The 57,671-nt window shown below is 71.3% G+C and carries 47 protein-coding genes, 1 pseudogene and 2 riboswitches; of the genes and pseudogenes, 34 read left to right on the forward strand and 14 right to left on the reverse strand.

Annotation, left to right across the window (positions count from 1 at the left end; genetic code table 11):
• Positions 1-1,516, forward strand: a pseudogene (locus tag VG296_RS17040) (hypothetical protein); the annotation flags it as partial.
• 36 nt (positions 1,517-1,552) lie between these two features.
• On the opposite strand, the gene VG296_RS17045 reads toward VG296_RS17040, so the two are convergent.
• Complete coding sequence (locus VG296_RS17045) at positions 1,553-2,443, reverse strand: SAM-dependent methyltransferase (RefSeq protein WP_325566723.1); 891 nt, start codon at positions 2,441-2,443, stop codon at positions 1,553-1,555.
• Between the two features lie 288 nt (positions 2,444-2,731).
• On the opposite strand from VG296_RS17045, the gene VG296_RS17050 reads away from it, so the two are divergent.
• From VG296_RS17050 to VG296_RS17060, 3 genes are all read left to right on the forward strand, one after another.
• Positions 2,732-3,616, forward strand: a complete 885-nt coding sequence (locus tag VG296_RS17050; protein WP_325566724.1) for an alpha/beta fold hydrolase — start codon at positions 2,732-2,734, stop codon at positions 3,614-3,616.
• Between the two features lie 225 nt (positions 3,617-3,841).
• Positions 3,842-5,704: a glycoside hydrolase family 15 protein gene (locus VG296_RS17055; protein WP_349259591.1), complete on the forward strand. Its 1,863-nt coding sequence runs from the start codon at positions 3,842-3,844 to the stop codon at positions 5,702-5,704.
• 566 nt (positions 5,705-6,270) lie between these two features.
• Complete coding sequence (locus VG296_RS17060; protein ID WP_325566726.1) at positions 6,271-6,687, forward strand: DUF6508 domain-containing protein; 417 nt, start codon at positions 6,271-6,273, stop codon at positions 6,685-6,687.
• 18 nt (positions 6,688-6,705) lie between these two features.
• On the opposite strand, the gene VG296_RS17065 is transcribed toward VG296_RS17060, so the two are convergent.
• On the reverse strand, positions 6,706-7,170 hold the full coding sequence (locus VG296_RS17065; protein WP_325566727.1) for a MarR family winged helix-turn-helix transcriptional regulator: 465 nt from the start codon (positions 7,168-7,170) through the stop codon (positions 6,706-6,708).
• A gap of 67 nt (positions 7,171-7,237) precedes the next feature.
• Between VG296_RS17065 and VG296_RS17070 the strand changes: the two genes are divergently transcribed.
• Positions 7,238-7,852 carry a TIGR03086 family metal-binding protein gene (locus VG296_RS17070; RefSeq protein WP_325566773.1) on the forward strand — a complete coding sequence of 205 codons (615 nt, stop codon included), beginning with the start codon at positions 7,238-7,240 and terminating at the stop codon, positions 7,850-7,852.
• A 15-nt stretch (positions 7,853-7,867) separates the two neighbouring features.
• On the opposite strand, the gene VG296_RS17075 is transcribed toward VG296_RS17070, so the two are convergent.
• The 3 genes from VG296_RS17075 to VG296_RS17085 are packed head-to-tail and all read right to left on the reverse strand — an operon-like array spanning position 7,868 to position 10,800.
• A complete protein-coding gene (locus VG296_RS17075) occupies positions 7,868-8,593 on the reverse strand; it encodes a GntR family transcriptional regulator (RefSeq protein WP_325566728.1) in 726 nt (241 codons plus the stop codon).
• Positions 8,590-9,888 (reverse strand): homogentisate 1,2-dioxygenase, encoded by a 1,299-nt coding sequence (gene hmgA, locus VG296_RS17080; RefSeq protein ID WP_325566729.1) that lies wholly within the window; start codon positions 9,886-9,888, stop codon positions 8,590-8,592. Before hmgA ends, VG296_RS17075 begins: the two co-directional genes overlap by 4 nt.
• A gap of 60 nt (positions 9,889-9,948) precedes the next feature.
• Complete coding sequence (locus VG296_RS17085; protein WP_325566730.1) at positions 9,949-10,800, reverse strand: fused MFS/spermidine synthase; 852 nt, start codon at positions 10,798-10,800, stop codon at positions 9,949-9,951.
• 93 nt (positions 10,801-10,893) lie between these two features.
• Positions 10,894-11,018: riboswitch (glycine riboswitch) on the forward strand.
• A riboswitch (glycine riboswitch) is annotated at positions 11,019-11,163 on the forward strand. It begins immediately after the preceding riboswitch.
• Between the two features lie 105 nt (positions 11,164-11,268).
• On the opposite strand from VG296_RS17085, the gene gcvP reads away from it, so the two are divergent.
• Positions 11,269-14,157, forward strand: coding sequence for an aminomethyl-transferring glycine dehydrogenase (gcvP, locus tag VG296_RS17090; RefSeq protein WP_325566731.1), 2,889 nt, complete (start codon positions 11,269-11,271; stop codon positions 14,155-14,157).
• Between the two features lie 262 nt (positions 14,158-14,419).
• On the opposite strand, the gene VG296_RS17095 is transcribed toward gcvP, so the two are convergent.
• Positions 14,420-14,671 (reverse strand): DUF5999 family protein, encoded by a 252-nt coding sequence (locus VG296_RS17095; RefSeq protein WP_325566732.1) that lies wholly within the window; start codon positions 14,669-14,671, stop codon positions 14,420-14,422.
• 382 nt (positions 14,672-15,053) lie between these two features.
• Here VG296_RS17095 and VG296_RS17100 point away from each other — a divergent pair, with 382 nt between their 5' ends.
• On the forward strand, positions 15,054-16,550 hold the full coding sequence (locus VG296_RS17100) for a glutamate--cysteine ligase (protein ID WP_325566733.1): 1,497 nt from the start codon (positions 15,054-15,056) through the stop codon (positions 16,548-16,550).
• A 126-nt stretch (positions 16,551-16,676) separates the two neighbouring features.
• On the forward strand, positions 16,677-17,462 hold the full coding sequence (locus VG296_RS17105; RefSeq protein WP_414641104.1) for a CPBP family intramembrane glutamic endopeptidase: 786 nt from the start codon (positions 16,677-16,679) through the stop codon (positions 17,460-17,462).
• Positions 17,463-17,522: 60 nt separating this feature from the next.
• Here the strand turns inward: VG296_RS17105 and VG296_RS17110 are convergent, their stop codons facing one another.
• The gene (locus tag VG296_RS17110) at positions 17,523-18,218 is read right to left on the reverse strand and encodes a GNAT family protein (protein ID WP_325566735.1); all 696 of its coding nucleotides are present in this window, start codon (positions 18,216-18,218) and stop codon (positions 17,523-17,525) included.
• A gap of 286 nt (positions 18,219-18,504) precedes the next feature.
• Between VG296_RS17110 and VG296_RS17115 the strand changes: the two genes are divergently transcribed.
• The 3 genes from VG296_RS17115 to VG296_RS17125 are packed head-to-tail and all read left to right on the forward strand — an operon-like array spanning position 18,505 to position 22,246.
• Complete coding sequence (locus tag VG296_RS17115; protein ID WP_325566736.1) at positions 18,505-19,191, forward strand: class II aldolase/adducin family protein; 687 nt, start codon at positions 18,505-18,507, stop codon at positions 19,189-19,191.
• 5 nt (positions 19,192-19,196) lie between these two features.
• Complete coding sequence (locus tag VG296_RS17120) at positions 19,197-20,639, forward strand: aspartate aminotransferase family protein (protein WP_325566737.1); 1,443 nt, start codon at positions 19,197-19,199, stop codon at positions 20,637-20,639.
• Entirely contained in the window at positions 20,639-22,246 is a 1,608-nt protein-coding gene (locus VG296_RS17125; protein ID WP_325566738.1) for an FGGY-family carbohydrate kinase, read from the forward strand. The genes VG296_RS17120 and VG296_RS17125 overlap by 1 nt, the downstream gene beginning before the upstream one ends.
• Before the next feature lie 31 nt (positions 22,247-22,277).
• Here the strand turns inward: VG296_RS17125 and VG296_RS17130 are convergent, their stop codons facing one another.
• Positions 22,278-22,940: a TetR/AcrR family transcriptional regulator gene (locus VG296_RS17130; protein ID WP_325566739.1), complete on the reverse strand. Its 663-nt coding sequence runs from the start codon at positions 22,938-22,940 to the stop codon at positions 22,278-22,280.
• A 124-nt stretch (positions 22,941-23,064) separates the two neighbouring features.
• Between VG296_RS17130 and def the strand changes: the two genes are divergently transcribed.
• Entirely contained in the window at positions 23,065-23,724 is a 660-nt protein-coding gene (gene def / locus VG296_RS17135) for a peptide deformylase (RefSeq protein WP_325566740.1), read from the forward strand.
• Between the two features lie 94 nt (positions 23,725-23,818).
• Here the strand turns inward: def and VG296_RS17140 are convergent, their stop codons facing one another.
• The 3 genes from VG296_RS17140 to VG296_RS17150 all read right to left on the reverse strand — a co-directional run bounded on the left by VG296_RS17140 (position 23,819) and on the right by VG296_RS17150 (position 29,489).
• Positions 23,819-24,868 (reverse strand): polysaccharide deacetylase family protein, encoded by a 1,050-nt coding sequence (locus VG296_RS17140; protein ID WP_325566741.1) that lies wholly within the window; start codon positions 24,866-24,868, stop codon positions 23,819-23,821.
• A 125-nt stretch (positions 24,869-24,993) separates the two neighbouring features.
• Positions 24,994-25,422 carry a hypothetical protein gene (locus VG296_RS17145; protein ID WP_325566742.1) on the reverse strand — a complete coding sequence of 143 codons (429 nt, stop codon included), beginning with the start codon at positions 25,420-25,422 and terminating at the stop codon, positions 24,994-24,996.
• A 23-nt stretch (positions 25,423-25,445) separates the two neighbouring features.
• Entirely contained in the window at positions 25,446-29,489 is a 4,044-nt protein-coding gene (locus VG296_RS17150; RefSeq protein ID WP_325566743.1) for a hypothetical protein, read from the reverse strand.
• 82 nt (positions 29,490-29,571) lie between these two features.
• Here VG296_RS17150 and VG296_RS17155 point away from each other — a divergent pair, with 82 nt between their 5' ends.
• The 9 genes from VG296_RS17155 to VG296_RS17195 all read left to right on the forward strand — a co-directional run bounded on the left by VG296_RS17155 (position 29,572) and on the right by VG296_RS17195 (position 42,486).
• Positions 29,572-30,033: a pyridoxamine 5'-phosphate oxidase family protein gene (locus VG296_RS17155; protein WP_325566744.1), complete on the forward strand. Its 462-nt coding sequence runs from the start codon at positions 29,572-29,574 to the stop codon at positions 30,031-30,033.
• A gap of 68 nt (positions 30,034-30,101) precedes the next feature.
• A complete protein-coding gene (locus VG296_RS17160) occupies positions 30,102-31,418 on the forward strand; it encodes a glycosyltransferase family 2 protein (protein WP_325566745.1) in 1,317 nt (438 codons plus the stop codon).
• 1 nt (position 31,419) lies between these two features.
• Positions 31,420-32,226 (forward strand): polysaccharide deacetylase family protein, encoded by an 807-nt coding sequence (locus tag VG296_RS17165; RefSeq protein WP_325566746.1) that lies wholly within the window; start codon positions 31,420-31,422, stop codon positions 32,224-32,226.
• A 6-nt stretch (positions 32,227-32,232) separates the two neighbouring features.
• Positions 32,233-35,865, forward strand: coding sequence for a glycosyltransferase (locus VG296_RS17170; protein ID WP_325566747.1), 3,633 nt, complete (start codon positions 32,233-32,235; stop codon positions 35,863-35,865).
• Positions 35,862-38,153: a phosphotransferase gene (locus VG296_RS17175; protein ID WP_325566748.1), complete on the forward strand. Its 2,292-nt coding sequence runs from the start codon at positions 35,862-35,864 to the stop codon at positions 38,151-38,153. The genes VG296_RS17170 and VG296_RS17175 overlap by 4 nt, the downstream gene beginning before the upstream one ends.
• Positions 38,150-40,036, forward strand: coding sequence for a hypothetical protein (locus tag VG296_RS17180; RefSeq protein WP_325566749.1), 1,887 nt, complete (start codon positions 38,150-38,152; stop codon positions 40,034-40,036). Before VG296_RS17175 ends, VG296_RS17180 begins: the two co-directional genes overlap by 4 nt.
• Positions 40,033-40,461, forward strand: coding sequence for a hypothetical protein (locus VG296_RS17185; RefSeq protein ID WP_325566750.1), 429 nt, complete (start codon positions 40,033-40,035; stop codon positions 40,459-40,461). Before VG296_RS17180 ends, VG296_RS17185 begins: the two co-directional genes overlap by 4 nt.
• A 15-nt stretch (positions 40,462-40,476) precedes the next feature.
• Positions 40,477-41,388, forward strand: a complete 912-nt coding sequence (locus tag VG296_RS17190) for an alkaline phosphatase family protein (protein ID WP_325566751.1) — start codon at positions 40,477-40,479, stop codon at positions 41,386-41,388.
• 102 nt (positions 41,389-41,490) lie between these two features.
• Entirely contained in the window at positions 41,491-42,486 is a 996-nt protein-coding gene (locus tag VG296_RS17195) for a glycoside hydrolase family 16 protein (RefSeq protein ID WP_325566752.1), read from the forward strand.
• Positions 42,487-42,583: 97 nt separating this feature from the next.
• Here the strand turns inward: VG296_RS17195 and VG296_RS33245 are convergent, their stop codons facing one another.
• Positions 42,584-43,048 (reverse strand): transposase family protein, encoded by a 465-nt coding sequence (locus tag VG296_RS33245; protein WP_414641105.1) that lies wholly within the window; start codon positions 43,046-43,048, stop codon positions 42,584-42,586.
• Positions 43,049-43,543: 495 nt separating this feature from the next.
• On the opposite strand from VG296_RS33245, the gene VG296_RS17200 reads away from it, so the two are divergent.
• On the forward strand, positions 43,544-44,239 hold the full coding sequence (locus VG296_RS17200) for a hypothetical protein (protein WP_325566753.1): 696 nt from the start codon (positions 43,544-43,546) through the stop codon (positions 44,237-44,239).
• 35 nt (positions 44,240-44,274) lie between these two features.
• Positions 44,275-44,880 carry a hypothetical protein gene (locus VG296_RS17205; protein WP_325566754.1) on the forward strand — a complete coding sequence of 202 codons (606 nt, stop codon included), beginning with the start codon at positions 44,275-44,277 and terminating at the stop codon, positions 44,878-44,880.
• Positions 44,881-45,076: 196 nt separating this feature from the next.
• Here the strand turns inward: VG296_RS17205 and VG296_RS17210 are convergent, their stop codons facing one another.
• Positions 45,077-45,607 (reverse strand): hypothetical protein, encoded by a 531-nt coding sequence (locus tag VG296_RS17210; RefSeq protein WP_325566755.1) that lies wholly within the window; start codon positions 45,605-45,607, stop codon positions 45,077-45,079.
• 275 nt (positions 45,608-45,882) lie between these two features.
• On the opposite strand from VG296_RS17210, the gene VG296_RS17215 reads away from it, so the two are divergent.
• Positions 45,883-48,153, forward strand: coding sequence for a tetratricopeptide repeat protein (locus VG296_RS17215; RefSeq protein WP_325566756.1), 2,271 nt, complete (start codon positions 45,883-45,885; stop codon positions 48,151-48,153).
• Between the two features lie 69 nt (positions 48,154-48,222).
• Here the strand turns inward: VG296_RS17215 and VG296_RS17220 are convergent, their stop codons facing one another.
• A complete protein-coding gene (locus VG296_RS17220; protein ID WP_325566757.1) occupies positions 48,223-48,483 on the reverse strand; it encodes a hypothetical protein in 261 nt (86 codons plus the stop codon).
• A gap of 56 nt (positions 48,484-48,539) precedes the next feature.
• Here VG296_RS17220 and VG296_RS17225 point away from each other — a divergent pair, with 56 nt between their 5' ends.
• The 10 genes from VG296_RS17225 to VG296_RS17270 all read left to right on the forward strand — a co-directional run bounded on the left by VG296_RS17225 (position 48,540) and on the right by VG296_RS17270 (position 57,597).
• Positions 48,540-48,968 carry a hypothetical protein gene (locus tag VG296_RS17225; RefSeq protein WP_325566758.1) on the forward strand — a complete coding sequence of 143 codons (429 nt, stop codon included), beginning with the start codon at positions 48,540-48,542 and terminating at the stop codon, positions 48,966-48,968.
• A gap of 200 nt (positions 48,969-49,168) precedes the next feature.
• Positions 49,169-50,008, forward strand: a complete 840-nt coding sequence (locus VG296_RS17230; RefSeq protein WP_325566759.1) for an ABC transporter ATP-binding protein — start codon at positions 49,169-49,171, stop codon at positions 50,006-50,008.
• Positions 50,005-50,880: an ABC transporter permease gene (locus VG296_RS17235; RefSeq protein WP_414641102.1), complete on the forward strand. Its 876-nt coding sequence runs from the start codon at positions 50,005-50,007 to the stop codon at positions 50,878-50,880. Before VG296_RS17230 ends, VG296_RS17235 begins: the two co-directional genes overlap by 4 nt.
• Positions 50,881-50,950: 70 nt before the next feature.
• A complete protein-coding gene (locus VG296_RS17240) occupies positions 50,951-52,066 on the forward strand; it encodes an ABC transporter substrate-binding protein (RefSeq protein WP_325566761.1) in 1,116 nt (371 codons plus the stop codon).
• A gap of 27 nt (positions 52,067-52,093) precedes the next feature.
• The gene (locus VG296_RS17245; protein WP_325566762.1) at positions 52,094-53,161 is read left to right on the forward strand and encodes an LLM class flavin-dependent oxidoreductase; all 1,068 of its coding nucleotides are present in this window, start codon (positions 52,094-52,096) and stop codon (positions 53,159-53,161) included.
• A complete protein-coding gene (locus tag VG296_RS17250; protein WP_325566763.1) occupies positions 53,158-53,829 on the forward strand; it encodes an isochorismatase family cysteine hydrolase in 672 nt (223 codons plus the stop codon). Before VG296_RS17245 ends, VG296_RS17250 begins: the two co-directional genes overlap by 4 nt.
• Complete coding sequence (locus VG296_RS17255) at positions 53,826-55,166, forward strand: NtaA/DmoA family FMN-dependent monooxygenase (protein WP_325566764.1); 1,341 nt, start codon at positions 53,826-53,828, stop codon at positions 55,164-55,166. The genes VG296_RS17250 and VG296_RS17255 overlap by 4 nt, the downstream gene beginning before the upstream one ends.
• Before the next feature lie 9 nt (positions 55,167-55,175).
• Positions 55,176-56,579, forward strand: a complete 1,404-nt coding sequence (locus tag VG296_RS17260) for an MFS transporter (RefSeq protein ID WP_325566765.1) — start codon at positions 55,176-55,178, stop codon at positions 56,577-56,579.
• A gap of 2 nt (positions 56,580-56,581) precedes the next feature.
• Positions 56,582-57,100: an NADPH-dependent FMN reductase gene (locus VG296_RS17265; RefSeq protein WP_349259595.1), complete on the forward strand. Its 519-nt coding sequence runs from the start codon at positions 56,582-56,584 to the stop codon at positions 57,098-57,100.
• A 35-nt stretch (positions 57,101-57,135) separates the two neighbouring features.
• Positions 57,136-57,597 carry a flavin reductase family protein gene (locus VG296_RS17270; protein WP_349259596.1) on the forward strand — a complete coding sequence of 154 codons (462 nt, stop codon included), beginning with the start codon at positions 57,136-57,138 and terminating at the stop codon, positions 57,595-57,597.
• Positions 57,598-57,671 lie beyond the last annotated feature (74 nt).

The raw sequence follows: 57,671 nt of genomic DNA on the forward strand, positions 1-57,671 counted from the left end.
TCTGGCCACGCTCGCCTCGGCCGGGGCACGGCTGCTCGACCAGATCGAGCCGCGCGCCGCCGAGGAGGCCGCCGCCGCGATGCATGCGCGGCGGGTGGCGCAGGAGAAGCGCTGGGGACCCGCCGCAGTGCCCCCGTTCCCGCCGACCGGACCGAAGCCGCGGCCGCCGAAGGACGTGTTCGGGGAGGTCGCGGGGCCCTGGTCGAACGAGAACGAGAACGCGAATGAGAACGGGTCGGGCGCGGGTACGGGGACGGGTACGGGTGCGGGCGACGATCTGAATGCGCCCGCGTTCCCACCGATACCGCCGCCGCCGGCGCCTCCAGTGCCGCCGCTGCCGCTCGTGCCGCCGGTGCCGACGCGGCGGCAGGACCAGGGTGCTGCGACGGACGCGTACGACGCGCCTCCGGTCGCCGCGCCGCCGACCAGCCCCGGGCAGGGCTCGGCCGCGGCGCAACCGTCCATAGCGCAACCGTCCATACCCGCGCAGGGGACGGCGGGGCAGGAGCAGGACGTCGAGCCGGTCGCCACCTCGGCGCGGCATCGGCGTCCGGTGTACGACTTCGACGATCAGGGGCACGCCGGTCCGCCGCCGTCCGCTCCAAGCGGTTCGCCCGCCCCCAACGGTCCGCCCACTCCATCCGCGCCGCCGCACGCCGGTCCGCCTAGTTCGCCTGGGCCGCTCGCCGTGTTCCCGCCGTCCGCGGGTCCGGCGCCGCGCAGTCCGCTGGTGCCGGGGCCGGGCTTCGGCGGGCCGCCGCAGGGGCGCACGCTGGCCCCGGGCAACCATCCGGCCTACGCGCCGCCGGCGCACAGTTCGCACGGCTCGCACGGTTACAGCACCTCCGCCACGGGTCCGGGTGCGTTCGGGTTCGTCGGCGAGGACGATGACGACGAGCCGGACAGCCTTGTCCCGACCAGCCTCGGGCTGCGCCGTCACCAGCGTCGCCTGCTCATCCAGACCGGCGCGATCCTCGGCGCGATCGGCGTGCTGTGCTGGGTGGCCGTCTATGAGCTCAGCAGTTCGCCCTCGCACTCATCGGCCGCGGGCGACGCGACGCACACGGCCGGCAAGACCGCTCCGGCCGCGAACGGCGGCACCGCGGCAGGCGGACTGACGAATCAGACCTCCTCGTCCACGCCGAGCAAGACGGTTGGCGCGACTCCGACGCCCAGCGCCGCGCCGTCCACGGCAATCTCGTCCGTCCCCGACACCACGACGGTCAGTTCCGTACGCGTCACCCTGCTCGGCGGCAGCAACGCGGTACCGCAGATCGCCGCGCTGATCACGGTCGATACCGCGGGCACCGGGGACGTGACGGTGACCGGCTCGTTCTACGGCGCCTCGGGCTCGAAGCAGGTCGCCTCCGAGAGCGAGCAGTGGACGCTGTCCGGCAACAAGACGTATCAGTACTCGGTGCCGATCGCGAACAGCAAGTACTGCGGCACGCGGTTCCACTTCACGGTCAGCGCGGGCGGCCACTCGGAGTCGGCCGAAACCTCGCCGGGCTGCTGATCCAGAGGGCCACGAGCGCCGGATGAGCTAAAAGAGCTACGACTCCTGCTTCACGATCACGCCGCCGACGATGTGGCAGCGCTCCTCCATGTCCTGCCCGGGACCGTGCCCATCGGGGTTCCACGAGGTGATCCGCACGAGGCCCGGCGGCAGGAACTCGTAGGCCGCCACCATCTCCTCGATCGTCTCCATCGAGCGCGGCGTGAACTCGGCCTTGTTGTCCCCGAGCAGCGACTGCACGATCTCGCCGACGCGCGGGATGGGGAACTCGAGGTAGTGCAGCACCAGGACGAGGCTGCCCGGCGCCAGCGCCTCCATGATCTCTTCGAGCGCGCGCTTCAGCCGTGCGTCGTCCCTGGTGTAGTCGAGCATTCCGAGCAGTAGCACGCCCATCGGCTCGCTGAAATCCAGCCGTTCGCGCAGCCACGGGTGCGCCAGGATCTGCGCGGGGTCACGGAACTGGGCCTGCAGCACGTGCAGCAGGTTCGACGGGGCGCGCGCCGCCAGCACCGCGCGGGCGTGCGCCGCGGTGATCGGGTCATCGGTCACGTACACGAAGCGCGCGTCCGGCACCGCGTCGCGCACGATGCCGTCGAAGCTGTTCATGATCGGGATCGAGGTGCCCATCTGGAGGTACTGTCGCAGCCCGTGGTCGCGGGCGATCCAGTCGCTGGCCCGGTGCGCGAAGGCCTCGGCGGCCCGCGCGATCAGCATGACGTCGGGCCACACGTTCAGCAGGTGGCGCACGGCGGCGCGGTCGGACTCGTAGTTGTCCTTGCCGCCGATCATGTAGTCCCACATGCGGATCGGGTGCGGCATCTCCGGGTCGAGCGCCGGCGCCGGCGGGGCCGGAGCGCCCAGCACGAGATCCCAGGTCGCCGCGGTCTCCGCGGCGGCCTGCCGTGCTTCCGCCCGCCCTTCGGGCATTGACTGTGCGCTCGACGCCATCGTCTCGCCTCCCACCGGATCCCCTGCGGAGATTCGCGGCACCAATCGCGGACTCCCGGAGGCATGGTAGTGCACGGACGACCCTCCCGTAACCGGGTTCGCCCACACCCGCCACCCCCTCCTGATGGCCCATCAGCACGCGGCCGTACCGGTGAATGCCGCCGCCGAGCACGCATGGGCAGCGCGAAGAGCCGTAACCCCCGGACAAGCACCGCGTTCTCACGGCGGAGTTCTCGTAGGAAAATCTATTGAGATGAGGAGGTTGTCTTGACGGTCGAGCGCCTGTACGAGGTCGTACATCGCGGCTACCGGACCCTCGGCAGGGTCCTGGTGAATCCGGCGCCCACACTGCCGCCCGTTCTGTTGGTGGGCGGCGCGATGCAGCGCAAGGAGGGCTGGGGACGGCTGGAGACGCTGCTGGCCGCCGACGCCACCGTCGTCACGGTGGACCTGCCCGGCTGGGGCGGCGCGGGGCTGCTGCCGGCGCAGTTCGGCATGGGGTTCCTCGCCGACAGCCTGGCCGCGGCGGTGCGCACGGCGTCCGTCGGCGCGGTGCACGTCTTCGGCGGCTCGTACGGCAGCGCCGTCGCGTACCAGCTCGGCCAGCGCCACCCCGACCTGGTCCGCCGGGTCGCGTTGTTCGGCGCCCTGGGCCGCATCCCGCACGCCATGCGGCCGCGGCTGACCTGGACCATCGGCCTGCTGCGCGAGGGGCTGCGGGAGCGCTTCGCGGCCGAGGTGGTGCAGGCCATGCTGAATCAGGATCCGCACATCAGCCTCGCCCGGCGCGGCACCGTGGAACGGATCCTCTACGCCGTCTTCCGCGCGCTCGGCCCGCTCGAGGCCGCGCAGTACGAGCAGAACACGCTCCGGCTGCTCGCCCCCGGCCGCTTCGACCTGTCCGCGCCGCCCGCCGCCCCGCTGCTGTTCGGCGTCGGCGAGCACGACTCGTTCACCACCGTGCGCGACTGCCGATCCTTTGCCCAGTCCTGCCCGGGCTCCGCGTTCGTCCGACTGCGCGAGAGCGACCACCCGGTGCACCTGCGCTGCCCGGACGAACTCGCCGGGGTGCTGCAGCGCTTCTTCCGCGCGCAGGATCTGCGCGGCGTGCCGGGCTGCCACGAGGTCGAGTATCCCGCAATCACTCGTTAGAGTGACCACACCAGAGATCCTGTGTCTCTCCCAGCAGGTCGCCGGACCTGCTGGGCCGACCGGGCGGTGGAGGGTGCGGGAGCGGTGCGTCGCGTCGGCGTACGACGGCGTATCGTCCACCCTGGAGCGCGCCGCGTGAGACGGGGGTAACCGCCTGGTCACGGACCGAAAGGTGCGGTGCGGCGAGGAAAGTGACGTCGAATGGGAAGGTTCGAGGGCACCGTCATGCGACGCTACCCACCGATCGGTGAGCACGGGATGATCGGCGATCTGCAGAGCTGTGCGCTGATCTCCTCCGACGGGGTGCTGGACTTCTTCTGCGCCCCCCGGTTCGACTCGCCCTCGCTGTTCGCCTCGCTGGTCGACCACGAGAAGGGCGGCTACGTCCGGCTGGGCGCGGACGACTCGGAACTCGAGTTCGGCACGTCCACCGTGCGCCAGCTCTACCTGCCCGACACGGCGATCCTGGTCACCCGCTTCCTCTCGCACCACGGCGTGGGCGAGGTCGTCGACTTCATGCCGCTCGGCACCCCGGAGACGGCGAACGCCAACCGGCGGATCATCAGGATCCTGCGGGTCGTGCGCGGCAGCGTGAAGTTCGTGCTCGAATGCCGGCCCCGCTTCGACTACGCCCGCGCCTCGAACGAGCTGCTGCTGCGCGGCGACCAGGCCGCCGTCTTCCGCGGGCCCGACCTCGACCTGCACCTGCAGGCGACCTTTCCGTTCCGCCGCGAGGGCGAGGACGTGGTCGGCACCGTCACCCTCGGAGTGGGGGAGACGGCCGCGGTCGTGCTCGACACCACCGCCCCCGGCTGGATCCCCGAGCACGTCTCGATCGAGCAGGCCGAGCTGGAACACGAGCGCACCACCCAGTTCTGGCACAACTGGCTGCGCGGCTCGGCGTTCCAGGGCCGCTGGCAGACGATGGTGCACCGCTCGGCGATCACCCTCAAGCTGCTGACGTATGCGCCGACCGGGGCGCCGGTCGCGTCCGCCACCTTCGGCCTGCCCGAGCAGTTCGGCGGCGAGCGCAACTGGGATTACCGCTACTGCTGGGTGCGCGACGGCGCGCTCAGCTCGCGCGCCATGGCCGAACTGGGCTTCGTCGAGGAGGCCGACGCGTTCCGCCGCTGGCTCACCGACCGGCTGCGCGACCGCAGGCGCACCGGCCGCGAACCGCTGCAGATCATGTACCGCGTGGACGGCGAGCCGCTGCTGATCGAGGAGGAGCTCGACCACCTGGAGGGCTATGAGAAGTCGGCCCCGGTGCGCATCGGCAACGCGGCGGCCGACCAACTCCAGCTCGACGTGTACGGCGAGGCGATCTGGGCGCTGACCCAGTCGCGCGAGCTGGCCGAGATCTCCGGGTATCAGGGCTGGCAGACGCTCGCCGAGGTGATCGACTGGCTCAGCGAGAACTGGGACCGCCCGGACGAGGGCATCTGGGAGACCCGCGGCGGCCGCAAGGACTTCACGTTCAGCAGGCTGATGTGCTGGGTCGCCCTCGACCGCGGCATCCGGCTCGCGCACACGTACGCGCGTCCGGCGAACCTGGACAAGTGGACCAGGGCCCGCGACGCGATCCTGCGGCAGGTGATGGAGCGCGGCTACTCCACGTCGCGCCAGGCCTTCGTGCAGCACTACAACGGCGACGTGCTCGACGCCTCGCTGCTGTTCATGCCGATAGTCGGCTTCATCTCGCCGCGCGATCCGCAGTGGCTGTCCACGCTCGAGGCGATCGAGATGGACCTGGTCACCGATTCGCTGGTGCACCGCTACGACCCCGAGGCCTCGCCGGACGGCCTGCGCGGCAACGAGGGCACGTTCAGCCTCTGCACGTTCCTCTACGTCGACGCGCTGGCCCGGGCCGGGCGGCTGGACCAGGCGAGGTACACGTTCGACAAGATGCTGACGTACTCGAACCACGTCGGCCTGTTCGGCGAGGAGATCGGCCCGACCGGCGAGCAGCTGGGGAACTTCCCGCAGGCGTTCACGCATCTCTCGCTGATCTTCGCGGCGACCACGCTCGGCGGCCAGCTCAAGCAGCGCGGCCAGCGCGGTACGACCCCGCACGGCCGGGCCTGGTAGCCCGTAGCCCGCGTAGCCCTACCGGCAGGGTGCGGCAGTCTCAGCCTGCTGCCGCACCCTGCCGCAGCCCGACGCCCCGGGCGCACGACGGCGATCAGGAACCCGCCGGTCATCCTCAGCGCGATAACAGGCCCATCCCCCACCCGCCGGTACAGGATCGCGGAGACCAGCGCCAGCGCGGCGAGCCCGCCGGCTGCCAGCCCCGTCACCTCGTGCGCCTTGAGCGCCGAGAAGGGTCCGCTGAGCAACAGCCCGGCCAGGAACGGCTGCAGGATCGCCCCCGGCGCGGCGAGCGTGGCCACGGCCCGGAACGGCTGCAGCGGCCAGCCGGGCCGCGCCCCTATCTCGGGGCGTGCGGAACCTGCGATGATGGCTTGATCAGCCACGATGAGTATCCTCCCGTTGTTCGTGGGAGTCCTCTGTGTATCGAAAAATAACAGGCCCAGACTGCCGGAAGCACCAACCGAACTCAGCCCACTGCATCGGTGAAAAACCAAAGCGGCCAGGGACTCAACAACTACTTCTCGCCGGTGCCGGATTTCGTCGGCGAGGCCTAGAGTGTCGGGGTGACTCACGGCGGCGACCCGGACGACGCCACGCTGATCGCGGCGTTGGACACCGAGCGATTTGATGCCTGGCGTGCGCTCCTGGAGCTCGATGAAGTGTTCCGGGATCGGCCGCATGCGGACGACGACTGTGTTTGGCTGACGCAGTATCCGCAGTACGGCGCGCGGGTGGAGTTGGCGTGTCGGGTCTTGGGGGATCTCGGTGCCGTGACGCCCGCGTACCACTGGATGCAGCGGAAGCCGCCGTCACTGGACGCCGGTGGCGCGGTGAGCCCGGCCGATGCCATTCGCCTCGCTACGACGGTCGTCCGATCGGAGCGGTTCGGGGACGGGAGCATCGAGGCGGCGTTGAACGCCGGAGTGCTGCAGGCGGTGATTGCCGCCCTCGCGGCCTGGTATCGGGAGCAGGCGGGCTGACGGGCCGGCGCCTGCGTCTCATTCGGGCATGAACTCGTCCGGATCCCGGGAGCTGAGGGCCTCGAGCACGCGCAGGAACGCTTCGATGTCGGCTGCGGGGAGTTGCAGCTGTTCGAGGATGCGGTTCTCGTTGGCCTGGATGGCGGCTTGGGCGCTGTCGCAGCGGCGGCGGCCTTCGGGGGTGAGGGAGAGCAGGTTGACGCGGCGGTCGGCGGGGTCGGGTTCGCGGCGGATGAGGCCGTCGCGCTGGAGTTGGTCGAGTACGGCGATGATGCGGGTTTTGTCGGCGCCGATCTCGGCGGCGAGGGCGGCCTGGGTGCGGACGGACATGGTCTGGAGGCGGAGGAGGACCATGTAGCCCCACATCGTCAGGCCGTGGGCCGGTGCGGCGAGGGTCGGCGTCTCGGCGGCGGCGAGGGCGCGGCCGAGGGGGACGAGCATCGCGGCCAGGTCGCGGCGTGGCGGGTGGTTCTGCGTGGTCACGGGCTTGACGATACCCCTTGACAGATCGTATGTGCATGTAGACGATAAGCATATGCATACGAATGAGATGGAGCTTCTCGTACTGAACCGCCGGGCGACTCTGCGTTGCGTGGAACTGGTTTGTCAGGCGCGGCCGGAGGACCTGACGCGGCGCACGCCGTGTGCTGCCTGGGACCTGGGCGATCTGCTGGCGCATATGACCGTTCAGCACCGCGGGTTCGCCGCCGCGGCCGCCGGCAACGGTGCGGAGTTCGACTGGGCTCCGTACGGAGTCGGCGCGGACTACGCGGAGCAGTACGCGGCGGCGGCTGGTGAGGCGTTGCGGGCGTTCGATGAACCCGGTGCGCTCGACAGGCCGTTCGCGCTGCCGGAAATCCCTGCGGCGCCGAGTTTTTCGGGCGCGCAGGCGGTGCGATTCCACTTCATCGACGCGGTCGTGCACGGCTGGGATGTGGCCCGGTCGCTCGGCTTGGACTACGAGTTGCCCGGGGACTTCGCCGAGTCGGCGGTGGGGATCGCCTTGGCGGTGCCGGGTGGCGCGTACCGTGAACGGCCGGGCGCGGCGTTCGGTCCGGTGCGCGGTTCGGCGGGTTCGGCGGCGGGTGCCGCGTCGTCGCTGGAGGTGGTTCTCAGGGCTCTCGGGCGGTCGCCGAAGTGGCCTGACGGGACCGACGAGAGCTGACTGACCGTGGACTGACTACTGCTGACTGCCTGTCAGGTCGAGGCTGACGGTGTATTGGAAGCGGTCGGCGCGGTAGTGGATGACGGCCGTGTCGACGACGTGGCCGCGGGTGTCGTAGGTGACGTTCGTCGAGCGCAGTACGGGGGCTGCGAGGGCCACTTGCAATAGTTCTGCGATGTGGGGCGGGGCGGGGCAGGCTTCGACGGTGTTGTCGATGCGGGCGAGGTCGAGGGCTGCGCGGTCGCGCAGGAGTTTGGTCATCGGGGAGGTGCGCAGGTCTTCGTCGGCGATTTTCTCGGCGTGTTCGGGTCGGATGTGGTTTTCCGCGTGGCTGAGGGGGTCGCCGTCCTGGAGGCGGAGGCGTTGGAACTCTATGAGGGTTTCGACTCCGGGGAAGTGCGCGGTGAGGGCGGCGGGGGTGGGGACGGGGCTGCGTCGCAGGATGCGGACGTCGTCGCCGGCCTGCTGGGCGAGGATCGTGTCGACGGTGCCGAGGACGTGCAGTGGCGGGTGGGCCTGGTTCGGGACGATGAAGGTGCCGTGGCGTCGGCGCCGGGTGATCAGGCCTTCGGTTTCCAGGGTGGCGAGGGCTTGGCGCACGGTGCTGACGGCGACGGCGTACTCGGCGGCCAGTTGGGCTTCGGTGGGCAGGCGCAGTGGTTCGTCGGGGGCGCGCCCGAGTATTCGGGCGCGCAGGGATTCGGTGACCTGGTACCAGAGCGGGAGGCGCGCGTCGGTCATGCTGCGGGGTTGAAGTTGCGTTGGATGCCGTCCCAGACGCTGTCGTAGTCCGGTTGGCGGTGTGGGGCGTCGAGGGCGTGCCGGGTGACGGTGACGGGCCAGCGGGTTTCGAACATGAACGCGAGGGTGTCGTCGACCTTTTGCGGGGCGAGGGCGGCGGTGGAGGCTTTGGCGTAGGTTTCGGCGTCGGGGCCGTGGGAGGTGAAGCTGTTGTGCAGGCTGGCTCCGCCGGGGAGGAAGCCTTCTGCCTTGGCGTCGTAGACGCCGTGGATCAGGCCCATGTATTCGCTCATGATGTTGCGGTGGAACCACGGGGGTCGGAAGGTGTGTTCGCCGACGAGCCAGCGGGGCGGGAAGATGACGAAGTCGGCGTTGGCGAGTCCTGGGGTGTCGCTGGGGGATGTCAGTACGGTGAAGATCGAGGGGTCGGGGTGGTCGTGGCTGATGGTGCCGATGGTCATGAATGTGGCGAGGTCGTAGCGGTACGGGGTGTAGTCGCCGTGCCAGGCTGCGACGTCGAGTGGGGAGTGGTCGTAATCGGCGGCCCAGAGGTTGCCGCCGAATTTCTGGACGACCTGTACCGGTTCGGCTACGTCTTCGTAGGCTGCGACGGGGGCTTCGAAGTCGCGTTCGTTGGCGAGGCCGTTGGCGCCGATGGGGCCGCGTTCGGGGAGGGTGAACGCGGGGCCGTAGTTTTCGCAGATGTAGCCGGCGGCGGTGGCGTCGGGGAGGTCGACGCGGAAGCGGATGCCGCGGGGGATGACGGCAATGTGGCCGGGGGCGACGTGTAGCCGGCCGAGTTCGGTGTGGATGTGCAGTCGGCCGGCCTGCGGAACGATGAGCATCTCGCCGTCGGCGTTGACGAAGTACCGGCGTCGCATGGAGGTGTTGGCGCGGTAGTTGTGGATGCCGATGCCCGCGTGGGCGAGGGTGTCGCCGTTGCCGCCGATGGTGTAGAGGCCGTCGACGAAGTCGGTGGGGGTGTCGGGTGCGGGCAGCGGGTCCCAACGGAGGCGGTTGGGGTCGGGTTGGGTCTCGGTGAACGGGGCGCTGCGTAGGTTGCCGTTGTCGATGCGGTGGAAGGCGTGGTGCCGGGCTGAGGGGGTGATGCGGTAGACCCAGGTGCGGCGGTTGACGTGGCGGGGCTGGGTGAACGCGGTGCCGCTGATCTGTTCGGCGTAGAGGCCGAGGGGTGCGCGTTGCGGGGAGTTCTGGCCGTGCGGGAGGGCGCCGGGGAGGGCCTCGGTCTGGTGTTCGTTGCCGAATCCGGTCTGGTACTGCGGCTCGCCATTCATGTGATTCATCGAATCATTCAGATGATTGCGCGTCAATGGCGCCGCTCGGCCGGCGAACGCTCAGACGGCGAATGCCCCCGGTGGCGGCTCGGGGGAGTCGGCGGCGGTCGCGTCGGTGACCGGGCTCGCGCCGGCGATCCACTGGCGCAGTTCGTCGCCCGAGATGACGCGCGCGGGGAACGGGTCGGCGGCGGATTTGCGGGTGAGTTCGGGCAGCGGCAGCGGCTGGTGCGCGCCGACCAGGACGAGGTTGCCGAAGCGGCGGCCGCGGAGCACTCCGGGTTCGCTGATGAGCGCGCAGTGCGGGTAGACGGCGGCCACGGTCGCCGCCTGGGCTCGGGAGAACTTGAGTGGCGCGCCGTCGGCGAGGTTGGCCGTGTAGACGCCGGTCTCCCGGAGCGCGCTCGCGCCGAGTTGCACGTATTCGATGCTGGTGAGGTGGCCGGGGGTGCGTGCGGCGGCGAAGACGTCGCTGACGATCAGGTCCCAGCTTGCGGGCTTCATGGTGGCGAGGGCTTCGCGGGCGTCGGAGGTGCGGACGCGGATGCGGGTGCGCTTGTCGAGCGGGAGGTGGGTGCGGACGAATTCGGTGAGCGTCGTGTCGATCTCGACGGCGAGTTGGCGGGAGCCGGGCCGGGTGTGGGCGAGGTAGCGGGGGAGGGTGAGTGCGCCGCCGCCGAGGTGCAGCGCGTCGATCGGGGCGGTTGCGGGGAAGGCGAGGTCGGCGATGTGGGCGAGGCGGCGGATGTACTCGAATTCGAGGTGGGTGGGGTCGTCGAGGTCGACGTAGGACTGGGGGGTGTCCTCGACGGTGAGCAGGTAGGCGGCGGCGTGGTCGGTGTCGGGCATGAGGCGGGCGAGTCCGCTGCGGGTGTGGGCGGTGGCGGGTTCGGCGGGGGAGCGGCGCGGCATAGTGCGATCATTATGGCGGCGGTCGCGGGGTGGCGGCCGGTGGGCGGTCGTGGCCGGGGGGCGGTTTCGGTTGGTACCGTATGAGTTAGCTGTTCACCCCGGACGGGAGAGTCCTCGTGACGGTCCGGTTCCGCGCAGGCGGGGTCGGGTCGGGTGCGGGGCGCCGAAGGAGCAAATTCTCCCCGGAATCTCTCAGGCCTCAGGACCGTCCGGGTCAGGCGACTCTGGAAAGCGGGGTCGTGTTCGCGCCGTGGACGTGGGGCGGATACGGGGCCTCCACCGAAGGAGAAAGCCGGTTTTGGCGGGTGCTGTTTCCCGTACCGGGCCGGTGAAGCTCTCAGGTTTCCCGACAGAGGGGGAGTAGCCGGTGCGCGGCGGTCGCGTGCCGGGTGGGACCCTTCAGGGAGTTGCACCGTGGTCGAGTCCGCCGTGGGTTTGGGAACAGTGTCGGGCGCCGGTTCTGCGTCGTTGACCGAGTTGGGTCAGGGGGTGCCCTTCGCGGAGCGGCACATCGGTCCGTCGGAGGCGGATCGGGCGAAGATGCTGGCCGTGTTGGGGTACGGGTCGCTGGACGAGCTGTCTGAGGCGGCGGTTCCGGCGACGATCCGGATGACGGAGCGGTTGAGTCTGCCGCCGGCGCGTTCGGAGGAGGAGGTCGGTCAGGAGCTGCGGGATCTGGCGGGGCGTAACCGGGTTCTGCGGTCGATGATCGGGCTGGGGTATTACGGGACGTTCACCCCGGCCGTGATCCGCCGGAATGTGCTGGAATCGCCCGCCTGGTACACGGCCTACACGCCGTATCAGCCGGAGATCTCGCAGGGTCGTCTCGAGGCGCTGCTGAACTTCCAGACGGTGGTGGCGGATCTTGTCGGGCTGCCGGTGTCGGGTGCGTCGCTGTTGGACGAGGCGACGGCCGCGGCGGAGGCGATGACGCTGTCGCTGCGCGCGACTCGTAGTGCCGCGCGGCGGTTCCTGGTGGATTCTGATGTGTTCCCGCAGACGATGGCCGTGCTGCAGACGCGTGCGAAGCCGCTCGGGATCGAGCTTGTGCCGGTGGATCTCGCCTCGGGTGTGCTTCCGCATGCCGAGCCGGGTGAGTATTTCGGCGTTCTGGTGCAGTATCCGGGGGCGTCGGGGGCGGTGCGTGACCTGACGGAGATCGTGGAGCAGGCGCACAAGGTCGGTGCGCTGGTGTCGGTGGCCGCGGATCTGCTGGCGTTGACGCTGCTGCGGGCGCCGGGTGAGTTCGGTGCGGACATCGCGGTGGGTACGACGCAGCGGTTCGGGGTGCCGATGGGCTTCGGCGGCCCGCACGCGGGCTACATGGCGGTGCGTGACGGGTTGGCGCGGCAGTTGCCGGGCCGGCTGGTGGGCGTGTCGCAGGACGCGCACGGCAATCGGGCGCTGCGGTTGGCGTTGCAGACGCGTGAGCAGCACATTCGGCGGGAGAAGGCGACGAGCAACATCTGCACGGCGCAGGTGCTGCTCGCGGTGGTCGCCGGGATGTACGCGGTCTACCACGGTCCGGAGGGTTTGACGGGGATCGCGCGGCGGGTGCATCGCAACGCGGTGGTGCTGGCGGCGGGGCTGCGGGCGGCCGGGTTCGAGGTGGGCGGGGGCGCGTTCTTCGACACCGTGTCCGTGCGCCTGCCGGGGCGTGCCTCCGAGCTGTGGCACGCGGCGCGCGCGGCGGGTGTGAACGTCCGTCTGGCGGACGCCGACACGGTGACGCTGTCGTGTGACGAGACGACGACGTGGTCTGATCTGCAGGCGGTGTGGCAGGCGTTCGGTGTCGAGGGGGCGCAGGCGCATGCGTTGGACGAGACGGCCGCCGACGCGCTGCCGGTGGAGCTGGCGCGGGCTTCGGCGTTCTTGACGCATCCGGTGTTCCACGCGCACCGGTCGGAGACGGCGATGCTGCGGTATCTGCGGCGGCTGTCGGATCGGGACGTGGCGCTTGACCGGTCGATGATCCCGCTGGGTTCGTGCACGATGAAGCTGAACGCGACCACGGAGATGGAGCCGATCACGTGGCCGGAGTTCGCGAACATGCATCCGTTCGCGCCGCTGGAGCAGGCCGGCGGGTACCTGGCGTTGATCGGGCAGCTTGAGCGGTGGCTCGCGGAGGTCACCGGCTACGACCGGGTGTCGGTGCAGCCGAACGCGGGCTCGCAAGGGGAGTTCGCGGGCCTGCTGGCCGTCAGCGCGTATCACCGGGCGAACGGCCAGGGGCAGCGGGACGTGTGCCTGATCCCGTCGTCGGCGCACGGCACGAACGCGGCGAGCGCGATCATGGCCGGGATGCGGGTGGTCGTGGTGGCGTGCCGGGCCAACGGTGACGTGGACGTGGACGACCTGCGGGAGAAGATCGCGCGGCACCGGGACGAGCTCGCGGTGCTGATGGTGACGTATCCGTCGACGCACGGGGTGTTCGAGGAGCAGATCACGGACGTGTGTGCGGCGGTGCACGAGGCCGGCGGGCAGGTGTACGTGGACGGGGCGAACCTGAACGCGCTGGTGGGCTTGGCGAAGCCGGGCCGGTTCGGGGCGGATGTGTCGCATCTGAACCTGCACAAGACGTTCTGCATCCCGCACGGCGGCGGCGGGCCGGGCGTGGGTCCGGTGGCGGTGCGGTCGCATCTGGCGCCGTTCCTGCCGAGCCACCCGCTGCACCCGATCGCGGGCCCGCAGCGCCCCGGCGGCGTCCCGGCGGTGGGGCCGGTCTCGGCGGCGCCGTGGGGCAGCGCGGGGATCCTGCCGATCCCGTGGGCGTACATCAGGCTGATGGGCGCTGAGGGGCTCAAGCGGGCGACGCAGTCGGCGGTGCTGGCGGCGAACTACGTGGCGGCGCGGCTGGCGGGGCACTTCCCGGTGCTGTACACCGGTCCGTCGAACCTGGTGGCGCACGAGTGCATCCTGGATCTGCGGGAGATCACCCGGCAGACCGGGGTGAGCGTGGACGATGTGGCGAAGCGGCTGATCGACTACGGGTTCCACGCGCCGACGATGTCGTTCCCGGTCGCCGGGACGCTGATGGTGGAGCCGACCGAGTCGGAGGACCTGGTGGAGCTCGACCGGTTCTGCGCGGCGATGATCGCGATTCGCGGCGAGATCGAGAAGGTCGCCACGGGCGAGTGGGACCGTTCGGACAATCCGCTGCGCAACGCCCCGCACACCGCGGCGGCGCTGGCCGGGGACTGGGAGCACGGCTACGACCGGGCGACGGCGGTGTTCCCGGGCGGGCTCGCGCAGGCGGCGGACAAGTACTGGCCCCCGGTGGCCCGAATCGACGGCGCCTACGGAGACCGGAACCTGGTCTGCTCCTGCCCGCCCGTAGAAGATTTGGCTGCAATTTAGCTCTCGCAGGCCCGCCCAGTAATTTAGCTCTCGCAGGCCCGCTGTGCGATTGGTCGCGTCGGGCGCGGGTCGGCTTCCGAGACGGTCGTACGGTCGGCCTGCGGACGGAGGGGCGCGGCTCGCGCTGCCCCCGTCGGCTGGACCACCCCGTAGTGGTTCGACGTACGTTCAGTCGTTCTCCGGTACGCGGCGCGGCCCTGTTTTCCCCGCAGGGTCGCGCCGGTGTCTTTTTCCCCGTGTCTTGCCTCTTTCCCGTGTGTCGCTAGGCGGCGAGCAGGCGGGCGGCGGCGACGGCGTGCTCGTCCCGGCCGCCGGCGGCCGGGAGCAGGGCGCCGAGGTCGTCGAACGCGATCACTCCGTTGCACAGCAGCGACCAGCCCTGCTCGGGGTGCGCGGACAGGACGTGGGCTCGGTAGCGGTCGGAGTCGTAGGCCGAGGGGCACAGGGGCTTGTGCGGGCACGGCGGGGTCGGCGCGGGGTGCGCGCCGGCCTCGAGACTTGACGGGTCGATCATTTCGGGTTCCCTCCCCGGTTTTCGGTGGCGATTGTGATGCCTCTCACCAGGATGACGTCTTGACGGCTCCCACGGTTCGATTCGGGGGCTGTTTGCACCGGATGCGCCGGGAAACCACCCGCTTGCGCCCCTGGGATGGCCCGGGGTGACTAGGCGTGACGGGTGAGATACCGTCGTGTGACGGCGCGTCAGGCGCCGCTTGGGCGAAGGTGACTGCGGAGGGAGCGGCGGATCGACATTTAGTGACCTTCCCGGGGGGTAGGGATGGGGCCGGAGACACTTTGGGTCCTGTCGGCACGGACCGTGGTGTGGCGAAGAGAGTACGCGGCGGAATCCGTGCTGCCGGATTGCGCGCGAGAGGCTTTGAGGGGATTGACCGGGCGTGGGTGAGCGGGTTGCCGCGGCGGAGCTGGCGTTCGACGGGCGGGACCGGGAGCGGTTCCGGTCCCGGCTGACGGCCTGCCAGGACGTGTTCGAGAAGATGCTGGCGCAGGACCTGTTCGAGAAGGGCAGGAAGCTGTGCGGGATCGAGCTGGAGATCCATCTGATCGACGGGCAGGGCCGTCCCTCGATGGTCAACCGGCAGGTGCTCGAGCGGATCGCCTCTCCGGACTTCCAGACCGAGATCGGGCTTTTCAATCTGGAGATGAACATCGCGCCGCACAAGATCGTGGGCACGGTGTTCTCGGAGCTGCGCGAGGAGATGGACACGGCCCTGCACTACGCGGACCGGGTCGCGGGCGGCTATGGGGCGGGGGTGGCGCTGATCGGGGTGCTGCCGACGCTGGACGAGGCGCATCTGGTGCGGGAGAACTTCACGGACGAGGACCGGTACGTGATGCTCAACGACCAGATCGCGGTGCTGCGCGGGGAGGATTTCCGGGTGCGGATCGAGGGGGAGCGCGAGGAGTTGGACGCCGCGTTCCCGACGATCATGCCGGAGGCGTGCTGCACGTCGGTGCAGTTCCATCTGCAGGTGACCCCGGACGGGTTCGCCAGGGCGTGGAACGCGGCGCAGGCGATCGCGGGCCCGCAGGTGGCGCTGGGGGCGAACTCGCCGTTCCTGCTGGGCAAGAAGCTGTGGCACGAGACGCGGATCGCGCTGTTCGAGCAGGCCACCGACTTCCGGACGGTGGAGCTCGCGGCGCAGGGCGTGCGGCCGCGGGTGTGGTTCGGGGAGCGCTGGGTGCGCGGGCCGGCGGAGCTGTTCCGGGAGAACATCAAGTACTTCACGTCGCTGCTGCCGCGGGTCGGCGGGGAGGACTCCGAGGCGGTGCTCGCCGCGGGCGGCATCCCGCACCTGCCCGAGCTGCGGCTGCACAACGGCACCGTGTACCGGTGGAACCGGCCCGTGTACGACGTGGCGCGCGGCAAGCCGCACCTGCGGGTGGAGAACCGGGTGCTGCCCGCGGGGCCGACCGTGCTGGACGTGCTGGCGAACGCGGCGTTCTTCTACGGGCTCGTGCGGGCGCTCTCGGACGAGGAGTCCCCGGTGTGGCGGCGCCTGGCGTTCTCCGACGCCCGGGACAACCTGCACCGGGCCGCGCGCGAGGGGATCGGCGCCGAGATGACCTGGCCGGGTGTCGGCACAGTGCCGGTCGGGCGGCTGGTGACCGACGTGCTGCTGCCGCTCGCGGCCCGGGGCCTGGACTCCTGGCGCATCGACCCGCGCGAACGCGACCTGTACCTCGGGATCATCGAGGGCCGCGCCCGCACCGGCCGCAACGGCGCCGTGTGGCAGATCGAGCAGGTCGACTACCTGGAGCAGAAGACCGGGATGAGCAGGCCCGAGGCGATCGCCGCGATGACCCGCCGCTACGCGAAGCTCGGCCGGCGCGGCGCCCCGGTGCACACCTGGCCCGTCGGCGGCGACGTGTAGCGCGCCCGGCGCCGTGTACGACCGGCGTCTTCACCTGCTGGCTCTAGGATCACGCACGTGAGCGAGCAGGCGAGCGGCATCGGCGGCAGGGGCGACGGCGCGGACGAGAGCGCGGGCAGCAGCAGCTTGGACGTCGGCTGGAACAACGGGAGGGCGTGGACGCGGCGGCTGCTCGCGTTCGAGGTCGCCGCGGTGCTCGGCGTCGGGCTCGGGCGCTCGGCGGTCAACTCGCTGATCTCCTTCGTGGGGTCGATCACCGTGGTCAAGTCGGTCACGAAGCTGTCCACGCAGAGCGTCGCGCTCAACGCCTCCGCGAGCTCGCGCCCGTGGCTGAACTTCACCTGGCAGGTCTACGGGATCGCGTTCGGCCTGGCCCCCGCGCTGCTCGTCGCGTACCTGCTCACCCGGGAGCGGGTCGGGCTGCGCGGCATCGGCGTCGACCGGCGCCGGCCGGTCAAGGACCTCGGATACGGGGCGCTGGTGGCCGCGTGCATCGGCGGCGCCGGCCTCGGGCTGTACCTCGGCGCGCACGCCGCGGGCCTCGCGGTCACGGTCGTGCCCACGACGCTGCCCGCGATCTGGTGGCGCATCCCCGTGCTGGTGGGATCCGCGTGGGAGAACGCGATCGTCGAGGAGGTGACCTGGAACGGGTACCTGCTGCGCCGCTTCGACCAGCTCGGCTGGAGCCCGAACCGCTCGGACGCCGCCAGCGCCCTGATCCGCGGCGGCTACCACCTCTACCAGGGGTTCGGCGGATTCGCCGGGAACCTCGTCATGGGGCTGATCTTCGCGAAGCTCTACCGGCGCTGGGGACGGGTGATGCCGCTGCTGATCGCGCACGGGCTGATCGACACCGTCGCGTTCGTCGGCTACGTGCTGCTCGCCGGGCACGTGTCCTGGCTGCCGACCTGAGCCCGCCTGGCGGCGACCGCCGGGCGGGACGGATCGGACGGGGAGAGGAGGGGAGTCCTGCTAGGCGGCCTGCAGCGACGGCACCTCCACGGTTGTCGTCGCCGTCGCCGTCGCCGTTACGGCGTGCCGGGCCAGGCGCGCCTGGAGCCGCTCCTTGGCGTCCCGCCACTCGTGCGCGAGCAGCGAGTACAGGTTCGAGTCGCGCAGCCCGCCCTCGGAGGCCGGGAAGTGCGCGCGCCGGGTGCCCTCGAACGTCGCGCCGAGCTGCATGATCGCCTGATGGGAGCGGGTGTTGCGGGTGTCGGCCTTCAGCGAGACCCGGTGCACCCGCCAGGTCTCGAACGCGTGCGTGAGCATCAGGAGCTTGGCTTCCAGGTTGACGCCGGTGCGCTGGGCGCGCGGCATCAGCCAGGTCGAGCCGATCTCCACGGCGTCGGGGATGCCGGACGGGTCGGTCCGGCCGGGCCGCGGCGGCCACACCCCGGCGTTCCAGTACTCGAGCTCGCGGAACCGGGTGGAGCCGACCACGCGCCCGTCGCGCAGGTCGATCTGGGCGAACGCGAGCGCGGCGTGCGCGGCGAGGTCCTCGAGCGCGACGTCGAGGTAGCGGCGCACGGCCGCGGCGTCCCTGGGCACATACGTGTACCCGAACGACGCGCGATCGTCGGTGGCCGCCGAGAGCAGCTCGCCGAGGTGTTCCTCGCGCATCGGTTCCAGCCGCACGAGGCGGCCGGTCAGCGTGATGGGTGCTGGCATGGCGGCAATGATGCATCCTGCGGACCGGTGCGCGAAAGCGGGCGTCCGCATTTCACCCGGGAGTATGAGCCCCCGTGCGTACCCGGTGACGGAAGGTCGCCGTAGCCGCAGGTCAACGGTGGTTTTCGGGTGAACGCCGGGTAGCGGGCGGATGGCGTGGCGCGGCGGCGGAACCCGCTCGCGCGTGCCAGTCTTGACGCGGCGGATCCGGGCGGGGAGGATGACGACAAGAGAACATGAACCAGCGCTCACGTTTTGTGGGCGGGACGGCGAGGAGGCCCCCGAAGTGCTCCTGGAAGACGAACGCACCGCGCTCGCCGAGGCCGGCCGGCGGCTCGGCGCGCGGAACCTGGTCATCGGCACCAGCGGCAACCTCTCCGCCCGCCGCGAGGACCTCGTCGCCGTCACCCCCACCGGCGGGATCATCAGCGAACTGACGCCCGGGCAGATGACCGTGATCAGCCTCCAGGACGGGCGCGTCGTCGAGGGCGAACTCGCCCCCACCAGCGAAGTCCCCATGCACCTGGCGATCTACCGGGCCACCAACACCGGCGCCATCGCGCACACCCACGCCACCACCACGACCGCCATCGGCCTGGTCGCCGACGAGATCCCGCTCGTGCACTACACGATGCTCTCCCTCGGCGGCGCGGTGCGCGTGGCGGACTACGCCTGCTACGGCACCGACGAGCTCGCCGAACTCGTCGTCAAGGCGCTCGAGTTCAAGCAGGCCGCCCTGATGCGCAACCACGGCTCCATCGCCGTCGGCTCCAGCCTCGCCAAGGCCGTCGACAACCTCGAACTGTGCGAATGGGCCGCGGCCACCTACCACCAGGCGCTGCTCGCCTCCGCCGTCACCGGGCGCGCGCCGCGCGAACTGACCCAGGCCGAGCAGGAAGAGGTCATCATGGCCGCCCTGTCCAGCGGCTACGGAACCACGAAGAAGATCGAGCCCGAGGACGCGGGGGAGTAGGGACCATGAGCAGCTACGGCATCAGCCAGTACCCGGACGTCGAGGCGATCGACAAGCGCATCGAAACCCTCACGCACAGCCCGATCCGCACCCTGACGGCGGACCAGCTCGCCGAATACCACGCCTGGTACGAGCAGCACACCCCCGCCTCCAAGCAGGCCGCCGCCGATGCCGAGGCCGTCATCCCCGGCGGCGTGCAGCACAACCTCGCGCTCAACGACCCGTGGCCGCTGGCGATCACCCGCGCCGAAGGCGCCTACCTGCACGACGCCGACGGCAACCGGTACGTCGACTTCCTGCAGGCCGGCGGCCCCACCGTGCTCGGCTCCAACCCGCCCGCGGTGCGCGCGAAGGTCCTCGAACTGCTCGAGCACTGCGGCCCGGTCACCGGCATGCTCCACCCCGCGGAAACCCAGCTCGCCAAGCTCATCCACGACTTCATGCCCGCCGTGCACAAGTTCCGCATGCTCGGCTCCGGCACCGAAGCCGTCATGGCCGCGATCCGCGCCGCCCGCGCGCACACCGGCAAGGCGCACATCATCAAGGTCGGCGGCGCCTACCACGGCTGGAGCGACCAGGTCGTCTACGGGCTGCGCATCCCCGGCACCGGCAGCCTGGAGGCCACCGGCATCCCCGCCCCCGCCCTGTCCAACACCGCCGAGACCGCGCCCGGCGACCTCGACGCCCTGCGCGCCCTGCTCGCGGCCAACGCCGAGAACGGCGGCACCGCGGCCGTGCTCGTCGAGCCGGTCGGCCCCGAATCCGGCACCCACCCGGTCACCCGCGAGTTCAACGCCCAGGTGCGCGACCTGTGCGACGAGTTCGGCAGCCTGCTGATCTTCGACGAGGTCGTCACCGGCTTCCGGCTCGGCATGGGCGGCGCCCAGGGCTACTACGGCGTCACCCCGGACCTGACCGTGTTCGGCAAGTGCGTCGCCGGCGGCTACCCCGGCGCCGGCGGCGTCGGCGGCAGCGACGCGGTCATGGCGAGCTACGCGGGCGGCCTGACCGCCGCCGGTCAGCGCGCCCTGACCGGCGGCACGCTGTCCGCGAACCCGCTCTCGTGCACCGCCGGCTACCACACGCTGCTCGAGATGGACCGGCTCGACGCCCCGGCGAAGGCCGGGGCCGCCGGCGACCGGCTGCGCGCCGGGCTCGACGCGCTGATCGGCAAGCACGACCTGCCGTACGTCACCTACAACTTCGGCTCGATCGTGCACCTGCACACTTCCGGCGTGCTGCACCTGTCGCTGAGCGACCCCGAGTTCTTCGACAAGCTCGGCCCGCGCAAGGACATGCTCGAGCACATGTCCATGGCGTTCGCCGCCGAAGGGGTCATCACCCTCGCCGGATCGCGCATCTACACGTCGATGGCCGACACCGACGAGGTCCTCGACGAAGCCCTCGCCGCGTTCGAACGCGTCTTCGCGAAGATCCCCGCCGCCTGATGACCGACCCCGACACGGCCGCCCGCCGTCCGCGGGACCCGCTGGTCCTCGGGGTGGACCTCGGCACGGGCGGACTGCGCACCGCGCTGGCGAGCGCGCACGGCCGGGTCCTGGCGGTCGCCAAACGCGACCTGCCGACCCGGCTGCTGCCCGGCGGCGGCGCCGAGCAGGACCCCGAGGACTGGTGGCAGGCCGTCGTCGGCACCGTCAAGGAACTGCTCGCCGGCCACCCCGACACCGCGCCGCGGATCAAGGCCCTGTGCTTCTCGGCGCAGTGGGGCGGGGTCGTGCCCGTCGCGGCCGACGGCACCCCCACCCACCCCGCGGTCATCTGGATGGACGCCCGCGGCGCCCGCTACTCCCGGCGCGCCACCGGCGGACGGATCACCGTGCCCGGCACCGGATACGGCGCCCGGCGGCTGCGCACCTGGATCGCGAGGACCGGCGGCGTCCCGACCCGCAGCGGCAAGGACCCCGTCGGGCAGAGCCTGTGGCTCGAGCACGAGCGGCCCGAGGCGTACGCGGCCGCGCGCTGGCTGCTCGACGTCCCCGAATACCTCACGATGCGCGCCTCGGGGCGCGCCGTGGCCGCCCGCGACACCGCCGTGCTGCGCTGGTGCACCGACAACCGCGACGCGGACACCCTCGCCTGGGACCCGCGGCTCGCCCGCATGGCAGGGCTCGACATCGCGAAGCTCCCCGAACTGGTCCCGGCCGCCACCCTCGTCGGGCCGCTCACCGCGCGGGCCGCGGGCGACCTCGGGCTGCCCGCGGGCGTGCAGGTCGTCGCCGGGACCGGGGACACCACCGCGGCCGCGCTCGGCGCCGGAGCCGTCCGCGACCACGACGCCCACCTGTACGTCGGCACCAGCGCATGGCTGTCCTGCCACGTCCCGGCGAAGAAGACCAGCCTGCTCGACAACATCGCCTCCCTGCCCGCCGCCGTCCCCGGCAGATACTGGGTCGCCACCGTGCAGGACGTCGCCGGACGCGCCGTCGACTGGCTCATCGAGAACGTCCTGGCCGACCCCGACCACCCGCGCAGCGCCGAAGCCCTCGACCGGCTCACCGAACTGGCCGCCGGCGCCCCGCCGGGGGCGGGCGGGGTGCTGTTCGCCCCCTGGCTCAACGGCGAACGCACCCCCGTCGACGACCCCGCGCTGCGCGGCGCCTGGTTCAACCTGTCCCTGTCCACGACCCGCGCGGACATGGCGCGCGCCGTGTTCGAAGGCATCGCGCTCAACACCCGCTGGATGCTCGAGGCCGTCGAGAAGTTCACCGGCCGCACCCTCGGCCCGATCCGGTTCATCGGCGGCGGCGCCACCTCCGGCCTGTGGTGCCAGGCCATGGCCGACGTGCTCGACCGGCCGATCGACCAGATCGCCGAACCGCAGCTCGCCAACGTCCGCGGCGCCGCGCTGCTCGCCGGCGTCGCCCTCGGCGAGATCACCTGGCAGCAGATCCCCGGCCTCGTCGCCGTCGACCGGCGCTACGAGCCGAACCCGGCCCACCGCGCCCTCTACGACCAGGCGTACGCGGCCCTGCGCGCCCACCACAAGGGCAACCGCGACCTCTACCGGCGCCTGAACCCGCCCGCCGGCGGCTGAGCCCGGCACGCCCCGCGCCAGGGCACCGGCGCTAACGCGCGGCGAGGTCCGTGAGGTAGAGGCGCAGCAGCGTCTTGAGCTCCTGCAGGACCAGCTCGTCGCCGTCCGCGGCGCCCGCGAACGCGAACTGCAGCAGCGAGTCCGCGACCCGCACCGCCACCTGCGCGTTGCGCTCCAGGTCCGGGCCGTCGTGCAGTATCCCGCGGGCCACCAGGATCCGGCGCACCCCCGCCGCGATCGCCAGGTTGTTCGTGTCGTCCGCGCGCGCCAGCTCCGGCGAGAGGTGCCGGCCCGACCACAGGGCGACGTAGCCGGGGCGGGAGCGGTACAGGTTCGCGAACTCGTCCACCAGACGGCCCACCGGATCCGCCCACGCCCGGCCGTCGACCGGATCCTCCGCGCCCTCCACCAGGTGCGCGATCGCCGCGTCGAACTCCCCGATGTACCCGTGCGCGAGCGCGTCCACCACGGCGGCCTTGTCCGGGAAGAACTGGTAGATCGAGCCCACCGGCACCGCGGCCTCCTGCGCGATCCGGCGCACCGTCAGCGCCTCGAACCCCTCCCGCGACAAGATCCCGTCCGCCGCCGCCAGGATCTGCGCCACCCGCGCCCGCGAACGCGCCTGCCGCGGCTCGCGCCGCACCCTGGCCCGCTCCTGCGGGACCGCGCCCCGCGTCACCGCCGCGCCCACCACGACCACCGCCTTCCGCCCGCGCCCCGGCCGGGCCTGCGTACCAGGCCGGTTTTCCCAATACCGCGCTCGTTGAACGATACTGGTTCCCGGTACCCGAGAACCCGAGGCAGAAAGAACCACCAGCGTGGCGAGTGACACCCAGACCCAGCAGCCCCACGTGAGCCTGCTCGGCCGCGACGTGACCGGCGGCGACTACCCGGCCCAGGCGCCCGAGGCCGCGGACGGCCACGTCCTGCGCGTCACCGAGGCCGGCGAGGAGATTCTGCACCGCAGCCTCCAAGCCGTCACCGCCGCCGAGCACGGCAGCGCCGGGCTCAGGCAGCTGATCGCCGACATGTTCGCCACCATGTACGTCGCCGAAGGCGTCGGGCTCGCGGCCAACCAGGTCGACGTCGACCTGCGCGTGTTCGTCTACGACTGCCCGGACGGCGACGGCACCCGGCACGTCGGGCACATCTGCAACCCCGTCGTCGACGAGCTCCCGGCCGCCGAGCGCGTCCTGGACGAGGACGACGAGGGCTGCCTGTCGGTGCCCGGCCCGTACAAGCCCGTCGCCCGCCCCGACCACGCCGTCGTGCGCGGCACCGACTGGGAGGGCAACGAGCTCGTCCTCGAAGGCCACGGCTACGTCGCCCGCTGCCTGCAGCACGAGACCGACCACCTCAACGGCTACCTGTACATCGACCGGATCCCGGCGCGCGCCCGCAAGGACGCGCTCAAGCAGATGCGCACCATGCGCGACGAGGTCATGGCCAAACGCGCCGTCAACGCCGACAAGCGCTGAACACGCCGCACAAGCCGTACAAGCCGATCAGAACACTGTGGCCCGCCCGATTCTCCCCGGCGGGCCACAGCGTCACGATGAGCGACGTGCACGGTCACATGGCGACGAAGTGGAAGCCGCGGTCCAGCAGCGCCGGAATGAAGATCTTCATCGCCGCGACCGTGTTGCGCCGGTCCGTGGGCCCGTCGTGCTCCAGGATGATGTCGTGCGCGTGGGTGTGGGTGAGCACGTTGTGCACGATCATCTGCGTGTCCACGTGCGCGGTGTCCCAGTCCTTCGGATCCACCGACCAGCCCACCGGCCGCAGCTGCCGCGCCGCGCACGCCTGGAACACGGCCTTCGACCAGTTCCCGTACGGCGCGCGGAAGATCGTCGGATGCTGGTTCGCGTTCGCGAGCGCGTCGTTGCACCGGTCGATCTCGCCGATCACCTGGTTGTACGTGTAGTGCGTCAGGTCCCCGTGGTCCCAGGTGTGGTTCGTGATCGTGTGCCCCTCCGAGGAGACCTCGCGCACCAGCGACAGGTTCGAGCCCACCTGGCGGCCGATCATGTTGAACGTCGCCTTGATGTCGTACTGCCGCAGGATGTCCAGCACCTGCGGCGTGTACTGCGCGCTCGGGCCGTCGTCCATGGTCAGCGCGATCGCCATCGGGCCGTCGTTGTCCACGTACCACTGCGGGGCCGAGGCGACGCCGCTCATCGACGGCGAGCCGGACGCCGAGGACGGCGGCTGCGTGGAGGCGGGCGCGGTCGTCGCCGGGGACGCCGGGGACGACGGGGACGACGGGGACGACGGGGACGACGGGCTCGCCCCGGACGTCGCGGAGTTCGACGCGGTGGGCGTCGTGCCGGCCGCGGTGTTCTTCGACCCGCCGGGTGAGCTCGCGAACGCCGCCGCGACCCCGCCGCCCGCGAGCAGCATCAACCCGCCCGCCGCGAACAGCATCCGCCGCCGGTTCGGCCGACTACCCGGCCCGGGCGCCTGCTGCGCGCCGAACCCGTCATCGCCGCCGCCACCGTCGCCCCGGTAGAGGGCGGTGCGGGCCAGCTCGTCGTCGTCGCCGCGCTGCTGAGGAACCCCCGTCAGGGCTTGCGTCCGGGCGTTCGGATCCGCGCCCGGACGCCATGGTCCGTTTCCTGTCACGATCTTTAAAGACGCGCCACCCCCCGCCCTGGTTGAGCCCGGTTAAGGTGAACTTCAGGTGAACGTGCCCCGGGGTACGCGCCGTGCGCGCTCCTCCACGGACAGCTATGCGGTCGGCTGCGCGGTCAGCGCGGCGGCTCGAACGGCGGCAGCACCGACGCGTCCGCCTGGAAACGCTCCGGCACCCCGGGGAAACCCGCGGGCGGCGGCGGGAGCTCCGCGAAATCGGCGGCCAGTTCACGCCGGTGCACCGCCGTCAGATCACCCGCGGTGACCTCCGCGCGCTCCGGGAACGGCAGCTCGGCATCCAGCAGCGGCGCGAGCAGCTCGGCGGCCTCGTCCACGGGCTCGGGCGGCGGCAGATGCTGCACGTCCAGCTCCAGGCGCCGCACCGGGTCGCGCAGCACCCGCGCCGCGGCCTCGACCCGCTCGACCGTGACGTCGCGCCCGGCCGCGGCCTCGAGCGCCGCCTCGAGCGCGGCGTCGAGCTCGTCCGGGCCCGCGTCGCGCGCCAGGCCCAGCACCTCGTACGGCGACGGCTCGAACAACGCCATTGCCGACACCACCCTTTCTCCGGTCAGCCGAGCGATTCGATGCTCGTGCGCAGTGACTGCAGGTCCTCGTCCTCCGGCAGCAGCTCGAGCGCCGTCGCGATGGCCTGCAACGCCTCGCCGCGCCGCCGCCGATGCGCGGCCGCCTCGATCGCGTGCGCCCGGTACGCCCCGGCCAACTCGACGACCACCTCCCGGCGCATCTCGTCGTCGACCGCGAACTCGACGGCCTCGCCCAGCAGACGCTCCGCCTCGATCAGATCCTTGCCCTCGACACGCGCCGCGGCCTCGCCCCGCCACAGCTCGCACAACGCCGCACGGACCGTCTCGGAGTCGTCGAACGCGCGCGCCGCGCCCAACGCGGCCGCGCGCTCGGCGAACGGATGCTCCCGCAGCCCGTCCGCCGCATGCCCGACCAGCAGCATCGACAGCCGGCGGCCCGCCTCGGCCGCGGCATCGCCGTCGTAGTCGGGATCGAGCGCGACGGCCTCGGACATGAACTCGCTCGCCCTGACCCGGTCCCCGGCCAGCGCCGCCCGACGCGCCGAGAGGTTCAACACCTCCACCAGGCCGGTTCGGGCGGCCGCGTCCTGGCCGTCGAGGGCGTGGGCCTCGCGCCACAGCTCCAGCGCACGCGACAGGTCGGCCGGCGCGGCGCTCGTCGTCAGGTGCTCGGCGAACCCGAGCAGCAGCGTGCGCCGCACCCCGCGGGCCGACTCGTCCAGGTGCGAGATCTCCAGCGCACGCCCGACCGCGGCGAGCGCGTCGTCGAACTCGCGCCGCTCGCCCAGCTTCTTCGCCCACACCACGTACGCCGCGCCCAGCTCCGTGTGCAGCTCCGCGGTCTCGGGCGACAGGTCGATCGCCTGCTCCAGCACCTCGACCGCCCGCGACGGGGAGCCCGCGAGCAGCGCCCGGGACGCGTACAGGCCGCAGTCCGCGCCCATCCGCACCTGCTCGGCCGTCAGCTCCCGCACCCCCACGCGGGCCGCGCGGGCGAACGCGTCCAGCGCCTCGTCCCACGCCTTGACCCGGTAGAGCCGCTCGCCCTCGCGCACCAGCGCCTCCGCGAGCAGCGCGCGGGCCTCGCCGGTGCGCGCGTCGGCCGGCATCGCCTCCAGCGCCGCCGCCGCGTCCGCGAAACGGCCCTGCAGGATCAGGAACCGGTGCGCGCCGAGCGCCGGATGCAGCACCCCGAACACCTCCGCGAGCCCGCCCTGCGCGGAACCGTCCGCGTACGGGGCGACGGCCAGGTCGTACTGCTCGCGCCACGCCGCGTGCCCGTCGAGCAGGCGGCGCAGCTGCGGTCCCAGGATCAGCCGCCTGGCCGGCGCGTCGCCGACCGCGACCCGCAGATCCTCCTGCGCGAACGCCTCAGCGCACCGCACCTCCATCGCGACCCGCGTACTCCACGCGTCCACCTCGTCCCCGGTGCGGCCCGCGGCGAGATCCAGCGCGCGCAGATCCGCGCCGAGCCGCTCCACCAGCAGACCGCGCGCCTTCGCGACCTGCCCGGGCGCCAGGCCGCGGCCGCTCACGCTCGCGGTCTGACCCCACACGTCCGGCGAATACACGCCCGCGACCAGCGCCCCGATCGTCCACGACCACGCATCCGGGGCCGCCGGGTCCTGCGGGTCGAGGCTCGCGGCGAGCCGATACGCCGTCAGACCCACCGCGTGCAGCAGCCGCGGATGCGCCGGATCATCCCGCAGCACCGCGACGTAGCCGTCGAACGCCGCACGCCACCGGCCCGCGCCCGCGTGCACGAACGCCTCATGCTCGGCCAGCAGACCGAGCGCCTGCCCGACCGATTCGTCGACCGCGGGGGACAGGGTGACGGCCTCGCGAAGATCCACCACCGCGCGGGTCGACCTGCCCCGGCGCAGCTCCAGCGTCCCGCGCCGCACCAGCACCGCGGCACGCTCGGCCGGCGCCGCGGACGTGAGTATCGCGAGCGCCGCGTCATGGTCGCCGGACTCGGCGCGCAGCAGCGCCAACACCGCCGCCACACCGGTCGCGTGCGCCGCGTCCCCGAGCGTGTCGGTCCACGCGGCGAACACCGGCTCGACATCGCCGGCGGCCGAAGCGCGCCGCGCGCAGTCGAGCACCGCCGCCAAACTCGAGCGCACACACGACGTGCAGCGCCCGGAGCGCGACTCGTCCACGAGATACACCGGCCCGGTCTCCCGGCCGCAGCCGCCGCACGCGCCCGGCGGCGTCGTCAACGGATCCGTCGGCGCGGCGGCCGTCAGCGAACGAAGATGCCAGTCCAGCGCTATCCGCCACTCGCCGGACCGCTCCGCGAGCACCGCCCGCAGCCGGGCGGGCATCGCGTCGCGCGCATGCTCCCGGTCCACCAGCGCCAGCACACGCTCGGCGTCCCGGTCACGGCCCGCGAGCAACAGCGCCGCGGCGGTATGGCACCGGTCGCGCAGCGGCGCCTCGGCGTCCACATGGTCCGGGACCAGGCTCGCATCGCCGCCCGCCAGACGAAGCAGCGCCGTCAGCCGCTCCACCCGCCCCAGATCATCGCCCGGGGCGAACAGCATCCGCGCGAACTCCAACGCCTTCCCGACCCGCTCGCGCGCCTCCGGCACGTCACGGCCCGTCAGCAGCACCAGGGCCGCCTCGCGCAGCGTCGCCTCCCGCATCGCGCCGCGGTACGCGGGCATCGGATACTCCGACATCGCCCGCTGCCACAACACCCGCGCCGCCGCCGGATCCGAGCCGACCACGCCGCGCGCCACCCGGTCCCGGGCGAGCGCGACGTGCGCCTTGAGATCGTCGCCGCCTATCGCCTCCCACCGCTCCAACGCGCCGCGCGCGTCCCCGGCCGCCAGCAGCGCCGCCCCGAGATGGAACCCGGCCGCGCGACCCGACGCGTCGTCAGAACCGGCCTCCGGCCGCAGCACCTCGACCGCCTGCGCCGCGCCGCCCGCGGCCGCGAGCATCGCACCGAACCGCACCCGCGCCGGACGCCACCTGGGCGCCGCCGCCAGCGCGGCACGGTAGTCGTCGGCGGCCGCGCCCGCCCGCCCGGCCCGCTCGTGCAGCAACGCCAACCCCAGGCGCGCCGGAACATACGACGGGGCGACCGTCAGCGCCGCCTCGAACTGCTCGCGCGCCACATCCTCCGCACCGAGCTGCAACGCCAGCCGTGCGATCGCGTCCCTCGGGCGCGGATCGTTCGGATTGTGATTGACCGCCGCGATCAGATCCGCCTGCGCGGCATCGGCCTGCCCGAGACGCTGCCTCGCCAACCCGCGGAACAGCAGCCCGTCCCCGACCAGCGCCGCGCCGCGCGACCACGGCGAGAGCTCCACACCCGCCGGCACGCCCCGGCGCAGCGCCTCGTCGAACGCCGCCACCGCCTGCGGGAAACGCCCGGCCGTGAACAGCACCGCCGCCCACCGGAACCACACCTCGCCGCTGCCCGACGGCGAAGCGCCCGCCAGGAACCGCTCCGCGTCACCGATCCGGTTCGCCTGCATCAGCGCCGCCGCCCGCGCCAGCACCGGCCAGTCCACCCCGGGCAGCCCGGCCACCGCCTCGCCCGACGCGGCATCGCGCGCGGCCACCGGCCCCTCGGCGCACACCCGGTGCAGCCACCCGGTCACCTCCGCCAGCGCCGCCGCGTCCGCGGGCGGATCCGCCTCGGGGTCCGCGGCGGCGCGCAGGAACGCGAGCGGCGCCGCGAGCGGGCCCTGGGACGCCTGCATCCGATGCGACGCCACCCGCTGCAACGCCGGCAGCGGCAGCTCCTTCGCCGGATCCGCGGCCAGCGTGAACGCCTGCGCGGTCAGCAGCACCGCGCCGGGCGCGTCGGACTGCGCGAGCGCCACGTCCGCGCCGCCCAGCAGCGCGGCCAGCCGCAGCCCGCGCAGCTCCGGCGGGGCCGAGGCCAGGGACTTCGCCAGCTTCGCATAGCGCTTCCTGGCCCGGTCCGGCTGGCCCGCCTTCGCCTCGGCCGCCGCCCGCGCCAGCTCCTCCGACACCGCCGCCGGCTCGAACCGGCCGCGCCGCGCCAGCAGCGCCATCGACAGCCCCCAACCCTCGCCCAGGAACGCCATTCGACGCGGAAAGAATACTAAGGCACCCGCGCCCGCCCGCAGATCAGTATCCGGCGACACGACGCGGGATACAGTGGAATCCATGACGGGGACACACGTACTGCCCGATCCAGCGACCCCCTTCGGCGAAACCGTCCGCGCCCGGCTGCGCGACGAACACATCATCTGGCTCACCACCGTCGCCCCCAGCGGCACCCCGCAACCCAACCCGGTCTGGTACCTCTGGCAGCCCGACCCCGACGACGCCTGGGGCGACGGCAGCTTCCTGATCTACCACGACAACTCCGCCCAGCGGCTGCGCACCCTGACCGAACGCCCCCGCGTCGCGCTGAACTTCAACTCGGTCAAGGGCGGCGGCATCACCGTGTTCACCGGCCCGGTCGAAGTCCTCGACAACCACCCGCCCGCCCACCGGATCCCCGAGTACGCCGCCAAGTACAACCCGCTGCTGCAGGTCATGGGCCGCGACCGCAACCTCGCCGAATTCATGGCCAGGTACTCGATCGTCACCCGCGTGCGTCCGGAGAAGGTCCGCGGCTTCTGAGCACACCTTGAGCAAACACTGAGAAACCCCTGAACGGCGCTGAACCTTGCCGATCGAGCCTGGTTCCCATGGTGATCGACCCGAGGCAGACGCCGATACAGGTAGCGCAGGTGGACGTGGACGCGCCGGACCGTCCGCCGGCGACCCTCACGCGCACGACGACGGTGCTGGCGCTGGTGCGGATGCACCGGCATCCGCTCGGCGTCATCGGAACCCGGCTGCCCGCGGGCAGCGACCTGCACAGCGGGCTGCGCACCGCCGCCTGCACACAACTCGGGCCCCAGCTCGCCGAGCACGCCCGGCGAGACTGGATCGGTGCCGACTCCCGCCGCCCGCCGACGGCGGGAGCCGCACCCGCCGGCGCCGAGCAGGAGCCGCCCTGCCGGCGCGCCCGCGCCGCCGTGCTCGCCGACCCGCCCCCGATCACCGTGATCATCGCCACCCGGGAACGGCCCGCGCCGCTCGCCCGCTGCCTGGCCTCGCTCGCCGCCCTCGACTACCCGCGCTACGAGGTGCTGGTCGTCGACAACGACCCCGAATCCGACGCCACCCGCCGCGCCGCCGAACACGCCCCCGGACCCGTGCGCTACCTGCGCACCCGGCGCCGCGGCGTCGCCGTCGCGCACAACCTCGGCGCGCGCGAGGCCACCGGCGGCATCCTCGCGTTCACCGACGACGACGTCACCGTCGACCGCGACTGGCTCGCCGCGATCGCCGAGACCTTCACCGACCCGCACGTCGGCTGCGTCACCGGGCTGATCATGCCCGGCGAGCTCGAGACCCCGCAGCAGGCGATGCTCGAACGGCGCGGCGGATACGGCAAGGGCTTCACCGCCAAGGTCTTCCCCGCCCCGCCCGGCAGCCCGCCCGACCCCGGCGACCGGCTCTTCCCGTTCACCGCCGGGCGCATGGGCTCCGGCGCCAACATGGCCTTCGACGCCGAACTGCTCGCCCGACTGCACGGCTTCGACCCGGCCCTCGGCCCCGGCACCCCCGCCCGCGCCGGCGAGGACCTGCTCGCCCTGTTCCGCGCCGCCGCCGCCGGACGCCGGGTCGTCTACCAGCCCGACGCGCTCGTCTGGCACCACCACCGGCGCGACCCCGGCGCCCTCGAAGCCCAGGCCCGCGGCTACGGCATCGGCCTCGGCGCCTACCTGACCAGCGCGCTCGTCCACGAACCCAAGATGCTCCCGGTGCTGCTGCGGCTGCTGCCCGACGGCGTGCGCTACGCGCTGCGCAACTCGAGCAAGGACCAGGACGACCCGGCCGCCTGGCCCCGGCACCTGTCCGCGCTCGAACGACGAGGCCTGATCCGCGGCCCCGCCGCCTACGCGCACAGCCGCTGGACCACCCGCTACAACGCCGTACCCGAGCGGAGCCGTTGACATGCCACCGCTGCCCGTACTGCTCTACCACGCCGTAAACGACGACCCGCCGGACTGGCTCGCCCCGTACACCGTCAGCCGGCGCACCTTCGCCGACCAGCTCGACGCGCTGCTCGCCAGCGGACGCACCCCGGTGACCGCCGGGCAGATCGCCGCCGCCCGCACCGGCGGGCCGCCCCTGCCCGACCACGCGGTCGCCGTCACGTTCGACGACGGCTACCTCGACTTCCTGTGCCACGCGCTGCCCGCGCTCGCCGGCCGCGCGATCCCGGTGACCCTGTTCGTCACCACCGGCGCGCTCGCCCCGTACAACCGCAGCCTGCTGCCCGACGCCGCGATGCTCACCCTCGGCGAGATCGTCAGGCTCGACGCGGTCGGCGTCGAGATCGGCGCCCACACCCACCTGCACCCGCAGCTCGACACCCTGCACCCCTCAGCCGCCGCGTGGGAGCTCACGCACTCCAAGGACATCCTCGAACAGGCCCTCGGACACGAGATCACCCTGACCGCCTACCCGCACGGCTACTCCAGCCGCCCCGTGCGCGACCTCGCCCGCGACATCGGCTACCGCGCCGCGTTCGCCGTCCGCGACGCCCTGAGCCCCGAGGCCGACGACCCGTACCGCATCGCCCGGCTCACCGTGAAGGCCGACACCCCGCCGGCGAAGTTCGAAGCCTGGCTCAGCGGCACCGGAGCCCCGGTCGCCGGCGCCCGCGAGCGCGCCCTGACCCTCGGCTGGCGCTGCTACCGCCGCGCCCTCGCCTACCTCCCGCGCCCTTCCTCAGCCGATCCCGCCGAGAGCCGGTGACCCGACATGCCCAGCACCATCCCCGGCCCCACGCTGACCGTCGTGATCTGCGCGTACACCATGGACCGCTGGGACGACCTGACCGCCGCCCTCGCCTCGCTGCGCCGCCAGACCCGCACCCCCGACGAAACCATCCTCGTCATCGACCACTGCCCGAAGCTCGCCGAACGCGCCGCCCGCGAGCTGACCGGCGCCCGGATCGTGCCGAGCCGCGGCCGGCCCGGCCTGTCCACCGCGCGCAACACCGGGATCGCCGAAGCACACGGCGAGATCCTCGCGTTCCTCGACGACGACGCCACCGCCGACGAGCAGTGGGCCGAACGGCTGCTCGCCGGCTACCAGGACCCGCACGTGCTCGGCGTCGGCGGGCTGATCCGGCCGCGCTGGGACCGGCCGCGGCCCGCCTGGTTCCCGACCGAGTTCGACTGGGTCATCGGCTGCACCTACCGCGGCATGCCCGGCGGCCCGGCCCCGGTACGCAACCTGCTCGGCGCCAACATGTCCTTCCGCCGCGCCGTCCTCGACGAGATCGGCGGCTTCCGCACCGACCTCGGCCGCGTCGGCACCCGGCCGCTCGGATGCGAGGAGACCGAACTGTGCATCCGCGCCACCCAACGCCACCCCGACGGCGTACTGCTCTACGACCCGGCCGCATCCGTGCGCCACCACGTCCCCGAAAAGCGCGCCACCTGGAGCTACTTCCGCGCCCGCTGCTACGCCGAAGGCCTGTCGAAAGCCGCCATGACCCGCCGCACCGGCGCCGGGCGCGCCCTGTCCTCCGAGCGCGCCTACCTGAGCTCCACCATCCCGCACGCCGTGTTCGACGCGCTGCCCGGCACCCGCGCAGGCGGGCAGAGCCCGGCGACGATCCCCGCGCTGCTGGCCGGCGTCGCGGTCACCGGCGCCGGATACACCCTCGGACGGCTGCGCGACCACCGCGCCGACCAGAGCCCGCCCGAACCGCGGCCGCCCGTACCGGACCTGCACGCCGACGTGCCCGAACTCCTGCGACGCCTGCACGAGGCCGCCGACGACGGCGACCTGCTCGACGCGTACCTCGCCGCCTGCGGAATCGACCAGATGATCGAGGACCGGCTGCGCCGCACCTCGTCACTGCTCCGGCGCACCGCCGACCTCGCCCGAGCCGACGACAGGGGAGCGGCGGGCCACGCCGCACTGCGCGGCCTGGACGCCACCGCCGCGATCACCGGCGCGAGCCGCGCGCACCGCGAACTCGGACACTGGCACCGGCGAATCCGGGAACTGATCTCCGTCCTCGCCGACCTCGACCCCGCGGACGACCGGCTGGGCGCCGCGCTCGCCGCGATCGGCCACAGCGTCCCGGCCCGCGCCGCGCGGCTGCTCGCCGACGCCGTACTGCGGCCCCCCGCGTGCTTCCGCAGCTTCGACCAGCACCCGCGCGACATCGACGAACTCGTCGACCGCTTCGCCGCCCGCTACCCGGACCGCACCAGGCCCCTGCTGATCCTCGGCGCACGCACCTCCGGCAGCTACCTCGCCCCGCTCGCCGCCGCCCGCGCCCGCGCACTCGGATACCGCGACGTGACCGTGCGCACGACCCGCCCCGGCGAACGCCTCATGCCCGGCGAAACCCGCCTCGTCCAGCGAATCCGGCACGCCGGCGGACTCACCGTCGTCCTCGACGACCCGCCCGCCTCCGGCCGCTCCCTGGCCAGGATCGCCCGAGCGGTCGAACACACCGGATTCCCCCGCGACCGGGTCGTGCTCGCCTACGCCGCCTTCGCCGACCACGACGTCCCGAAACACCTCACCGACCGCCCCCGCGTCACCCTGCCGGCCGCCGCCTGGGACATCCGCACCCGCCTCGGCTCCGACGCACTGCGCCGCACCGTGCCCGCACTGCTGCCCGCCGACACGAAGATCCTCGCGATCACCGACACACTCCCTGGTATCCCCACCCGCCTCGGCCACCTCGCGGTACCGGTCACGGTCACGGTCGCCACCGACCACGGCCCGACCGAACTACCCCTGGTGGCCGAGGGCGCGGGCCTCGGATACCTCGGCCGACACGCCGCCCACGTCGCCGACGCCCTGACCGGAACCGTCCCACACGTCCACGGATTCACCGACGGCATACTCCTGCGCGAACGCGGACCCCGCGAACAGTCCCCGTCCGGCCGCGCCGTGCCCGCGGACACCCTCGCCGACTACGTCACCACCCGCCGCAACGCACTGCCGCTGACCGCCGACCGCAGCCTCCGGCTCACCGGCCGCGAGCCCACCTGGGAAATCGGCGCCCGCATCCTCGCGCCCGCACTCGGGCGCCTCGGCACCCCGCTGCGCCCCCTGCTGATCGACCCGATCCTGCGAACGCTGCTGTCCAGCGAGAACCCGTGCATCGTCGACGGACGCATGCTCCCGTGGCTCTGGAGCGGCGACGTGACCGACGGCTGGCACAAGACCGACTTCGACGAAGGCTCATTCAGCCACCTCGACCTCGCCAGCACCGACCCCGTCTACGACCTCGCCGCCGCCGCCGTCCTGGCCCCCGACGCCGAGGACAAGCTCGTCGCCCGCTACCAGCAGAACACCGGCGACCAGATCGGCCCGGCCCGCTGGTGCGTCCACAAGCTCGTCCACGCCTGGAACATCAAACGCCTCAAAACACTCGGCTACGGCAGCGAACTCGCCGCCCTGGACCCCACGCGCATCCAGGACCGCGCCGTCCAGCAGTTCTTCGCCCGCCTCTACCTCGCCGACCTCGACGACGAACCCCGCGGCCCCTGGTGCGTCCTCGACCTCGACGGCGTCCTGGAAGCCGACGTCCTCGGCTTCCCGACGACCTCCCCGGCAGGCGCCCTCAGCCTGCGCGCCCTGCGCGCCCACGGATACCGCGTCCTGCTCGCCACCGGACGCCCCATCCCCGACGTCCAAGACCGCTGCGCCAACTACCGCCTGGCCGGAGCAGTGGCCGAATACGGCGCGGCCATGTACAACCCCGCATCCGGCGCCACGAACCTGCTGCGGCCCGAACACGACGACGCCCTCGCCGCCGAACTAAGCGCCCGGCCGTCCACGGGCATCGACCCGCGCTACCGCTGCTGCGTCCGCGCATACCGCCACACCGACCACGGCCGCCGCACCGCGCTGGACCCGGGCACCGTCGAGGACGTCATGACGCGGTATCAGGTCACCGCCGTCAACGGCGACGCGCAAACCGACCTGCTGCCGAACGGCCTCGACAAGACCCACGGCATCCGCGCCCTGACCCGGCTGCTGGACGGACCCGACGTGCCCATCGCGCTCGCCGTGGGGGACAGCGGCACCGACGTCGCCATGCTGCGCGCAGCCGACCTCGGCCTCGCACCCGCGAACGCCGACCGCCCCGCGATGCACGCCGCCGGCATCGACGTGCTCACCCGCCACTACCAGACGGGCCTGGCCCAAGCCGTCGCCCGGCTGCTCGGACACGCCCCCGGAAGCTGCCCCGCCTGCCGCGCCCCTCGATTCGAACCCGCCGAACAAGCCCTACTCGCCCTGCTCGCGATCCCCGAAGCAGGCCGCCGCGGCGCCCCCGCCGGGCTCCTTCGCCTCACCCGGGCGCGACTCGCGAACCACACGGCACCCGCGGCGCCGACGCGGGACTGGTCCCGGTGACCAGCACACCCGCCGCCCTCGACGGCACCCGCCCCGGCCGACTGCCCTGGCCCGCCATCGCCCGCCGCGCCCTGTCCAACGAACCACTGCTGCGCAACGGCCACCTGCTGGCCGCCAGCTCCCTGCTCACCTCCGTCCTCGGCGCCGGCTACTGGACGCTCGCCACCCACATCTACGACCCGGCCACCGTCGGCCGCAACTACGCCGCGATCTCCGCGATGCTGCTGCTCGCCGGCATCGGCCAACTCAACCTCTCCAACATCCTCGTCCGCTTCGTCCCCGCCGCCGGCCGCCGCACCCGCTCGCTCGTCGCCCGCGCCTACCTGGCCGCCGTCGCCCTCACGATGCTGCTGACCATCGGATTCGTGCTGCTCATCCCCGACCTCGCCCCCGAGCTCGGCTTCCTGCGCCACCCCGTCCTCGGCGTCTGCTTCATCCTCGCCACCGCCGGCTACGGCCTGTTCGCCATGCAGGACGGCGTCCTGACCGGCCTGCGCCGCCCCGACTGGGTCGTGCTGGAGAACGCCGTGTTCGCCGTCGTGAAGATCGCCGCGATCCTGGTGCCCGCCCTCGTCGCCGCCGAAAGCGGCATCCTGCTCTCCTGGGTCCTCGCCCTCGCCGTCGCCATCATCGTCACCAACACATTCCTGTTCACCCGCGAAATACCTCGGCACACCACGGCCCCCGCCAACATCCCCGCCAAGGCCGCCGCCCCCAACGCCGGCTACATCATCGGCGACTACCTCGGCTCCCTGTTCTGGTTCGCCGCCATCACCCTCCCGCCGCTGCTCGTCCTCGACACCCTCGGCCCCGCCCAGTCCGCCTACTTCTCCCTGACCTGGGTCATCGCCTACACCCTCTACCTGGTCAGCGCCAACATGGGCTCCTCACTCGTCGTCGAGTCCGCCACCGACCCCGCCCACCTCGCCCGCAACTGCACCCGCATCCTCACCCACACCGGCGCACTGCTCACCGCCGGCGTCCTCGCCCTCGGCATCGCGGCCCCCGAGATCCTCGGCGTCTTCGGCCCCGACTACGCCCAGCACTCCACCGGCCTGCTCCGGCTCCTGCTGCTGTCCGCCCTGCCCAACCTCGTCGTCGCCACCGCCGTCAGCATCTGCCGCGCCCGCCGCCGCATCCGCACCGCCATCGCCATCCTCGCCGCCGTCTGCGTCACCGCGCTCGGCCTGACCGTGCTGCTGCTGCCCGTCCTCGGCATCGCCGGAGCCGGAGCCGCCTGGCTCATCGCCGAAACCGCCGTCGCCATCCCGCTGCTGCTGCGCCCCGCCGCCTGGCTCGGCGCCGCCAAGATCCCCACCAGCGCACTCGCCCGCGCCGCCGCCGCCCGCGCCGCGACCCTGTTCGCCCTGCCAGCCGACCGCCGCCTCGCCCGGCGCCTCGCCCGCCAACTCGACCCGAACCACGCCCCCGACATCCCCTGGAGCTCACGCCGGGTCACCGACATCTTCGTCGTACGCGCCGTCGGCGAACACGACCTCGTCATCAAACACCCCTCCAGCGACCGCGGACACCAAGCCCTGCTCCGGCACTTCGAGAACATGCAGGCCCTCGCCGACGACGACCGCCTCGGCGACTGGCGCCGACTGCTGCCCCGCATCGTCACCTGCGACCTGCACGGCCCCCTCCCGCTCACCGCCGAGGAGTACCGCACCGGCACCACCGCCACCGACCTGCTGCGCCGCCGCCCCGAAGCCGCCGCCCACATCGCCGCCGCCGCCCGCGCCTCCATCGCCGAACTGCACCGCGCCACCGGCACCCTGCAGACCGCCGACCCCGAGCGGCTGCGCCACTGGATCGACACCCCCCTCGACTACGTGCGCCGCGACGTGCCCGCATACCGCACCGGCCGACCCGCCGGCGCCCTCGACACCCTCCGCAGCCGCCTCTACGAGGGCCTGGCCGACCGCCCCATCCTCACCTCCTGGATCCACGGCGACTTCGCCCCCGGCAACGTGCTGATGAACGACGACGGCACCGAGGTCACCGGCATCATCGACTGGGCCACCGCTCACCCGAACGGCCCGGCCGCCACCGACCACCACCTGTTCGACCTGTCCCTGCGGCGCGAGACTGGGGGAGAGGAACTCGGCGCCCTCGTCGTCCACGCCCTGCGCGGCGAAACCGACGAACCGGACGACGACGCCCTGCTCCTGCTCACCTGGCTGCGGCACGTCGCCGACAACCTCAACCAGTCCTCCCAGTACCGCCGCAACCAGGCCTGGCTCGTCGGAAACGTCGCCCCGGTCCTGCGGGAGATGGCCCGATGAGCATCATCACCCACGCGCCGGAACAGGACATCGACATCGACATCGACATCGACATGACGACGGTGCTCCACCCGACCGAGACCGAGCGCCCCACCGCACCCCGCGGGGCACCCGAACAGCCGCGCCGCACGGGCTTGCCCTGGCGGCACCTGCCGGTCTACGCGGCACTGCCCGCCGCCGTGCTCCTGTGGCTGCTCTCCCTGCGCTTCGTCCGCCTGAACGCCATGGGCGACTACGGCCTGATCGCCATCCTGCCGATCCTGTTCTGGATCGCCCTCGGCCTGCTCACGCTCGGATTCGCCGCCAGCCTCAACCGCACCTGGGTCCGCACGCCCTGGCTGCTCGGCCACGTCATCGCGCTGATCGTCATGCTGCACGCCACCCCCACGATCCTCTACGGCACCCTGCGCTACTCCTGGGCGTGGAAACACGTCGCCGTCATCGACTACCTGCTGCGCCACAACGGCGTCGACGGTCCGAACAGCCAGCTCAGCGCCTACTACCAATGGCCGGGCTTCTTCAGCCTCAACGCCGAGATCGTCCGCCTCGCAGGCCTCAAATCCGCCCTCACCTACGCGGCCTGGGGACCTCCGATCAACAACCTGCTGATGATCGCACCGCTGGTCCTCATCCTGCGCACGATGACCCGCGACCGCCGCATCCTGTGGGGCACGATCTGGCTGTTCTACAGCTGCGCCTGGACCGGACAGGACTACTTCTCGCCCCAGGCCTTCGCATTCACGCTCTTCCTCGCGATCCTCGGCGTCGTGCTCAACCGCACCGCCGCCGACCACGCCCTCACCCCGGAACAGCCCAGGCCGCGGCGCGCCGGAAACCTCATCTGGATCCTGCTGCTGCTCCCGCTCGTCGCCGCCATCGACTCGTCCCACCAGCTCACCCCCCTCATGCTCATCCTCGCGCTCGCGATACTCGCCCTATCCCGCTACCGAGGCCCCGTCCTGCTGTGGACACTCGCCGCCGCCGCCGTCTTCGCCCTCGCCTGGGACGCCACCGTCGGACTGCCCTACATCCGCGACAACGTCAACTCGATCATCGACTCCTTCGGCTCCCTCGACGCCAACGCCACCGCACCCCTCAACGGCGCCGCGACCGCCAGCAACCAACAACAGGTCATCGCATACGTCGACACCGGCGCCGCGCTACTCGTCGCACTGCTCGCGATCGCAGCCGTGATCCTGAACAAGCAGCTGCGGCGCAGCAGCGCGTTCCTGCTCACCCTCGCCCCGCTGCCCATGCTCGCCGCCAACAACTACGGCGGCGAAGTCATCTTCCGCGTCTACCTCTTCGCGCTCCCCGCAGCCGCATTCCTCAACAGGACACTGTTGCTGCCCGCGCCGTCGAGACCCTGGACCGCGCGCCTGCACACCATCGTCTTCCCCGCCGTCCTGCTCCTACTGCTCGCCGCGTTCGTCGTGCCCTACTACGGCAAGGAATCCGAGAACTACTTCTCACCCGACGAAATCGCCGCCACAGACTTCGTCTACAGCACCGCCCCGCACGGCTCGACCATCATCGCTGCCGCCAGCGACTACCCCGGCGGCAGCCTCTACTACGACTACTTCAAACAGATCTCCTGGCTCGACCAGATCACCGCCCGCCAGCGCGTCCTCGTCGAAGACGACCCGCTCGACGCCCTCAAAGACGAACTGAGGTCGAACGGCAGCCCCGCCTACTTCATCCTGACCAGGTCCCAGATCGCCGAAATCCAGACAGCGGGCCTGCTGCCGACCGCGACGCTCCAGCAACTCGAGCGGATCCCGAACACCCCGACCCAGTTCACCGTCGTCTACCGCAATGCTGACGCCATGGTCCTCAAACTCACCCAGGCCCCCACCACCGCACCGGGAGGCAACTTCTCATGACCCCGCTGCGCCTCGCCCTCGCCGCGTCCGGCTGGATCGCCCTGGCCGCAACCGGCCTGCCCGACGGCTCACCACTGCGCGTGCTCATCGCCTTCGCGTTCATACTCACCTGCCCCGGCGCCGCCGTCGTACGACTCGGCAACGCGGCACTCGCACGCCACGACCGCGCCATGGACCGACTCGAAGCGGGCGTACTCACCGTCACTCTGAGCCTCGCCCTCGGCGCGCTGGTCAGCGAAGCGTTCTTCATCAGCCACAGCTACACCACCACAGGCGCCACCATCGCCCTCGCCGCGATCACCACCCTCGCCGCCCTGTGCCCCGTACCACGCCGCCCCCTCAAGCCGACCGCGCGCGCGGCACGACCCGGCCAACCCGGCCTGCTGCCCCAAGCCCACCGCAACCCCGCACCACGACACCGATAACGGCTGGAACACATCATGGGAACCCGGACCAAGCCCCGAACCACCGCGGCAGCCACGATCGCGGCCGCCCTCGCACTGGCCACCGCCGCCTGCACCTCGACAGCGACGCAGGCCGCGAGCACGGGCAGCGACGCGCCCACGGCGTCCGTCCAGACCCACACCGCCACCGCGCCGCTCCCGCGCCCCGACCACGTCGTCGTCGTCATGATGGAGAACCACTCCTACGCGGACATCATCGGCAGCTCCGCAGCCCCCTACATCAACGCCCTGGCGGCCCAAGGAGCCTCGTTCAGCCGCTCGTACGCGGTGACCCATCCGAGCGAACCGAACTACCTCGCCCTGTTCTCCGGCTCCACCACAGGCCTCGACGACGACAGCTGCCCGCACACCTACACCAACGCGAACCTCGGCTCCGAGCTGATCGCCGCCGGCCTCAGCTTCGCCGGCTACTCCGAATCCATGCCGCAGGACGGATACACCGGCTGCACCGCCGGACAGTACGCCCGCAAGCACAACCCCTGGGTCAACTTCACCAACGTGCCCGCCACGGACAACCGCACCTTCGCCGCCTTCCCGAGCGACTACTCGAAGCTGCCGACCGTCTCGTTCGTCGTCCCGAACCTCACCGACGACATGCACGACGGCACCATCGCCCAGGGCGATACGTGGCTCAAGACGAACATCGACGGCTACGCGCAGTGGGCCAAGACGCACAACAGCGAACTCATCGTCACCTGGGACGAGGACGACAACTCCAGCGACAACCAGATCCCCACCCTCATCGTCGGCGCCAAGATCCACCCCGGCACGTACGACGAACAGATCACCCACTACAACGTGCTGCGGACCATCGAGGACTTCTACCGGCTGCCCGCCGCCGACGAATCCGCCACCGCCACGCCCATCAGCGACATTTTCAGCCGCTAGCCGACCGCGGGTCGCTGCTTGCCGACCACCAGGTGCACACTTAAAGTGAGATCGCAGAGACGAGGAGTGATGATGCGGTCGTCCGCCAGGAAACCCGGGGGAGTGCGCGGACGGCGAGCCCGACGGCCGCACCGCCTGATCCTCGCGGCCGCGGCCACCGCCCTCATCACCGCCACCGGCACGCTCGCGGGCTGCGACGGCGGCGGCGCGGCCGCCGTGACCAGCACCGCGGGAGCGCAGGGGAGCGGAACGTCCGGAGCTTCGGCGCCGTCGAGCGCCCCGGCCACCTCCGCGTCCTCCACGTCGACCCCGTCCGGCGCGAGCACCGCGAGCGCCGGCGCCGAACCGATGCCCGTGGGGGACCTGCCCGGCTGGCACCAGATCTTCGCCGACGACTTCCAGACCGACGTGCCGGTCGGCGGATTCTCCGGCTGCGACAACGGCACCGTCCGCACCTGCACCGGCCTGCCCGCGGCGGTCCAGGCCAAATGGTGGGACTACCCGGACGGCTGGAAGGACACCAGCGGCCAGGGCACCTACAGCCCGTCCAAGGTCATCAGCATCCAGAACGGCATGATGCACCTGCACATGTACACCGACAACGGCGTCACCATGGTCGCCGCGCCGGTCCCGAAGATCCCCGACCCGGTCGGCAGCGAAGGCGGCCAGCTCTACGGCCGATACGCCATCCGCTGGATGGTAAAGGCGCCCACCGACAGCTTCAAGCTCGCGTGGCTACTGTGGCCCGACAGCGAGAAGTTCCCCGGCGACGGCGAGATCGACTTCCCGGAAGGCCAGGTCAACGGAGATATAACCGCCTACATGCACCGCCAGGGCGCCACCTCCGACTCGGACCAGAACGAATTCGACAGCCCCGTCCCGATCTCATCAGGTTGGCACACCAGCGTTATCGAATGGACCGCCTCGGCCTGCACCTTCATCCTCGACGGCACCGTCATCGGCACCGCCACCAGCCGCATCCCGAACACCCCGATGCACTGGGTCCTGCAAAGCGAGACCGTCCCGGATCGCGCCACCAACGCCTCGGCCACCGCCGACATCTACATCGCCTGGGCCACCGTCTACCGCCCCGACTGACGGGCTTCTACTGCATGATCTCTCCCGTGGCCGGTGAGGGCCGGTGATCTGCGAGTATTCAAAGATCGCTGGCTCCTACCTCGCAGTATGCTGCAAGCTAGCGCAGATCTCTGCGCATCTCTGCTGTCTGCTGCCGGGTTTCGCGCGGCGTCCTCCCCGGATCTTCCCAATCCCAGAGATCTGATTCGCACCCGTCCCGCAAGGATGCCACCTGGGCACTCTCGCGGAGCCCGGCGTGTTGGACAGGCCGTGTGGGCGCGGATGTTCTCGCGCCTCTCACCCGACTCCCTCTGATTAGCCTCCCATCCGAGCGTGCCTGGCCAGGAACGATACGCCGCAGGCCGAGCGTGTCGCGCCCGTACCGGGAGGTCAGGCCCGGGACCTGCTCGACGAACGTCTTCTTCGGGCAGGCCGGGTCGCGGCAGAAGAACCGTCGGACCGTCAGTTCGATCACCAGTCGGCGCCCGCCCACCGCCGTGTCGGCGATGCTGCGCTCGTAGCCGCTGTGCACCGCCGACGAGTTGTACCCGCGGGACGGGCAGCGTGAGTGGCCTGGGTCGATGCCGCCGTGATCCGCACGAGCGCTCCGCGGTCAGCTACCCGGTCGACGCTGACGCCCGTGAAGTGCGGGAACAGCACCCGCAGAAGATCAGCCTCGGTCATCCCGGCGGTATAACAGAATCCCGGCCAAAACTATGAACCCATACGTCAGACCTCTGGCTCAACCGGGCTGCCGGCTTGCCCTCGTCAAGATCGCCGAGCACGGATCACTGAATCCACGCCAGAGCCAGGATCGACCGGCTATTGACAAGGCACTGATTCCCTTACGTGGGAATCCACGATCCGGCCAGGCCGAGCACGTGTTCACAGCACCATGCTCAGGGTGTCGTGCGTCACCGTACTTGCCGCTTGCGCGGGGCTCTGGACGGATGTTCACTTTCACCGCTGTGTTTTGGTCATGAGAGTTCGGGGGGTCTTTGATGGCGATCCGACCGCGCGTCGGTTGTCGCAGCTGTGTCGGCAGCGCGCATGGTTCGAGCCTTGGCGGCGTGCTCTGATGGGGTCGGCGTCTTCCGCGACATCCGCTCAGCAGGCCGCGCCGGGCTTCTTCCTGCTGGCCTGGGGGCTTTTCGCGTCGGTGATCGGCTTGGGCCTCGTGACCAACTTCCGCGGGTTCGCGGATATGTTCACGCGAAGCGCGTACGCCTCGTCGTCCTGGATGCGGCGCGTTCCGCCGTGGAAGTGGATGCGCCGGAAGTCCGATGAGGAGGAGTTGGCCGACCGTGTGAAGCTGGCCAGGCTTATCGCGATTCCGTTCGCATTCCTGGGGCCGATCGTGACCGTGGTCGGCGTGGTGCAGATGCTGCGCGGCCATGTCGCGGTGCCACGCGGCCCGGCGCTCCCGCTTCCGTTCGCGCTCGCGTTCGTCGGCTTCGCGCTGATTGCGATGTTCCAGTACTGGCGGCGTGGCGGATTCTTCCGGCTTGCGGCGCGGCGGGGCGGCTGGATGCGTGGGGCCGCGATCGTGGCGAGCCTCGGCGCAGTCGCCTTTGGCGTGTTCACGGCCTTGGGGCAGACCACCCTGGGAGTCGCGGGCTGGCTGGTCGGCGGATTGGCCAGCGTTCCCCTTGTGATGTCCCGCGGATCGGTGCCCACACCGCCGCGCGATGCAGTGCCCGCGCGCCCGTCCCGGCCGCCGGCGCCGACCGACCCGGATGAAGACGACGACGCTTCGGCATTTCGATGGCTCTGACGTGGCGGCGGGGCGGGAAGGACGGGCCGCGGGATGTGATCCCGTCGCGGGTGGCGCGGCGGCGTGCCCGGTGGGCGCTGGGGATCGTGCTGGGTGCCTGGGTGGGATTCGACGCGGTGATCGGGCTTCTGGTGCGTGCACACGCGATCAACGAACGCTGCACCGGCTATTGCATGGGCGCGGGCGGCATGGGCTGGTTCCTGGTGTTTCCGGTCTGGTTCGGGATGAGCTCGCGCGCTCGACTGGTCGACAGCGGCGGCCGGAGCTTCGTCGTAGGTCGTACCCTCACCGGGCTGCGCGCCGTTGATCTGGACGAGTTGGTCAGCGTGCGACGCTTCCAGGCCTTGGGCAGAACCGGGCAGTTCTGGGACGAGCTACGGCTTCGCGATCGCTGGGGCGTGCGCCTGTCGGCCGATCGTGTCGACGGTATCGACAGGGCTGTCAAGAACGCGGTCGAGGCGCGCGCGGTTCGCGTTTCCAGCGCCGTCAAGGACAGGCTCGGCATGAGGAGGCGAACGCGCCCTATGGCGGGAGGGCGGGCGCTGCTCGGGGTGTTCGTCCTCGTCGGCTCATTGGGCGGCTTCGTCATCGTGAGCTTGTATCTCACGTGTCTGATCGCCGGGACGCCGTTGAACGGCTGAGCTGCTCCCGACGTCGGCTTCCGTGTCGACGATGAGCGCAGCGTCGCTGCGTCGTGCGGAGCTTGTGGGGCGGCGGGCTGGAATCCGGTTGCCGCCCACCGCGGTGTTGTCGGAGGGCTGGAACGACGTCGGGGGTCGACCGCATAGCGCTGCGGCCGACCGGCGTGTGCCGGTCGGCCGCAACGCTACGCCCTGTTCAGCTTGTGGTGTTGTAGTAATACCAACCCTGCGCCACGGTCGGCACCTGACCGGTGCCCTTCTGGAGCACCTTGATCACGCAGTTCGACTGCCGGTACTCGTACGTCCAGCTGACGGAGTAGCCCCAGCCGCCGTACTTCAGGTTCCCGTAGTCTGCGGCCGGGATGGTGTGGGTGTAGGTGTGCCCGAGCGTCGTCACCAGCGACTTCGTCGCCGAGGAGCTGACCGTTGCCTTCGCGGCAACCACCAGTTCGTCCGTCGAGACCTCGGCCCCGGCGGAGATCGTCGCGCTGATGGTCCGCTGCGTCTGCACCGTTCCGGTGACCGAGCCGCCCGGCCCGTCATGGAACCAGGTGGCGTTGTCCCACATGAAGTGGTAGGTCGCCGAGGTGATGCCGAGCACGGCATCCGCGGCGCAGGAAGGCGTGACCGACGCCGCCGAGGCGGGTGACGCGCCGAGCCCCAGAATCGAACTCGCCGCGAGCACAGCCGACGCCGCGATGGCGCTCGATCGCCTGCTTAGGGACATTCACTGCTCCTCTCGTTCATCCGCCGGTTTCAGGCGGCGGCCCTGTACAAAGGGTTTGGGCGCGCTGAGTGCGTCCGACTCCTTACTTCCGTCGCACACTGACGCCCTGTCAACAGCCGCCAGTTTCCCCGTTCGACCTGCCGAAGCCCACGTCATCCGACCGGCAAACTAACCGGCACCCTTGCCGGCCGGGGCCTTGTAGGATCCGGCACGGCTGGGAGAAAGTTAGAGCTCTGATCTCGTGCCGGAGAGGCGGCCAACGTGCGAGGCGACACGTGAACGATGCACGGCCCATCGGAACCTGGCTCAAGCAGGAGCGACACGCCGCGGGATTGACACAGGAAGACCTGGCCGCCAAATCCGGGGTGAGCGTGCGGACGATCAGCAATCTGGAAGGGGGCCGGATCGGCAGGCCCTACCCCAGATCCCTTCAGCTGCTCACGGCCGCGCTAGGGCTCCCGGACGCGGACGGCACCGAGCGGATGACCCGGCTGCGCGCCGGCCGCGCCGAGAGAGCCTCGCCCGAAACCCCGCGGCAACTGCCCGCAGCGGTTCGGCACTTCACCGGCCGACAGGCCGAACTGGACACGCTCACCGGCCTGTTGGGCGCGACCGCTGCCGGGGATGCGGTAGCGATCTCGGCGATCGACGGGATGGCCGGAGTCGGCAAGACCGCGCTCGCGGTGTATTGGGCGCACCAGGTCGCGGACCGCTTCCCTGACGGCCAGTTGTACGTCAACCTGCACGGTTTCGCCCCCGACCGGCGACCCGCTGCCCCCACCGAGGTGGTGCGGGGCTTCCTCGGCGCTCTCGGTGTGCTCCCGGCCCAGATTCCAGCCGACCTGGACGCCCAGACCGCCCTGTATCGCACTCTGATCGCCGGCCGCCGGATACTCATCGTGCTCGACAACGCCCGGGACGCGTGCCACGTGCGGCCGCTGCTGCCCGGCAGCCCCACGGTCGCGGTCCTGGTCACCAGCCGCAACCAGCTGACCGGCCTGGCCGCCGTCGACGGCGCCCGCCTCCTGACGCTCGACCTGCTGACGGTGCCCGAGGCCCGTGAACTGCTCAGCGCCCGCCTCGGCACGGCGCGGGTGGCCGCCGAGCCCGAGGCCGTCCAACGCATCATCGCCGCCTCGGCCCGCTTGCCGATCGCCCTGGCCATCGTGGCCGCCCGGACCGAGGCCAACGCCCGTTCCCTCGCGGAGGTGGCCGGGGAACTGGATCAGGCCGGGCAACGCCTCGACGTGTTCGACGGTGGTGACCCGGCCGCCGACGTACGGGCCGTGTTCTCCTGGTCGTATGCCACACTGAGCGCTCCGGCGGCCAGGCTGTTCCGGCTGATCGGCCTGCATCCCGGGCCCGACCTGAGCGCTCCGGCCGCGGCGAGCCTCGCCGCCTCCCCTCTGGCGCAGGCGCAGTCGCTGCTGACCGAACTGACCCGAGTCAACCTGATCGCCGAAAACACCCGCGGGCGCTACACGCTGCACGACCTGCTCCGCGCGTACGCCATCCAGTTGGCCCACACCGGCGAACCCCACCGGCAGCGCGACGCCGCGACCCGACGCATCCTTGACCACTATCTGCGCAGCGCCTTCGCGGCGGACCGCCTGTTGGACAAGGACCGGGATTCGATCCGCCTCGCGCCTGCCCATACCGGCGTGGTCTTCGAACGCCCCACCGACTACCAGGGCGCGCTGGATTGGTTCACCACCGAACACACGGTGCTGCTGACCGCCGTCGACCTCGCCGCCGCCGCGGGAATGGATGCGCACGCGTGGCAGCTGACCTGGACCCTGTGGACCTTCCTCGACTGGCAGGGTCACTGGTACGACCACGCCTCCGTCGGGCGCACCGCGGTTGCTGCCGCGGCGCGACTGACCGACTCGGACGCGCAGGCCCTCGCCCACCGCCAACTCGCCCGCGCATACACGCGACTCGGCCGCCTCGACGACGCACATGCGCTGCTCAGCCACGCCCTCGGTCTGTACATCAGCGCCGGCGACCAGACCGGACAAGCCAACACCCACAACAACATCGCCATCGTGTGGGAGCGACGGTGCGAACCGGCGCGCGGCCTCGACCACGCACGCCAGGCCTTTGACCTGTTCCGAGACGCCGGACACCTGATCGGCCAGGCCAAGGCGCTCAACAACGCCGGATGGTTCCAGGCCCTGCTCGGAGACTACCAGGCAGCCCTCGCCACCTGCCGCGAGGCCTTGGTCCTCCACCGGGCATCAGGCAACCGATACGGGCAGGCCGGCACCCTGGACAGCCTGGGGTTCGTCCACCACCAACTCGGCCGCTACACCGAAGCCCTCGACTGCTACCGCCGCGCCCTGAGCTTGCACCGCGAACTCGGCGACCGGTACTACGAAGCCGACACGCTCTTCCGTTCGGGCGACACCTATCGCGCGAGCAGGGATCCCAACGCCGCCGAGCATGCCTACCGGCAAGCCCTGAAAATCCTCAACGAGCTCGGCCACCCCGACGCCGACAAGGTCATGGCAAAGCTCGATCTCGCTGAGAGTTTGCAGATCGGCTGATAACGGATACACGCATCACAACCCGGGATAGACCCGAGCCCGAATCAGCAGGCCGTGTTCGTATTGCCGCTACGGCACGCGCGGGGTCAACGGGAAGTGCGTCCCGATGATTTCCTGGATCTCCTGCGCGGTATCGCTGTAGGCCGACAGTTCTGACTCCTGCCGCCCGCCGACGATGACGCCCGCACCGCCGCAGCCATTCGGGTGGATCTGTACCTGAGCGAGCAAGGAACCTGAGGCGGAGTCGAAGTCAGCCGGGCAGCTGTAAGCACCCTGTGGCTGCGTCGGCAGGCCATCGATCAGGTTCTCGACCCGGTTGATCTGGGCCACATACACCGCGCAAGAGGGAAACACGGGGGAAACGCTCGCTACCTAGACTCGCCGTCATGAGCTTGACGATCGCGGACTCCCCGTCCGAGTGGAGCCGGTTCGGCCAGGACTCGGTGGAGCGGCGCATGCTGGTCGCGGCCGGGGACGCGCTCGGGGCCCGGCTGCGTCCGCGTCCGCTGCTGCTGCCGGAGGGGCGTCAGCGGGTCGAGGTGGAGGGGATCGACTCGGACGGGCGGATCGTCGCGCAACTGGTCGCGAACCAGGGTGCCTATAAGCCATCGTATCGCAATAAGGTGATGGCCGATCTGTTCAAGCTGCTGTGGCTGCGTGCCGCGGTGCCGAGCGCGGAGCGTGCCGTGCTGGTGGTGACCGAGCCGGTGCTGCAGGCGCTCGGCGGCTGGGTGGCGATCGCGGCGGCGGACCTGGGCGTGGAGGTGTACGTGTTCTCCGGCGAGCGGGTCGATCCGCTGCCGCCGCGACCCTGAGGCTTTTTCACGCGGCCGCAACACGGGGACGCGTTTTCGCGCAACAACCCGTCGTTAGCGTTACCGACCAAGCAGCGGAATTCCGCGTGGCAGACACAGGTCTCTCGCTACGCACGCTCTCCGCCATACGGACCGGGCAACGCCAGCATCAGCGATTCCACGCGAATGCTGTGCCCGTCGACGGTATGGAGGGATGTTGCATGCAGCAGCAGGCACCGCGTGCGGCGGCGATCGAGCTTTCCTCGGTGCGCCGGGTCTACGGCTTCGACTCCTCCGCGACAGTCGCGCTGAGCGGCGCGGATCTGCGGATCGAGCCGGGACGCTTCGTCAGCCTGATCGGCCCGAGCGGCTGCGGGAAGTCCACCGTGCTGCGCCTGGTTTCCGGTCTCGAGGAGCCGGACGCCGGCAGCGTCCTGGTGCACGGGATGACGCCCGCCGAGGCCTGCGCCGCGAAGCTGATCGGCTTCGTCCCGCAGACGCCCGCGCTGCTTCCCTGGCTGTCGGTGCTGAGGAACGTCACGCTCCCGCAGAAGATCAACCCCAGGGCGGGCAGGCGGCGCGCGGCCGGTTCGGCGAGTCCTGATATGCGGGAGCTGCTGCGCAAGGCGGGGCTCGGCGAGGCGATGGACAAGCTGCCCGCGCAGCTGTCCGGCGGGATGCAGCAGCGTGCCGCGATCGTGCGCGCCTTCGGGCTGCGGCCGGAGGTGCTGCTGATGGACGAGCCGTTCTCGGCGCTCGACGAGTTCACCCGGGAGAGCCTCCAAGATCAGCTGCTTGATTTATGGGATGAGCTGAAGACGACGGTCCTGTTCGTCACGCACTCGGTGTCCGAGGCGGTTCGGCTCTCCGACACGGTCGTGGTGATGGCGCCGAAGCCCGGCCGGGTCGTGGACGTGGTCGACATCGACCTGCCGCGACCACGCGGTGAGCGGCTGTTCGAGGAGCGCGACTTCCACGCGTACGAGGACCTGATCCGGGATCGGCTGCGCAGCGCCTGGCGGTCGACCGACGCCGCGACGGTCGGGGGGACGAACCGATGAGCCTGGCGTCGCAGCGCACCACGGCGGTCCCCGTGGCAGAGACCGAAACCGGCATCGTGCCCCGCGAGCCCTCTCGCTGGAGCCTGAAGCACCCGCGCTCGCGGCTCGCGTGGATTCGTCCGGCGATCTGGCTGCCGCTGGTCGTGATGCTCGCGCTGCTCGGCGGGCTGTGGCAGTGGGGCACGGCGCGCATGCCCTACCTGCTGCCGCCGCTCAGCGCGGTCGGCGAGACGCTCTCGCGCAATCCCGGCTACTACCTGCGCAACGCCGGGATCACGCTGGAGGAGTCGCTGCTGGGCCTGGCGATGAGCTTCGTCGCGGCGTTCCTGCTCGCAGTCGTGATGAGCGAGGCCCCGCTCGTGCGCCGCGCGGTCATGCCGATCGCCGTCGTGCTGAACGTGACGCCGCTGGTGGCCATCGCCCCCGCGCTGGTAGTGGCCTTCGGGTTCGGCTCGGCGCCGAAGCTCATCATCACGGCGCTGATCTGCTTCTTCCCGATCCTGATCAACACGGCCGTGGGCCTGCGTTCGGTGCCGCAGCCGGTGCTCCAGGTGTACAAGACGATGAACGCCTCGCGGCTCGAGATGCTCGTCCACCTGCGGGTACCGAACGCGCTGCCGTACCTGTTCGCCGCGCTGCGCATCGTCACCCCGCTCTCTGTCATCGGAGCCGTCGTCGCCGAACTGTCCGCGTCCGGGTCGACCGGCGGCCTCGGCACGGTGATCAGCAACGCCTCGTCCATGAACCAGCTCGCGGTCGTCTACGCGGCGATCGGCGTCCTCGCGGTGATGGGCTCGGCGCTGATGCTCGTGATCACCGTCATCGAACGCCGCGCCCTGCACTGGCACGAGAGCTCGGCCGACCGCACCTAGTCCACGTTCCCCACCCGATCCCCTCGATCCCGACGGGACGCTGCACCCTGCCCGGAAAAGGAGTAGCACCATGCCCCGACACCACCACTTCGTCCGAACCGGAATAGCCGCGTTGACCGCCGCGGCCGCGGCCCTCGGGCTCGCCGCCTGCGGTTCGAGCAGCGGCGCCACGGCCTCCGTGTCCGGCTCGGCGATCTCGTCGCAGCGCTGCGCCGAGAACAGAGCCGCAGGCCAGATCACCTACCTGTCCGGCTACCAGTACCAGTCCTCGGCCTCGATCCTCGAGTACGTCGCCGCGAGCAAGCTCGGCTACTTCAGCGATCTGTGCCTGAACGTGCGCCTCGAAGCGGGCAGCGGCGACACCGCGCAGGAGACGAAGCTGCTGGCCAGCGGAAAGGCCTCCATCGCGGCCGTGGCCGAGCAGGACCTGATCCAGGCGCGGGCCAACGGCATCGACATCACCGGGATCTCGTCCTACTCGGACGCCGGGCTCGACATCCTGATGACGAACAGCGACATCACCAGCCTCACCCAGCTCGACGGGAAGGTCGTCGGCGACAAGGGCTATGTCCCGGCCGCCGTGCGCGCGATGCTGGTCAAGGCGGGCGTGAACTGGAGCTCGCTGCAGATCGTGAAGGAGGGCTACGACCCGACCGTGCTGCCGCGCCACCAGAGCGGCCTCGAAGCGCTGACCGGGTTCGTGTCGAACGAGCCCAACCAGCTCGAGAACGCGGGCGACAAGGTCACCGTCTGGCAGCCGGTCGACTACGGAATCCCCAGCTCGCTCGGCGCGATGGCGGTCAACCCCGCGTTCGCCGCCGCGCACCCGACCGCCGTCCAGGACCTGCTGCGCGCCGCGCTGCACGCCTACTCCTACTGCACCTCCAGCCAGGCGCACGGCGCCGAGTGCGTGGGCTACGCGGCGAACCTGTCCGGGCCGACCTACGACACGAAGCTCAACGAGCAGATCTGGAACACCGAGACGAAGACCGTCACCGACAACCCGACGCCCGGCCAGCCGCTCGGCGGCATCGACTCGAAGAACGTGACCGCGCTCGTGGACATGCTGCACCAGTTCTCGATCATCCCGGCGAGCGTCACCTCCACGCAGGCGGCGTCCTGGTTCGATGACTCGTACATCAAGGCCGACTACAGCGGCGACACGCTCGTCTGGCCCGCGCCGTAGCCGAGGAGAGAAGGAGGGCAGCACATCATGGGCGCTGTTAAGGATTACGGGATCTTCCTGCCGATCGGGAACGGCGGGTGGATGCTCTCGACCACGGCTCCGCATCCCGAGGCCAGCTACGCCTGGAACCGGCGCGCGGCCGTGCACGCCGAGGAGATCGGCCTCGACTTCGTGATGTCGATGGCGAAGTGGCGCGGCTTCGGCGGCAGCACCGACCACTGGGGCCGCTCGCTGGAGTCGATGACGCTGATGTCGGCGCTGGCGGAGGCGACGAGCCGGGTGAAGATCTGGGCGAGCATGCACGCGAACGTCTTCAACCCGGCGATCGCCGCGAAGATGTTCACCACGCTGCAGGACGTCAGCGGCGGCCGGGCCGGGATGAACATCGTCAACGGCGCCTACGCGGCCGAGTTCGAGCAGTACGGAGAGTGGGACCCGGAACTCAGCCACGCGGACCGGTACGTGATGACCGAGTTGTGGACCGAGGCCGTGACCCGGCTTTGGTCGGAGGACTCGGTGACGATGCACACCCCGTTCTTCAACCTCGAAGACTGCGAGTCGCGCCCGCACCCCAGTGTGCGTCCGACGATCATCAGCGCCGGACGCTCCGAGGACGCCCGCGCGTTCCAGGCCAAGTACGCCGACGGCGCCTTCCTGGCCAGCGACACCATGGAGGAGATGCGCGACCTCTCGCGCGACGTGCACGAGCGCGCGGCGGCGAACGGCCGGGTGTGTAAGACCTACTCGATGCTCACCGTCGTACAGGACGAGACCGAGGAGGCGGCGAAGCGGAAGGTCGAGGAGTGGGGAGCCGGGCTCGACCGGGAGGCGTTGGCATTGATGCGCTCGTCCTGGGGCATTCCCGCCGAGCAGGCGCGCGCGTGGGCGGCGGGAGCGGTCGGCGAGGCCGCGTTCCAGACGCCGTACGTAGCGGGTACCGCGGAGACGCTGATCGAGCACATCACGTACATCGTCCACGAGGCCGAGCTCGACGGGCTCATGCTGATCTTCCCCGAGTACGACAAGGACATGCTGCTGTTCGGGGAGACGGTGCTGCCCGCGCTGCGCGCACACGACGCGGAGGCTGCGGCATGACCGGCCTCAGTGAACTCCGCCGAGCCCAGCTCGCGCAGTTGACCATGCCCGGCAGCAAGCCCGCTCTCGTCGTCGTGGACGTGCAGCGGGACTTCGCCGACCCCTGCCGGCTCGGTGCCCTCGACCTGTCCGACGCCGTGCTCGCCGACCTCGACTCCGCCGTGCGCAAAGTCGCGGAACTGGTCGGCGCGGCACGCGAGTTGGACGTGCCGGTCGTGTGGGTCGAACTCGGCAGCGATCCGGCACGGCCTTGGCGGGCGAGCGGATGGCTGCGAGCCGGTGACTACGACGCGCCCATGGGGGAGGACGAACCCTGCGTCCTGGGCACCGCGGGCGCCGAGTGGTACGGGACGCAGCCCGCCGAGGGGGAACTGTGCGTGGTCAAGCGCGGCTACAGCGGCTTCCTCGGCACCGATCTCGACACCAGGCTCCGCGAGGAGATCGGCTGTGATTGGCTGACCGTCGTCGGCCTGACCACTGAATGCTGCGTCCAGGCCACCGCGCAGGACGCGCTGCAACTCGACTGGCCGGTCCTCGTCGCCCGCGACGCCACCGCCGCGTACGACGCCGTCGTGCACGAGGCTGCCCTCGCGCAGCTTGCGCTCAACATAGCGGTGCTCTGCGACAGCGACGAGGTGGCCGCGCTTTGGAAGCAGGCAAGCCCATGACCAGTGGGAACATGCACATCGCGTACGACCTGTCCTTCACGCACACCGAGGGCCGGTGGGCGCGCGAAGGCAGCTGGGTCGGGCGCGACTTCCCCGACGTGCGCATGTATATGGAGCTCGCGCAGACCGCCGAGCGCGCGGGTGTGGACATGCTCTTCTTCGGCGACGGCTCCGGCGTGCCGAGCACGTGGCGTGGCAGCATCGCGCCGGCCGTCGAGTGGGGCATCCAGTGGCCGCGCCACGACATGTCGCCGGTCATCGCCGCGATCTCGACCGTCACCGAGCACATCGGGTTCGGCCTGACCTACTCCTCGACCTACCTGCACCCGTTCTACGTCGCACGGCTGCTCAACTCGCTCGACCACGTCACCAGCGGCCGGATCGCGTTCAACGTCGTCGCCTCGACGCGCGGCGCCGACGCAGCCAACTACGGTTACAGCGAACTGATCGACCACGACCAGCGCTACGAGCGCATGGAAGAGTTCGTGGCCGTATGTAAGGCACTGTGGGACTCGGTAGCCCCCGACGCGATCGTGCGCGACCGGACGACCGGACGCTTCGCCGATCCCGCGAAAGTGCACCCGATCGACCACGCCGGGCATTTCTTCACCGTCAAGGGACCGCTGGCCAGCGTGCCGAGCCCGCAGGTGCACCCGGTGCTGATCCAGGCGGGCAACTCGCCGCGCGGAATCGCCGCCTCCGCCTCGTTCGCAGACCTCATATTCGGCTTCGGGGCGTCGCTCGCCGGACAGCGGCGCCACCGTGCGATGCTCGACGAGGCGCTGACCAAGGAGGGCCGGGACCCCGAGCAGATCGGCATCCTCTGGGCTACGCAGCTGGTCGTCGGACGCACCGCAGCCGAGGCCGAGGCGCGTCGCGAGTCCGTGCTGAAGTTCTGGAGCCGCGAAGCCGTCGGCACATTCCTGTCGCACAACTGCGGCTACGACTTCGCCACGCTGCCGAAGGAATTCAAGCTCGGCGAGCTGCGCGACGCGATCGTCGCCGCCAACGCCAGCCCGGCCGGATTCGTCGGCCACCTCGTCGACGAACTCGGCGAGGGCCACGCGATGACCCGCGACGAGCTCTTCGAACGCGGCTGGACCTCGGCGACCGGACTCGACCACACGATCGTCGGCGACCCCGTGGCCGTCGCGGACGCGCTGGAGGAGAACTTCGCCGCCACCGGAGCACGCGGCGGCTACATGTTCTCCAGCCCGCTCGGCATGCCCTCCGGCTTGGCGGAGATCAGCGAACTGCTGCTGCCCGAGCTGCGGCGCCGCGGAACGCTGGCCCCGCGCTATCCCGGTCGCACGCTGCGCGAGAACCTGGCCGTCTGAGCTCGTGCCATGAACGTCAGAGAACCGCGGCGGCCCCGCGACTGGCTCGCCCTCACCGGCCTGTGCCTCGGGTTCTTCATGCTGCTGCTCGACAGCACCGTGACTTCCGTCGCGCTGCCCGCCATCGTCACCGGGCTGCACACGACCCAGGCGACCGCGATCTGGGTGAACAGCGGCTACCTGTTCGCCTACGCCGTGCCGCTGCTGCTCGCCGGAAGACTCGGCGACCGCTTCGGCCGCCGCCGCGTCTACCTCGCCGGACTCGCCACGTTCACCGCGGGATCGTTGCTGTGCGCGCTCGCCGGATCGATCGGGCCGCTGATCGCCTGGCGGATCGCGCAGGGCGTCGGCGCGGCGCTGATGACACCGCAATGCCTGACGATCATCCGAGCGCTGTTCCGACCCCCGCGCCTCGCGGTCGCCCTCGGACTGTGGGCCGCGATCGGCGGCGCGGCGACCGTCGCCGGGCCGCTGCTCGGCGGGTTCCTCGTCGAGGCGTGGGGCTGGCCGTCGGTGTTCGCCGTCAACCTGCCGGTCGGCCTCGTCACGGCAGCCGTCGTGCTCACGTGGGTCCCGAACACGGACCGCCACACCGCGACGGTGCCGCTGTGGGCCTTGGCGGGCAACGCGATCGGCGTCTTCGGGCTCGTACTCGGCGTCCAGGGAACCGGCGGCGGCGCGGCCACCGCCTTCGGCGTACCCCGCTGGACCTGGGCGGCCGCGGGAGCGGTACTCGTGATCGCCGTCATCCGGCTCCAGCGCGACGCGGGCGAGGCGGCGCTGCTCCCGGTCAGCCTGCTGCGCGTCCACGGATTCGTCACGGCGTCACTCGGAGCCGGTGCGGCAGCGTTCTGCGTCGGCTCCGCGCCGATCCCGCTGATGCTCTACCTAGAGGACGGCAAGGGGCTGAGTGCGGGCGCGGCCGCCGTGACGATGGCGCCGATGGGAGTCGTCTGCCTGGCCGCGGCGCCGTTGTCCGCGCGCATGAACAACGCGCTCGGCCCACGCCTCGTGGCGACCGTGGGCGCGGTCACGCTGACAGCCTCGGTCGGCGGCTGCGCCGTGCTGATCGCTCACGGCGCCTCACGCTGGCCCTTGGCCGCGGTATTCACGCTGTTCGGCGCGGCGAACTCCTTCGTCTGGTCGCCGTTCTCCATCACCGCGATGACCTCCGTCGCGGACGCGGCGGCCGGAGCGGCGTCCGGCGCCTTCAACGCGGTCAAGCAGTTCGGCGCCGTCCTCGGCAGCGCGGTCACGGCCGCGATGTCGGCGAGCGGAGCATCGTACGCCGCCGAACTCGGTGCGCTCGCCGGCGTGGCGCTGCTCGGCATCGCCCCGGCCGCCGCCCTGCGCACCTCCGCGTCACAGCCCACGCATCAACCGGAAGCAATCCCCCTGGAGGTCGGATCATGACCATCACCGCTGCGATCATCGTCGGCAACCCGAAGACCAAATCCCGCACCCGCGAGGCCGCCGAACTCCTCGCGGCCGCGCTCGGCGCCGAGGCGAGCGTCCTGGAGGTCGCCGAACTCGGCCCCGGCCTGCTCGGCTTCGGATCACCGGGCGTCGCCGAAGCCGTGGCCCACGTGCAGACGGCCGACCTGGTGATCGCCGCCTCGCCGACGTACAAGGGCACGTACACCGGCCTGCTCAAACTCTTTCTCGACCAGTTCGAGACCGCCACCGGCCTCGCCGGGCAGGTCGGCATCCCGCTGATGCTCGGCGGCGGCCCCGCGCACGCGCTCGCCCCCGAGCTCACCCTCAAGCCCGTACTCGTCGAGCTCGGCGCGATCTGCCCGGCCCAAGGCCTCTACCAGCTCGACTCGCGCTACACCGACGACGGCACCCGCGAGCAGTGGATCGAGCGCTGGGGCCCGACGATCCTCGCCACCGCCGCACAGCGACATGCCACGACCCGAGGAGCATCGCAGTGAACGAGCAGCAGGGCTTCACGGCCGACCCCGCCGAGATGAAGGCGGCGTTCTCCGGCTTCCCCTCCGGCGTCGTCGCCCTCGCCGCCCTGATCGACGGCGCACCCCAGGTCATGATCGCCTCCTCCTTCGCCGTCGGCGTGTCCCACGACCCGCCGATGGTCTCCTTCGCCGTGCAGAACAGCTCCACCACCTGGCCCGCGCTCGCCACCGCCCCGACGCTCGGCATCTCCGTACTCGGCGCCGACCACGCCGACAAGACCCGCCAGCTCGCCTCCCGCAACAAGCATGACCGCCTGCTCGGCGTCGAGCTCGCCGAGTTCGAAACCGGCGCCCTCTTCCTGCGCGGAGCCCCCGCCTGGCTCGAATGCGTGATCGAGCACCGCTACCCGGCCGGGGACCACGAGATCATCGTGCTGCGCGTCCTCGCCCTGCGCTCCGACGAGGAACCCAGTCCACTGATCTGGCACCGCCGCGAGATCAAAGTCCTGTCTCCGTGAAGACCGAAGCGAAGTAGCGAATGCCGCTACCTCGCGTCGTCGCCGCCTATCTGGTCACGGCACCGGGCTGCGCC

Origin of the sequence: Actinospica sp., assembly GCF_035552695.1 — a bacterium.
Classification (GTDB): Bacteria; Actinomycetota; Actinomycetes; order Streptomycetales; family Catenulisporaceae; genus Actinospica.

Coding starts and splice junctions, on each gene's coding strand:
- VG296_RS17045 (WP_325566723.1), bottom strand. CDS start 2,443: ATGCCCGAAGGGCGGGCGGAAGCACGGCAGGCCGCCGCGGAGACCGCG.
- VG296_RS17055 (WP_349259591.1), top strand. CDS start 3,842: ATGCGACGCTACCCACCGATCGGTGAGCACGGGATGATCGGCGATCTG.
- VG296_RS17070 (WP_325566773.1), top strand. CDS start 7,238: ATGGAGCTTCTCGTACTGAACCGCCGGGCGACTCTGCGTTGCGTGGAA.
- VG296_RS17075 (WP_325566728.1), bottom strand. CDS start 8,593: ATGACCGACGCGCGCCTCCCGCTCTGGTACCAGGTCACCGAATCCCTG.
- hmgA (WP_325566729.1), bottom strand. CDS start 9,888: ATGAATGGCGAGCCGCAGTACCAGACCGGATTCGGCAACGAACACCAG.
- VG296_RS17085 (WP_325566730.1), bottom strand. CDS start 10,800: ATGCCGCGCCGCTCCCCCGCCGAACCCGCCACCGCCCACACCCGCAGC.
- VG296_RS17095 (WP_325566732.1), bottom strand. CDS start 14,671: ATGATCGACCCGTCAAGTCTCGAGGCCGGCGCGCACCCCGCGCCGACC.
- VG296_RS17110 (WP_325566735.1), bottom strand. CDS start 18,218: ATGCCAGCACCCATCACGCTGACCGGCCGCCTCGTGCGGCTGGAACCG.
- VG296_RS17120 (WP_325566737.1), top strand. CDS start 19,197: ATGAGCAGCTACGGCATCAGCCAGTACCCGGACGTCGAGGCGATCGAC.
- VG296_RS17125 (WP_325566738.1), top strand. CDS start 20,639: ATGACCGACCCCGACACGGCCGCCCGCCGTCCGCGGGACCCGCTGGTC.
- VG296_RS17145 (WP_325566742.1), bottom strand. CDS start 25,422: ATGGCGTTGTTCGAGCCGTCGCCGTACGAGGTGCTGGGCCTGGCGCGC.
- VG296_RS17150 (WP_325566743.1), bottom strand. CDS start 29,489: ATGGCGTTCCTGGGCGAGGGTTGGGGGCTGTCGATGGCGCTGCTGGCG.
- VG296_RS17155 (WP_325566744.1), top strand. CDS start 29,572: ATGACGGGGACACACGTACTGCCCGATCCAGCGACCCCCTTCGGCGAA.
- VG296_RS17160 (WP_325566745.1), top strand. CDS start 30,102: ATGGTGATCGACCCGAGGCAGACGCCGATACAGGTAGCGCAGGTGGAC.
- VG296_RS17165 (WP_325566746.1), top strand. CDS start 31,420: ATGCCACCGCTGCCCGTACTGCTCTACCACGCCGTAAACGACGACCCG.
- VG296_RS17170 (WP_325566747.1), top strand. CDS start 32,233: ATGCCCAGCACCATCCCCGGCCCCACGCTGACCGTCGTGATCTGCGCG.
- VG296_RS17180 (WP_325566749.1), top strand. CDS start 38,150: ATGAGCATCATCACCCACGCGCCGGAACAGGACATCGACATCGACATC.
- VG296_RS17185 (WP_325566750.1), top strand. CDS start 40,033: ATGACCCCGCTGCGCCTCGCCCTCGCCGCGTCCGGCTGGATCGCCCTG.
- VG296_RS17190 (WP_325566751.1), top strand. CDS start 40,477: ATGGGAACCCGGACCAAGCCCCGAACCACCGCGGCAGCCACGATCGCG.
- VG296_RS17200 (WP_325566753.1), top strand. CDS start 43,544: ATGGGGTCGGCGTCTTCCGCGACATCCGCTCAGCAGGCCGCGCCGGGC.
- VG296_RS17210 (WP_325566755.1), bottom strand. CDS start 45,607: ATGTCCCTAAGCAGGCGATCGAGCGCCATCGCGGCGTCGGCTGTGCTC.
- VG296_RS17225 (WP_325566758.1), top strand. CDS start 48,540: ATGAGCTTGACGATCGCGGACTCCCCGTCCGAGTGGAGCCGGTTCGGC.
- VG296_RS17230 (WP_325566759.1), top strand. CDS start 49,169: ATGCAGCAGCAGGCACCGCGTGCGGCGGCGATCGAGCTTTCCTCGGTG.
- VG296_RS17235 (WP_414641102.1), top strand. CDS start 50,005: ATGAGCCTGGCGTCGCAGCGCACCACGGCGGTCCCCGTGGCAGAGACC.
- VG296_RS17240 (WP_325566761.1), top strand. CDS start 50,951: ATGCCCCGACACCACCACTTCGTCCGAACCGGAATAGCCGCGTTGACC.
- VG296_RS17245 (WP_325566762.1), top strand. CDS start 52,094: ATGGGCGCTGTTAAGGATTACGGGATCTTCCTGCCGATCGGGAACGGC.
- VG296_RS17250 (WP_325566763.1), top strand. CDS start 53,158: ATGACCGGCCTCAGTGAACTCCGCCGAGCCCAGCTCGCGCAGTTGACC.
- VG296_RS17255 (WP_325566764.1), top strand. CDS start 53,826: ATGACCAGTGGGAACATGCACATCGCGTACGACCTGTCCTTCACGCAC.
- VG296_RS17260 (WP_325566765.1), top strand. CDS start 55,176: ATGAACGTCAGAGAACCGCGGCGGCCCCGCGACTGGCTCGCCCTCACC.
- VG296_RS17270 (WP_349259596.1), top strand. CDS start 57,136: ATGAAGGCGGCGTTCTCCGGCTTCCCCTCCGGCGTCGTCGCCCTCGCC.